Below are 56,433 nucleotides of genomic sequence, written 5' to 3'. Positions count from 1 at the left end.
GACGTGGTACTACGGCGGGACGCGAGAGGTGTTCGCGGCCGGCAAGGCGCTCCTGGACGTGGTGTTCGAACCCGATCCGCACTTCCTGGGACCGCGGGAGCCCGGGGTCGCGGAGGCGCTCGCGGACGACCTCACGGCGGCGGGCGGGGCGGGCTGAGGTGCGCGTACCGGGAGCGTAACCGGACGCACCGGTACCCGTAATACCGGCCTCGCACGCTGGGCGTATGGCCCGCACCGAGACGTCCACCCACTGCCCGTACTGCGCGCTCCAGTGCGGGATGAAGCTGCGACCGGTCACCGACGGCGGGGTGGTCGAGGTCGTGGAGCGTACCGAGTTCCCCGTCAACCGGGGCGCCCTGTGCGGCAAGGGCCGCACCGCGCCCGCCGTGCTGGCCGCCGGTGTCCGGCTGACGGGGCCCCTCGTGCGGGACGCGGGCGGTGAGCTGGCCCCGGCGAGCTGGGACGAGGCGCTGGGCCGGATCGCGGACGGGCTGCGCGGCACACGGGCGGAGCACGGAGCGGACGCCGTGGGCGTGTTCGGCGGGGGCGGGCTCACCAACGAGAAGGCCTACGCCCTCGGGAAGTTCGCCCGGGTGGTGCTCGGCACCTCGCAGATCGACTACAACGGACGCTTCTGCATGTCGTCGGCGGCCGCCGCCCACCAGCGTGCGTTCGGCCTCGACCGGGGGCTGCCGTTCCCGCTGGAGGACGTCCCCCGGACCGGGTGCGTGATCCTGGTCGGTTCGAACCTCGCGGAGACGATGCCTCCCGCGCTGCGCTATCTGACCGAGCTGCGGGAGAACGGCGGCCGGCTGATCGTCATCGATCCGCGCCGGACCAGGACCGCCGAGCAGGCGGATCTGCATCTGGCACCGCGGCCCGGCACCGATCTGGCGCTCGCGCTCGGGATGCTGCACCTGGTCGTGGCGGACGGGCGGGTGGACGACGAGTTCGTGCGCACCCGGACGAGCGGCTGGGACGAGGCCCGGGCGGGCGCGATGGCGCACTGGCCCGAGCTGGTGGAGCGCCTCACCGGGGTGTCCGTGCCGCAGCTGCGCGAGGCCGTGGAGATGTTCTGCGGGGCGGAGAACGGGATGGTGCTCACCGCGCGGGGCCCCGAGCAGCAGGCCAAGGGCACGGACACGGTCGGGGCGTGGATCAACTTCTGTCTGGCCACCGGCCGGGCCGGCCGGCCGCTGTCGGGCTACGGCTGCCTGACCGGTCAGGGCAACGGCCAGGGCGGGCGGGAGCACGGCCAGAAGGCCGACCAGCTGCCCGGTTACCGCAAGCTCACGGACCCTGCGGCGCGCCGCCACGTGGCCGGGGTGTGGGGCGTCGACCCCGACTCACTGCCGGGGCCGGGGCGCAGCGCGTACGAACTGCTGGACGCGCTGGGGCGGGATGTGCGGTCGCTTCTGGTCATGGGCTCCAATCCGGTCGTGTCGGCGCCCCACGCGGGGCACGTCGAGGAGCGGCTGAAGTCGCTGGACTTCCTGGCGGTCGCGGACGTGGTGCTGTCGGAGACGGCGGCGCTGGCCGATGTGGTGCTGCCGGTGACGCAGTGGGCGGAGGAGAGCGGGACGACGACCAGTCTGGAGGGCCGGGTGCTGCTGCGGCAGCGGGCGGTCACGCCTCCGGACGGAGTACGCAGTGACCTGGAGGTTCTGCACGCGCTGGCCGGTCTGCTGGGGCACGGGAAGGGCTTCCCCGCCGAGCCGGAGGAGGTCTTCGACGAGCTGCGCCGGGCGTCGGCCGGCGGCCCCGCCGACTACGCGGGCATCACCTACGCCCGCATCGCGGCGGAGGACGGGGTGTTCTGGCCGTGTCCGGACGAGGGGCACGCCGGGACGCCGCGGCTGTTCCTGGAGCGGTTCGCGACGGACGACGGGCGGGCGAGGTTCGTCCCGGTCACGCACCGGGCCGCAGCGGAGGAGACGGATGCGGAGTACCCGGTGGTGCTGACGACCGGCCGGGTCGTGTCCCAGTACCAGTCGGGGGCGCAGACCCGACGGGTGGCCGAGCTGAACGCGGCGGCGCCGGGCCCGTTCGTGGAGCTGCATCCCCGGCTCGCGGAGCGGATCGGGGTGGCCGAGGGCGAGGGCGTCGCCGTCACGTCCCGGCGGGGGCGGGCGGTGGCTCCGGCGCGGATCACCGTGGGGATCCGTCAGGACACCGTGTTCATGCCGTTCCACTGGCCGGGCGAGGGCCGGGCCAACTCGCTGACGAACCCGGCCCTGGACCCGGTCTCCCGGATGCCGGAGTTCAAGGTGTGCGCCGTGCGTGTGGAGGCCGCCGGCTGAGCCAGTCGCCGCCCGGCACGGGTGTGCCGCCGGTGCGCAGGGACCGGGTGACGGCGGCCGCGGCGAGGTAGACCCAGGCGCGGACGGGCTCACCGGGCGCTTCCGGTGGTCCGGGGACGGCGCGGCGGGCCACCCGTTCGTACAGGTTGCGCGGGTGCTCCGGCCCCAGGTACTGCTCCAGGGCGTCCAGGAGCCCGAGCAGTTCCGCGTACGCCCCGGGCGCCGCGGTGACCAGCGCGCCGCGGACGGTGCCGTGGCCCTCGATCGCGTACGGGTAGCCGGGGCCCTCGTAGAGGAGGGCGCCCGGCAGGACCGCGGGGCCTTCCTCGCGGGTGCGGCCCCGGAGGAAGCGGTCGTGGTTGGGCTCGCCCGGGAGCAGCGTGCCGTATACGAAGAAGGGCAGCGGGGCGTCCGTCACCGGGCCGCCGTGCGTGCCGTCTCGGCGGACACCCAGGCGAGGTAGCGCTCGCTGCCGCGTACGACTGGCGTCGCGATGATCTCCGGCGTCGCGTAGTCGTGCGCCGCCAGGAGGTGGGCCTCCAGCTCGTCGTACCGCGCGGCCGTCGTCTTGAACAGCACCTGCCACTCCTCTGCCGTCTCGACGGCGCCCTGCCAGCGGTAGACGGAGGTGACGGGGGCCGGGATCTGGGCGCAGGCGGCGAGCCGTGCCTCCACCGCGTCCCGGGCCAGGGTGCGGGCCTTCTCCTCGCTGTCCGTGGTGGTCAGCACCGTCAGCCATGCGGGCTCGGTCATCCGGGCTCTCCTCGTTCTCGGCGTCCGTGGCCCTTCGATTGTGGGCCCACGACGCGTCAGGTGCCGTACGGGCGAAGGGCCCTGGCCTCCCGGAGGGCGCGGCCCCACCAGACCAGCTGGTCGAGCATCCTCTTGGCCGCCCCGTCCGCCTGGGCCGGGTCGGCGAGTGCGCCCCGGTCGTCGAAGAGGGCGCCCGCGTTGTGGAAGGAGACGGTGTCGCGCACGGACACGGCGTGCAGTTCGGCGAAGACCTGGCGCAGGTGCTCGACGGCCCGCAGGCCGCCGGAGACTCCGCCGTACGACACGAACGCGACGGGCCTGGCCTGCCATTCGGCGAAGTGCCGGTCGATGAGGTGCTTCAGCGGGGCCGGGTAGGAGTGGTTGTACTCGGGGGTCAGCACGACGAAGGCGTCGGCGTGTGCCAGCCGCTCGGTCGCCCGGGCGGCCCCGGCGGCGGGAGGCTCGGTGTCGGCGACGTCGATCAGTTCGGTCTCGATGTCCGGGTGGCCGGCCGCCCTCCCGAGGAACCACTCGGCGACGACGGGCCCGAAACGGCCCTCGCGGTTACTGCCGAGGATGACGGCCACCCTCAGCGGGGCGTCGGACGGGAGGGGAGCGGGTGCGTTGATGTCCATGCGCCGAAGGCTCACACCTCAACCTCGATTGAGGTCAAGCGCCGCCTACGCTTGAGGTCATGACGACTTCCGTGCCGGACCCCTACGTCGAGTTCGACGGGCGCCCCGCCACCGAGGAGACCCTGCGGATCCCGGCCTTCGCCGGATACGGCCACTTCACCGCCATGCAGGTCAGGGACCGCACGGTGCGCGGCCTCGCCCTCCATCTGGACCGCCTGGACTCCGCGAGCCGGGAACTGTTCGGAGCGCCCCTGCACGGCGAGCGCGTGCGGGGGCTGATCGGGCACGCGCTCGACAGCACGGGGGCCCGGGACGCGTCGGTGCGGGTGCACGGCTTCCTGCCACCGGGCAGCACGGCGACGGTGACGATGGTGACGGTGCGGGAGCCGGTCGGTGCGGGCGGTACGCCGCGGAGTCTGATGTCGGTGCCGTACGCGCGCTCCGTACCGCACATCAAGCGCCCCGGGGAGTTCGGCCAGACCTACTACGGGCAGCAGGCGGGGCGGGCCGGCTTCGACGAGGCGCTCCTGACCTCACCCGCTGGCATGGTGACCGAGGGATCGATCACGAACATCGGCTTCTGGGACGGGACTTCGGTGGTCTGGCCGGACGCCCCGGCACTGACCGGGATCACCATGGCACTGCTGGAGCACGGGCTCGCCCGGACGGGCCGCCCCTCCGTGCGACGCGGGGTGACGCTGGAGGGGGTGGGCGCCTACCGGGCGGCGTTCGTCACCAACTCGCAGGGGATCGCGCCGGTCCACCGGATCGACGACATCACCTTCGCCGTCGACGAGGACCTGATGGCACTGCTCGCCCGGGTGTACGACGACGCTCCCCGCGAGTCCGTCTGACCTCTCCGCCGTACGGGACGACGGGCGAGGGACGGCGTACGGGACGATGGGGTGCATGCAGATCCACATCGAGGCGTCGGACCTCCCGGGCCGCACCGGCGGCGCCGGGACGGACTTCGCCGGTTTCGACAACATCCACGTCGGCGTGCAGCGCAAGGACCGGCCCGACGAGCTGCTCGGCCTGCGTCCCGGTGACGCGCCGGGCGCCTCCTGGACCCTGGACTGCACCACCGTGTCCACCGCGGAGGGGATCGAGGTGTCGGGGCCGTACGTCCAGAACCGGCTCGGGGGACGCTTCGTCTACCTGTCCTGGGGCACGGTGGACGCGTCCGGCACCTTCACCATGTTCCGCCGGGCCAAGCTGATGATGGCCGACGTCGACCCGGAGGTCCTGGGGGCCGCCGCACGGACGGGACATCTCACCGCGCGTCTGCGCCTGAGCGTCGGCAGGGGGCGGCCGCGGTGTGCCCGGGTGCGCCCGCCGGACATCACCTGGTCCGCGACGACGGACGGAGGCGACACGCCCGGGACCTGATGAACGGGGCCGGGGGGCGGACCCGTCGTGCGAGGCCCTGCGGACGGTCGACATGACACCGCCCTCACCGGTCCCGGGGGGGGGTGGGCCGGTGAGGGCAGTTGCCGTGGGGGCGGCCGGGGGGGGCTGCCGTCCCGTGGGGGGTAGAGACCGTTTGCCCGACCGACCCGCCGCCATTCCTGTGAGCTGCGTCACACCAGTGGATCCGGGGGTCACCCGATCGGCACCGGCCGGACCCCGCGGCATCCCTCACCGCCGCGACCTGCGCGAGCCGGGCGGAAGGGCCCGCTCCCCCTGGTCCGTACGGGTGAGAACTGATGGCACGTCAGCGTGCGGACGGCGGGCCGGGCCCGTTACCTCGGAGGCAGGACACATCCGTCTGCCCGGAGGATTCCCATGCGCAGCCCCGCCCGCCTCGTGACCGGTACCGCCGCCGCGGCCCTCACCGCCGCAGCGCTCGGCCTCGCCATCCCGTCGGCCCACGCGGACGGCCTCGGCGGACCGGAGCGGACCGTGGCGACGGCCGCACCCGGCTCGTCGGACTGCGGCCCCGAGGACGTCGTGGCGACGGCCCCCTGCGACAGCGGCGGGACGGTGGACGACCCGGGAGGGGCCGAGGGCGGCCTGGATCCCCTGGCGGAACCGGGGTCCGGGGAACCGGAAGCGGCGGACGGTACGGACCTGGCGGGCGACCTGGGGGTCCCCGAGGATCCGCCGGCGGAGTCGGAGCCCTCCTGGCCACAGACCGAGGAGGGCGACACGGGGACCGGGGACGAGGCGGGAACGGTCCGGCAGCCCGGGGCCGGGACCGGAACACGCCCCACGCCCCCGCCGGAGACCGACCCCGGATCCGCGAAGCCGCCCGTGCCGCCGGGGCACAGGCCGACGGCCGCGCCCAGCCCCGGCCCCAGCCGGCCCTCCGGGCACGTGGGGACGGGTGTCGGCGGCAGCGCCGCCCCCGACACCGCGCAGCTGGCCACGGGCGCAGGCCTGGTCGGGGCGGCAGCCGTTGCCGGTGTCCTGCTGCTGCGCCGCAGCCGCCGCGCGTACGGCACGCGCCGCGCGTACGGCATGCGCCGCTGAGGGCGGCCGGAGGGAAGGGACGTGGACAGGACGGCGCTCAAGGCCAAGGCCTGGCTGGCGGGCATCGCCGCGCTGTGCGGGACATGGCTGGTCCACAACGGCGCGGCCGTCCGGACCGCCGCCCCCCAGCCGTCCACCGCCGAGGCCTTCACCGCGGGCGCCGCGCCACGTCCCGGCACCCGGGCCGCCCAACCGCTGCGTCCCTCCGCCCCGGTCAGGATCCGCATCGCGGGCATCGGTGTGGACGCGCCCATGACCGGCCTCGGGCTGGGCCCGGACGGCAGCCTCGACGCACCGCCCGCCGGGAACCGCAATCTCGCCGGCTGGTTCGAGGGCGGCACCCCGCCCGGCACCAAGGGCACCGCGGTGGTCGCCGGGCATGTCGACGACGCGGAGGGGCCGTCGGTGTTCTACTCCCTCGGGTCCCTGAAGAAGGGGGCCGAGGTCGAGATCGACCGCCGGGACGGCCGCACCGCCGTCTTCTCCGTCGACGCGGTCGAGGTGTACGAGAACGACGCCTTCCCGGACCAGCGGGTCTACGGCGCCACCCCGGACGCCTCACTGCGGCTGATCACCTGCGGCGGCGGCTTCTCGCGGGAGACCGGCTACCTGGGCAACGTGGTGGCGTACGCCCACCTCACCGGGGTTCGCTGACCGCCCGGAGCGGAGAGCGGGATGCGGCGGCCCGACCGCCCGGTTCCGAGCGGGGACGCGCCGGTCAGGCCGTCCACTGGTCGAAGCCGAGCTTGGCGACCAGCGAGAACACCACGACCAGCAGGACCCCGCGGACGAAGTCGCTGCCCTTCCTGAGGGCCATGCGCGCCCCGAGCATCGCGCCCGCCAGATTGAATACGGCCATCAGCGCGGCGAGCTGCCACAGGACGGTCCCCTGGTAGGCGAACATCGCCAGCGCGCCGGCGTTGGTGCAGACGTTCACGATCTTGGCGTTGGCGGACGCGGTGACCAGATCGAGGTGGAGCACGGCCGTCAGCGCCAGCACGAGGAAGGTACCCGTGCCGGGTCCGAACAGCCCGTCGTAGAAGCCGATACCGCCGCCGACCAGCACGATCGCGGTGACCGTACGGGCCCTGGTGACCTTCTCGCCCGCGCCGTCACCGGCGGCCGCCGTGCCGAAGGACGGCCGCAGCATCACGAAGGCGGCGACCGCGAGCAGCACCACCATGATCACCGGGCGCAGCACGTCGCTGCTGATGCCTGCCGCGAAGAACGCGCCGGTCATCGACCCCGCGAGCGCCATGAGCCCGATGCGTACGGCGGTCCCCACCTGCACCGGCGCCTTGCGCAGGTAGGTGACGGCCGCGCCCGACGTGCCGACGATGGCGACGGCCTTGTTGGTGCCGAGGACGTGCGCGGCCGGGACGTGCGGCAGCCCCAGCAGCAGGGCGGGCAGGAGGAGGAGGCCGCCACCGCCCACCACCGCGTCGATCCAGCCGGCCGCCGCGGCGGCCAGGCAGAGGACGAGCAGGGTGGTGAGGGTTATGTCAGGCATGCTCGCGACTTAAGCAGATGGTGCGTACACCGTCCAACCGGTGGTGTCCGCGCCCTCACAGAGGGCGTCGGGACGCGCTGAGCGCAAGGTTCCTCCAGGGAAACAGGAGGGATGCGGCCGGGTAACACCCGCCGCGCACTCTCGTCGGTATGAGGACACAGTCGGAGAACGCGGCGCGGGTGGTGGTGATCGGCGCCGGGATGGCGGGCGCTCGGCTCGCCGCCCGGGTGCCCGGTGTCACCGTCGTCGGCGAGGAGTCGCACGCACCGTACAACAGGGTGCTGCTCGCCGAGGTGCTCGCGGGCCGGTACGAGCCGGACGTCATCGCCCTGCCGCCCGCCGAGGTGCGGCGCGGGGTGCGTGTCGTGCGGATCGACCGGGCGGAGCGCCAGGTGCTCTGCGACGACGGCGGCGTCATCGGCTACGGGCGCCTGGTGCTGGCCACCGGCTCCAACCCGGTGCTGCCGCCGCTGCGGGGCCTCGGCCACACGCTGCCGGACGGTGTGCATCCGTTCCGCACCCTCGACGACTGCCTGGCCCTGCGCGCCGCGGTGCGCCCCGGTGTGCGCGCCGTCGTCATCGGCGGCGGGCTCCTCGGGGTGTCGGCGGCCCGAGCCCTGGCGGAGTGCGGCGCCCAGGTGGTGCTGGCCCAGCAGGGCGAGCACCTCATGGAACGCCAGCTGGACGCCGAGGCCGCCGGGATGCTGCGCGGTCATCTGGAGGCCCTCGGCGTCGAGGTGCACACCGAGTGCCGGGTCCGCGGACTGCGCTGCACCGACGGCGACACCCCGGCGGTGCGGGCCGTGGAACTCGCCGACGGCTACGAGCTGGAGGCCGAGATCACGGTGCTGGCGTGCGGTGTCCGCCCCAGGACGGGGCTGGCACAGGCCGCCGGGCTCGAGGTCCGCAAGGGAGTCGTCGTGGACGACGAGCTGCGCACCTCCGACCCGTACATCCACGCGGTCGGCGACTGCGCCGAGCACGACGGGACGGTCTACGGGCTGGCGGGCGCCGCGCTCGAACAGGCCGACGTACTGGCCGAGGTCCTGGCCGGACGCCCGGCCGGCTACGGGGGCACCAGGGCCCTGACACGGCTCACCCTGCGATCCCCCTCCGCCGGCGCCGCCGGAACCGGAGCCACCGTCGTCTCCGGAACGCCCGGGGGTCTCGACCTGGCCGCCTTCGGCGAGTCCCGTCCGCTGCCCGGCGACGACGTGATCCGGCTGGCCGACGCCACCCGGGGCGCGTACCGCACGGTCGTCGTCCGGGGCGACCGGCTGGCGGGCGGGGTGCTGTTCGGCGATCTCGCCGCGGTCGGCACCCTCGCACGGACCTGGCAGGACGACGACCCCCTCCCCGCCGACATGTCCCTGCTCCACCTGCTCACCAACGACGGAGGCTTCTGATGCCGGTGTCCACTCCCCCGACCGCCCCCACCGCAGGCGTGCCGACCATCGTGGTCGTCGGGCACGGCATGGTCGGACAGCGGTTCCTGGAGGCGCTCGCCGACCGCGGCCTGACCCCCGCGGCGGGTACCGCCAGGGTCGTCGTGCTCTGCGAGGAGCCCCGCCCCGCGTACGACCGGGTGCAGCTGACCTCGTACTTCTCCGGGAGGACCCCGGAGGACCTCTCGCTCGTCGAGGCCGGTTTCATGGAACGCCACGGCATCGAGCTGCGCGTCGGCGACCCGGCGGAGAGCGTCGACCGTGAGGCCCGCACCGTCACCGCGCGCTCCGGGGAGACGTTCTCCTACGACACGCTGGTGCTGGCCACCGGCTCGTACCCGTTCGTGCCGCCCGTCCCCGGCAAGGACGCCGAGGGGTGCTTCGTCTACCGCACCATCGAGGACCTCCTCGCGATCGAGGAGTACGCGAAGAACGCGAGGACCGGCGCGGTCGTCGGCGGCGGGCTGCTCGGCCTGGAGGCCGCGGGCGCGCTGAAGGGACTCGGACTCGACACGCACGTCGTGGAGTTCGCCCCCCGGCTGATGCCGGTGCAGGTGGACGAGGGCGGTGGCGCGGCACTGCTGCGCACCATCGAGAACATGGGTCTGACCGTCCACACGGGTGTCGGCACCCAGGAGGTCACCGCGGGTGAGGACGGCCGGGTCGACGGCATGTCCCTGTCGGACGGTTCTTCGCTGGAGACCGACCTCGTCGTCTTCTCCGCCGGTGTACGTCCCCGTGACCAGCTGGCCCGCGACTGCGGTCTGGCGGTCGGCCCGCGCGGCGGCATCGTCGTCGACGAGGAGTGCCGCACCTCCGACAGCGACGTCTTCGCGATCGGCGAGTGCGCGCTCGCGTCGGACGGCCGGGTCTACGGGCTGGTGGCGCCGGGCTACGAGATGGCGCTGGCGGTCGCCGACGTGATCGCGGGCGACGCGGCCTCCTTCACCGGCGCCGACCTCTCCACCAAGCTGAAGCTGCTGGGTGTGGACGTCGCCTCCTTCGGCGACGCCCACGGCGCCGCCGAGGGCTGCCTCGACGTCGTGTACGCGGACTCCCGCTCGGGTGTCTACAAGAAGCTGGTCATCGGCCAGGACGGCACACTGCTCGGCGGTGTCCTCATCGGTGACGCCGACCAGTACGGCACGCTGCGGCCGATGACCGGCACGGTGCTCCCCGTCGCCCCGGAGCAGCTGGTGCTGCCGGCCGGTGCGGGCGGCCCGGTCACCCTCGGCCCGTCCTCGCTGCCCGACGACGCCGTGATCTGCTCCTGCCACAACGTCACCAAGGGCGCGATCTGCGAGCACACCACGCTGCCCGAGGTGAAGAAGTGCACCAAGGCAGGCACCGGGTGCGGCAGTTGCGTCAAGGTCATCGGACAGCTGCTGCCGCAGCCCGAGGACCAGGGGCTGTGCGGCTGCTTCGAGTACACCCGCAGCGAGCTGTACGAGATCGTCCGCACCCTCGGTGTCACGACGTACGCCGGGCTCCTCGACTCGCACGGCCGCGAGTCGGCCCGGGGCGGCGACGGCTGCGAGGTCTGCAAGCCCACGGTCGGCTCGATCATCGCGTCGCTGGCCCCGACGGTCGGCGCGAGCGGCTACGTCCTGGACGGCGAGCAGGCCGCCCTGCAGGACACCAACGACCACTTCCTGGCCAACCTCCAGCGCAACGGCTCGTACTCCGTCGTACCGCGTATCCCCGGCGGTGAGATCACCCCGGAGAAGCTGATCGTGATCGGCGAGGTGGCCCGGGACTTCGGCCTCTACACGAAGATCACCGGAGGCCAGCGGATCGACCTGTTCGGCGCCCGCGTCGACCAGCTGCCGCTGATCTGGACGCGCCTGGTGGACGCGGGCTTCGAGTCCGGGCACGCCTACGGGAAGTCGCTGCGCACGGTCAAGTCCTGCGTGGGGCAGACCTGGTGCCGCTACGGGGTCCAGGACTCCGTGAAGATGGCCATCGATCTGGAGCTGCGCTACCGGGGCCTGCGTTCCCCGCACAAGCTGAAGTCGGCGGTGTCCGGCTGCGCCCGGGAGTGCGCGGAGGCCCGCGGCAAGGACTTCGGGATCATCGCCACGGCGCAGGGCTGGAACCTCTACGTGGGCGGCAACGGCGGCGCCACCCCGCGTCACGCGGACCTGCTCGCCCAGGACCTCTCCGACGCCGAACTGGTGCGTCTCATCGACCGGTTCCTCATGTTCTACATCCGCACGGCGGACCGTCTGGAGCGCACCTCGACCTGGCTGGACCGGATCGAGGGCGGCCTGGACCACGTCCGTGACGTCGTCGTCCACGACTCGCTGGGCCTCTGCGACGAGCTGGAGCGGCTGATGGCCGACCACGTCGGCGGCTACCGCGACGAGTGGGCCGCGACCATCGACGACCCGGAGCGCCTGCGGCGCTTCGTGACCTTCGTGAACGCCCCCGACGCACCGGACCCCTCGGTCAAGTTCGTCCCCGAGCGGGACCAGGTCAAGCCCGACCTGGACATCCTCGCGGGTCCCGTGCTCGCCATCCGTACTCTTGAAGGGACTTCCTCCTGATGACGACCCAGACACTGGAAACGGCGCAGGACACCGGGACGATCCGGCTCGCGGACGGGGACGCCTGGCTCACGGTCTGCGACCGTTCGCTGCTGACCCCGGGGCGCGGTGTCGCCGCGCTCCTCCCGGACGGCCGTCAGGTCGCCCTGTTCGTGGACCGGTCGGGACGCGTGTACGCGATCGACAACCGTGATCCCTTCACCGGTGCGTACGTCCTCTCCCGCGGTCTGGTCGGCTCCGCCGGGGGACGGCCGTTCGTCGCGTCGCCGCTGCTGAAGCAGCGCTTCGACCTGGAGACGGGCGCCTGCCTGGACGACGACGAGGTCACCGTGCCGGTCTTCGCGGTCCGCGCGGACTGATCCCGCCCTGTTCATGACACGTTGGAGCTGCGGCAACCGCGCGCCTCTACTGTCCTGACGTTCGACCCGCCGGGCCGACCGGGCCGGCGGGCCAGCACGTCACCCGTGGAGTGATCGTGGAACGTCGGACCTTCTTGCGCACAGCGGTGATCGGTTCATCGGCGGCGGCCTTCGGCGGCACCCTCTGGAGGGGTGCCGCCTCCGCCGCACCCGCCCAGCCGGCCACCGGGCCCTACGGCGCGCTGCAGGCCGCCGACAGCGACGGCATCCGGCTGCCGAGCGGCTTCACCAGCAGGATCATCGCCCGTTCGGGGCAGACCGTCCCCGGCACCTCGTACGCCTGGCACAGCGCACCGGACGGAGGGGCCACCTTCACCGACGGCGGCGGGTGGATCTACGTCTCCAACGCCGAGGTCTCCTCGGGCAGCGGCGGCGGGGCGAGCGCGGTTCGCTTCGACTCCTCGGGGACCGTCACCTCGGCGTACCGCATCCTGTCCGGCACGAACAACAACTGCGCCGGCGGCCGGACCCCGTGGAACACCTGGCTGTCCTGCGAGGAGGTCACCCGCGGATCCGTCTACGAGACGGACCCCTGGGGTGTGAACGCGGCCGTGCAGCGCCCGGCACTCGGACGCTTCAAGCACGAGGCGGCGGCGGCCGACCCCGACCACGGCTACGTCTACCTCACCGAGGACGAGACGGACGGGCGCTTCTACCGCTTCCGCCCCACCACCTGGGGCAACCTGTCGTCCGGCACGCTCCAGGTGCTGGTCGCGGGCACCGGTACCTCCGGCCCGGTGACCTGGGCGACGGTCCCCGACCCGGACGGTTCACCCACCCAGACCCGCTACCAGGTCTCCGGCGCGAAGGCGTTCAACGGCGGCGAGGGCTGCTTCTACGCGGCGGGCACCTGCTGGTTCACCACCAAGGGCGACAACCGGGTGTGGGCGTACGACGCGAACGCCTCGTCGCTGTCCCTGGCCTACGACGACTCGCTCGTCACCAGCGGCACCGCCCCGCTCACCGGGGTGGACAACGTCACCCGGTCCGCCTCGGGCGACCTGTACGTCGCCGAGGACGGCGGCAACATGGAGATCTGCTTGATCACCCCGGCCGACACGGTCGCCCCGTTCCTGCGGATCAGCGGCCAGTCCGGCTCGGAGATCACCGGCCCGGCCTTCTCCCCGGACGGCCGGCGGCTCTACTTCTCCTCGCAACGCGGGACCAGCGGCAGCTCGTCGGGGGGCATCACCTACGAGGTCACGGGGCCGTTCCGCTCCTGACACATCCGGTGACGGCGTTCGCGGACCCGGCTCCGCGGACGCCGCCCGGTGTGCGTCAGGACTGTCCCTCGACCGCGGCCGGGTCCATCCAGACGATCTCCCAGATGTGGCCGTCCGGGTCCTGGAAGGACCGGCCGTACATGAAGCCCTCGTCCATGGGGTCGTTGGCGGGCGACCCTCCGCCGGCCAGCGCGGCGTCCGCCAGCTCGTCAACCCTGGCGCGGCTGTCCGCGCTCAGCGCGACGAGGACCTCGGTCGTCCTGGAGGCGTCGGCGATCTCCTTCTTGGTGAAGTCCTTGAAGCGCGGCTCGCTGATGAGCATGGCGAAGATCGTGTCGCTGATGACGAGACAGGCCGTCGTCTCGTCGCTGAACCGCGGGTCGAAGCCGAACCCGAGCTTCGCGAAGAAGTCCTTCGTCGTGCCGAGGTCCTTGACCGGCAGGTTCACGAAGATCATCTGAGGCTGAGGCATGACGTCCCACTCTTCCGTCCGGCACCGTGCGGTGCTTTCGCGCGCTCCCTGCGAGCGCTCACGGTAGGTAGACGGCCGGGGGCGGCAGAACTCATCGCCGCCGGCCGGCCGCGTACGTCAGGGCACCGCTATCGGGGCGCCGCCCCGGATCAGGGCGGCGCCCAGCGGCGTGAGGGTGTGCAGGACCGAGCTGCCATGGCGCAGGGTGCGGACGAGGCCGGCCTCACGCAGCACACAGGCGTGCTGACTCGCCGAGGCCAGGGACACCCCGGTCCTGCGGGCCAGTTCGCTCGTCGTGCAGCCGTTGTCTATGGACCGCAGGACCGCCGAACGGGTGTGGCCGACGAGCCGGCCGAGCCAGGGGCCGGGTTCCGGGACCGCCGGGGCGCCGGGGTGGGTGACCGGGTAGACGAGGACGGGCGGGAGGACCGGGTCGCGGTAGACGACGGGGGTGCCCCGGCAGAAGAACGAGGGCTGCAGGAGCAGACCCCGCCCGTCGAGGCGCAGTTCCCGGTCGACGGGGTAGTCCGCCTCCAGCACGGGCGCACGCCAGCGGATCATCGGCGGCAGGGTGGCGAGGAGTCCGTCCGCGCCACCGTCCAGCAGGGCACGCCCCCGGACGGCCCGGTCGGCCTCGACGCTCGCCCGGATGTGCGGCCAGTACGGCTCGACCGCGGCACGGTGGTAGGCGCGCAGGGTGGAGATGAGACGCCCCAGCGGCTCCGTACGCCCCTCGGCGAGTGCCTCCGGCAGCGCGGGCGCGGACGAGGAGCCGGGGGGCGGTCTCCGGGCGAGGGGGGCGCTCCGCGTGAGCAGCCCGGTCTCCGCACGGATCCGGTCCACCGGGGTGTCGCGCAGCGCCTCCATTCCGGCGTCGAGTCCGAACGGCTCGGCACTCCCCTGAGAGGGCGTCAGGAAGTCGGGGAAATAGCCGCGGGGTGGAACGACGGTGGACAACAGGCGTGCTTCACCATTCAACCTGGTTCGGGATTCCTTCCGCCATTTCCCGAACACGGTGGAAGCCCTCCGGTCCCTCAACCGGTGGAAACTCAGAATGGTTTCCCACATCGCGTCCGGCCTCGTGGCCATCCGCACGCGCGAAAGGTCCACCCCGGACACATGGATACGCAGCACCGAACCCCCACCTGTTGCACCCGCAATTACCCCCGCCGAAGCGTATGCAAGGCGTCACAGCAGGTCACCACGGAGTTTCGGCCACAGTTGAAATGTCTCGCCCGCGTCCCCGCCAGCCGAAAGGCTGTACGACGTCGGGTACGTCACCGGATTCACCGAAGAGCGGGTGAGGGCCGTGGGGGCTTCGCCCGTTCGGCGGCGGTGAACGATGGTGCGGCTCCGTACCCGGCAAGGGTGCCCGGGTGCGGCCCGGGGGTGGGGATCCCCGGGCCGCACCCGGGCCCCGCGTCTCTGATTTGCGCACCGAACGGTGAAAAGCGAACCACATGGAATGGTTCGCCGTTCAATTGACGAAGCGGCGGCACCCCCGCACAGGGTGCCGCCGCTTCCGGGTAATCCGGCTCCGCCGGCGGACCCCGATGAGGGTCTCTGTGATCCGCCGGCGGAATCCGGAGTCGTGACGGTCGCTCGGAGCGTAAGTCAGCGGCTGTCGCTGCCCCGCGATTCGGCGGCGGCGCGGCCCGCTTCGAGCCGGGCGACCGGAATGCGGAACGGCGAGCAGGAGACGTAGTCCAGGCCCACCTCGTGGAAGAAGTGCACCGACTCGGGGTCACCGCCGTGCTCGCCGCAGATGCCGAGCTTGAGGTCCGGGCGGGTGGCCCGGCCCGCTTCCACCGCACTGCGTACGAGGGAGCCGACGCCGTCCTTGTCGATCGTCTCGAACGGCGACACCCCGAAGATGCCCTTCTCCAGGTACGCGGTGAAGAACGAGGCCTCCACGTCGTCGCGGGAGAAGCCCCACACCGTCTGGGTGAGGTCGTTCGTGCCGAAGGAGAAGAACTCGGCGGCCTCGGCGATCTGACCGGCGGTCAGCGCCGCCCTGGGCAGCTCGATCATCGTGCCGATGCTCAGCCGCAGTTCCGTGCCGGTGGCCGCCTCGACCTCGGCGATCACGTGGTCCGCCTCCTCACGGACGATCTCCAGCTCCTGGACCGTGCCGACGAGCGGGATCATGATCTCGGCGCGCGGGTCGCCCTTCGCGTTCTTGCGGTGGGCCGCCGCTTCCGCGATCGCGCGGACCTGCATCGCGAACAGTCCTGGGATGACCAGGCCGAGACGCACACCGCGGAGCCCCAGCATCGGGTTCTGCTCGTGGAGCTTGTGCACGGCCTGCAGCAGACGCAGGTCGTTCTCGTTGGCGTCCTTGCGGGACTCGGCGAGCGCGACCCGCACGGAGAGCTCGGTGATGTCGGGCAGGAACTCGTGCAGCGGCGGGTCGAGCAGCCGGACGGTGACGGGCAGCCCGTCCATCGACTCGAACAGCTCGATGAAGTCGGCCCTCTGGAGCGGCAGCAGCGCCTCGAGCGCGGCCTCACGCTCGTCGTCGGTGTCCGCGAGGATCAGCTTCTCGACCATCTCGCGGCGTTCACCGAGGAACATGTGCTCGGTGCGGCACAGGCCGATGCCCTGGGCGCCGAAGCGACGGGCCCGCGAGGCGTCCTCGGCGTTGTCCGCGTTCGCCCGTACCCGCAGACGGCGTACCCGGTCGGCGTACGCCATGATCCGGTGCACGGCGGAGACGAGCTCGTCGGCCTCGTCGGCGCCCGCGTGCACGCGGCCCTCGAAGTACTCGACGACCGGGGACGGCACGACCGGGACCTCGCCGAGGTACACCTTGCCGCTGGACCCGTCGACGGAGACGAGGTCACCCTCCTCCACGACGGTGTCCCCGACCGTGAGCCGGCGGCGCTTGGTGTCGACCTCGATCTCCTCGGCGCCGCAGACACAGGTCTTGCCCATGCCGCGGGCGACGACGGCGGCGTGCGAGGTCTTGCCGCCGCGCGAGGTCAGGATGCCCTCGGCCGCGATCATGCCGTCGAGGTCGTCGGGGTTGGTCTCCCGGCGGATGAGGATGACCTTCTCGCCCGACCGCGACCACTTGACGGCGGTGTACGAGTCGAAGACGGCCTTGCCCACGGCCGCACCCGGCGACGCGGCGATGCCGCGGCCCAGCAGCACGCTGGCGGCGCCGTGGTCGAAGCGCGGGAACATCAGCTGCGCGAGCTGGGCCCCGTTGACCCGCTGGAGCGCCTCGGCCTCGTCGATGAGGCCCTGGTCGACGAGCTGGGTGGCGATGCGGAAGGCGGCGCCGGCGGTGCGCTTGCCGACCCGGGTCTGGAGCATCCAGAGCTGGCCGCGCTCGATCGTGAACTCGATGTCGCAGAGATCCTTGTAGTGGGTCTCCAGGGTCTCCATGATCTTCATCAACTGGTCGTACGACGCCTTGTCGATCGACTCCAGCTCGGCGAGCGGCACCGTGTTGCGGATGCCCGCGACGACGTCCTCGCCCTGCGCGTTCTGGAGGTAGTCGCCGTAGACGCCCTGGTGGCCACTGGCCGGGTCGCGGGTGAAGGCGACGCCCGTGCCGGAGTCGGGGCCGAGGTTGCCGAAGACCATCGAGCAGACGTTGACAGCCGTGCCGAGGTCGCCGGGGATGCGCTCCTGGCGGCGGTAGAGCTTGGCCCGGTCGGTGTTCCACGAGTCGAAGACCGCGTTTATGGCCAGGTCCATCTGCTCGCGCGGGTCCTGCGGGAAGTCCCGCCCGGCGTCCCGGACGACGATCTTCTTGAAGTGCTCGACCAGCTTCTTCAGGTCGGCCGCGTCCAGATCCACGTCGACCGTGACGCCCTTGGCCTCCTTCGCCGCCTCCAGCGCCCCCTCGAAGAGGTCGCCGTCGACACCGAGCACGGTCTTCCCGAACATCTGGATGAGGCGACGGTAGGAGTCCCAGGCGAAGCGCTCGCCGCCGGCCTGGGCGGCGAGGCCCACGACCGAGGCGTCGGAGAGGCCGATGTTGAGGACCGTGTCCATCATGCCGGGCATCGAGAACTTCGCGCCGGAGCGGACGGATACCAGCAACGGGTCGTCGGCCTGGCCGAGGTTCTTGCCCATCCGCTTCTCGAGCGCCCGGAGGTGCGAGCTGACCTCGTCGCGCAGCTCCGCCGGCTCGTCACCGCTGTCGAGGTAGACCTTGCAGGCCTCGGTGGTGATCGTGAAACCCGGAGGGACGGGCAGCCCGAGGTTGGTCATCTCGGCGAGGTTGGCACCCTTGCCACCCAGAAGATCCTTCAGATCCTTGTTGCCCTCGGTGAAGTCGTAGACGAACTTCTGGGGATCTTTGTTTTCCGACACGGGTCTCGACTCCTCGAGGACGCGGTGGCTGCCCTGACGGCGAGGAACATACCCAGATCGAAGGTGTCCCGGTACGGCCACTTGCGCGTCGCGAGGTCTCAACCACCCGTCCGCCAGCAGATCGAAAGTAACGAGCCGACCGCTCCCGCCGAGGCGGTGCGTTCACTCCTTGAAGCAATCATTGCCGAGAGTCGACCGATCGACCCGATCCGGCGACTCAACGTAACGGATGGCTTGATCGATCAAAGTAAACCCGCCTGGCACCCAGTGCCGTCATTTGAGAAGTACAGCAACCCCGTGAGCGCTCATCTGAGCCAAACCCTCCTCAGAGGTGGCGAGAATCACGCTCCCCCGCGCGCTCAGATGTCACCATCCGGACGACCGCATGACAGCGGCTGGTCACCAGGGAGCCATCGGATACTGACGGAAAGTGACCAAGTGTCCCCGACGAGGGAGTGGCCCCCTGCACGCACCGATGGATCGCCCCCGAACACGTCCGATCCGACGGGAAAAGCCCGCTCATGTGAGCGGGCTTTTCCCGTCGGCACTCGGTGCCCCGCACAATGAGGCGCGTCAGCCGCCCGAGGTGTCCAGCTCCGCGTCGGCGCTCACACCCGCGCAGTCGTACGGGTCCTTGAGCCAGCCGTCCGGCAGCGCCACCCGGTTGTTGCCTGAGGTGCGCCCCCGGGGGCCGTCCGCGCCGACCGGCCAGGGCTGGTCCAGGTCGAGTTCCTGGAGCTGACCGCCCAGTTCCTCCAGCGAGGAGGTGACCGCGAGTTTCCGGCGCATGTCCGAGCCGACCGCGAAGCCCTTCAGGTACCAGGCGACGTGCTTGCGGAAGTCGATGACGCCCCGGCTCTCGTCGCCGATCCACTCCCCCAGCAGCGTCGCGTGGCGCAGCATGACGTCCGCGACCTGGCGCAGGACGGGCTCCTGCCTCGTCCCCGTGCCCTCGAACGCGCTGACCAGATCACCGAAGAGCCAGGGGCGCCCCAGGCACCCGCGGCCCACCACGACGCCGTCGCAGCCGGTCTCACGCATCATCCGCAGGGCGTCGTCGGCGCTCCAGATGTCGCCGTTGCCGAGGACGGGGATCTCGGGGACGTGCTCCTTGAGGCGCGCGATGGCGTCCCAGTCGGCCGTTCCGCCGTAGTGCTGGGCGGTGGTCCTGCCGTGCAGGGCGACGGCCGTGATCCCCTCCTCGACGGCGATGCGGCCCGCGTCGAGGTACGTGGTGTGGTCGTCGTCGATGCCCTTGCGCATCTTGATGGTCACCGGGAGGTCGCCCGCCTGTGCGACGGCCTCACGGAGGATCGCGCGGAGCAGGGGCCGCTTGTACGGGAGCGCGGAGCCGCCCCCCTTGCGGGTGACCTTGGGGACCGGGCAGCCGAAGTTCAGGTCGATGTGGTCGGCGAGGTCCTCGTCGACGATCATGCGGACCGCCTTGCCGACGGTCACGGGGTCCACCCCGTACAGCTGGATGGAACGCGGGGTCTCACTCGCGTCGAAGTGAATGAGCTGCATGGTCTTCTCGTTGCGCTCGACCAGCGCCCGTGTGGTGATCATCTCGCTGACGAACAGCCCCTTGCCGCCCGAGAACTCGCGGCACAGGGTGCGGAAGGGCGCGTTGGTGATGCCGGCCATGGGGGCGAGCACGACCGGCGGCTGGACGGTGTGCGGGCCGATCCGGAGCAGCGGGAGGGCGGGGGCGAGCGTGGTCATGGCCCCATTGTCCCGTACCCGCACGGTGGCACGGAGACCCGCCCGCCCAGGCCGCCCTGAGGTACTTGCCGGACCCGCCCGCCCAGGCCGCCCTGAGGTACCCGCCATGCCGCCGCTCAGGCGTCCGCGGTCCGGCGCTTCGGCAGCCGGGTGGTGACGGCCGGCGGGATGATCCAGGGCGTGGGCGTCACGGTGCTGGCGCTGACCGTGTGGCAGGGCTGGCCGGACCTCGGACTGCTGGGACTGCTGCCGGGCGTCGCGATCGCGGGGCTGGGGCAGGGCCTGCAGCTGCCGGTCCTGATCCGGATCGTGCTGTCCGACGTGCCGGCCGAGCGGGCCGGGGTGGGTGGCGGCGTGATGACGACGACCCAGCAGGCGGCCCTGGCCCTCGGGGTCGCCACGCTCGGGACGCTGTTCCTGTCGCTGGCGTCCGGGGCCGGGATGCGGGACGCGCTGATCGTGACGCTGCTGGTGCAGCTGGCGGCCGTCGTCCTGACGACTCTGCTGAGCCTGCGGCTCCCCCGTGCGGTGAGGTGAGCGGGAAGGGACGGGCTCGGGCCCGGATCACGAGGTGATCCGGGCCCGTCCGTGCGGGTCGTGCGAGGAGGTCAGCTCCCGGCCGGTGCGTCCTGCGCCGGAGCGGTCTCCGCGGCGGCGCGCTCACGCATCTTGCGCACCAGCTCCTGCTTCCTGTCCTCGGCGACCTTGCGGTCCTTGTCGCGCGCGGGGCCCGCGCCCTGTCGTTCCGCGGCGGACAGCTTCTTGCGCTGCCCGCCCACGCCGAGAAGGTTGTTGCGGCTCTTCGCCACGGCGTTCTCCCGTTCATGGTGAGGAAGTGAGGATGACGTGTCGTGTATCGATGCGACGGGCGGTCGGGCCCGTCGCGCGCTCACTCGTAGATCTGGAAGAACGAAGACATGACGGAAAGGTACCCCGGCCGCAGGGGCACCTCATCCGGTTTTTCTCGGCCACGCCCGCGGCAACGCCCCGAGCGCTCCCCGGCGCGGGCTCAGGCGGTCGGGTCGACCGTGGCCTGATGGGCCTCGGTCAGGTGCTCCTCGGCCTTCAGCCAGGGCAGGAACTGAGCGGCCTTGCGCCACCCGCAGGTGTCGCAGCTCAGCTGCCGCCGCGTCCCCGACTTCCTTACGTGGACGACGTGTTCACGGCCGTGCCGGTCCCATCTGCTGACCTTGCTCGTGGTCATGGACGGCATCCTGGGCCTCCCTGTGGACGGGTGCGCCCAGTGTGCACGAGGCCCCCGGTTCCGTGGGGCGGAACCGGGGGCCTGGTACGGACGGAGGGTGCGGTCAGCAGCCCAGCAGACGGGAGCCGAGGTAGCTCTGGATCTGGTCCAGGGAGACGCGCTCCTGCTTCATGGTGTCGCGCTCGCGCACGGTCACCGCGTTGTCGTCGAGGGTGTCGAAGTCGACGGTGACGCAGAACGGCGTACCGATCTCGTCCTGACGGCGGTAGCGGCGGCCGATGGCGCCCGCGTCGTCGAACTCGATGTTCCAGTTCTGCCGCAGGTCGGCGGCGAGGCCCTTGGCCTTCGGCGAGAGCTGCGGGTTGCGGGACAGCGGGAGGACGGCGACCTTGACCGGCGCGAGGCGCGGGTCGAGGCGCATGACGGCGCGCTTCTCCATGACGCCCTTGGCGTTGGGGGCCTCGTCCTCGCTGTAGGCGTCGAGGAGGAAGGCCAGCATCGAGCGGCCGACGCCGGCCGCGGGCTCGATGACGTACGGCGTGTAGCGCTCGCCCTTCTCCTGGTCGTAGTAGAAGAGGTCCGTGCCGGAGGCCTCGGAGTGCGCCTTGAGGTCGTAGTCGGTACGGTTCGCCACGCCCTCGAGCTCGCCCCACTCGCTGCCGCCGAAGCGGAAGCGGTACTCGATGTCAGCGGTGCGCTTGGAGTAGTGGGAGAGCTTCTCCTTCGGGTGCTCGAACCACCGCATGTTCTCCTCGCGCATGCCGAGACCGGTGTACCAGTTCCAGCGCTGCTCCATCCAGTACTCCTGCCACTGCTCGTCCTCGCCCGGCTTGACGAAGAACTCCATCTCCATCTGCTCGAACTCGCGCGTGCGGAAGATGAAGTTGCCCGGAGTGATCTCGTTCCGGAAGGACTTGCCCATCTGCGCGATGCCGAACGGCGGCTTCTTGCGCGAGGTCTGCTGCACCTGGCCGAAGTTGGTGAAGATGCCCTGGGCGGTCTCGGGGCGCAGGTAGGCGACCGAGCCGGTGTCCTGGGTCGGGCCGAGGTGGGTGGAGAGCAGACCCGAGAACGCCTTGGGCTCGGTGAAGGTGCCCTTGTTACCGCAGTTGGGGCAGTTGAGGTCGGCCAGGCCGTTGACGGGCGGCTTGCCGTGCTTCTCCTCGTACGCCTCCTCCAGGTGGTCCGCGCGGTAGCGCTTGTGGCAGGAGGTGCACTCGGTGAGGGGGTCCGAGAACGTGGCGACGTGACCGGAGGCGACCCAGACCTCGGGGGCGAGGATGACCGACGAGTCGATGCCGACCACGTCCTCGCGCGCGGTCACCATGTAGCGCCACCACTGGCGCTTGAGGTTCTCCTTCAGCTCGACGCCCAGCGGCCCGTAGTCCCACGCGGCCCGCTGGCCGCCGTAGATCTCGCTGCAGGGGTAGACGAAGCCACGGCGCTTGCTCAGGCTGACGATGGTGTCGATCTTGTCGGCGGCCACGGTGCTCTCTTCATTACGACGGCGGAACTGGACAGGGGCGGCGCGAAGCGCCTCGCTGGGGGCTGTACGCGAGACGGGCGGGCGAATGCACCAGATTACCGGCGGGCGCACCCCTTGGATCAAATCGGTGGGGCGCATCGCGGTCACCGGGTCCCGATCCGGGCATCTCATCAGCCTTGTTGACAATCGTTTCCAGTTTTGTTGAAAATGACTGTCATGAACGTACGCCGCCTCATACCCACAGCCGCCGTCGCCGGAGCAGTCGCGCTCGGCCTCACCGCGCTCTCCGCCTGCTCCTCCTCCGACGCGGCCGAGGGCGGGAGCGACGGCAAGCTGGACGTGGTGGCGTCCTTCTACCCGATGCAGTTCCTGGCCGAGGAGATAGGCGGTTCGCACGTCTCCGTCACGACCCTGACCAAGCCGGGCACCGAGCCGCACGATCTGGAGCTCTCCCCCCGGCAGATCGGCGGTCTGGGCGACGCCGACTACATCCTGTTCCTCAAGGGCGTCCAGCCCGCCGTCGACGACGCCGTCGAGCAGGCCGGCGTGAAGAACACCGTGGACGCGGCGAAGCTCACCACGCTCGAGAACCACGGCTCCGAGGTCGGCCACGACCACGGACACGAGGAGGAGGAGGGCGAGGAGCACGGGCACGAGGGCGAGGAGGAGGCCGGACTCGACCCGCACATCTGGCTGGACCCCGTGAAGTACGCCGAGGTCGCCGAGGGTGTGGGCAAGTCCCTGGAGAAGGCCGACCCGGACCACGCCGCGGACTACCGCAAGAACACCGACGCCCTGGTCACCGAGCTGAACGCCCTCAACACGGCGTACGAGACCGGGCTGAAGAACACCGCCACCAAGACGTTCATCACCACGCACTCCGCCTTCGGGTACCTCGCCGAGCGCTACGGCCTCACCCAGGAGGGCATCGCCGGCATCGACCCCGAGGCCGAGCCCAGCCCGGCCCGGATCGACGAGATCCACTCCGTCGCCGAGAAGAGCAAGGCGACCACCGTGTTCTTCGAGACGCTCGCCAGCGACAAGACCGCCAAGACCCTCGCGAAGGACCTCGGACTGAAGACCGGCGTCCTGGACCCGCTGGAGGGAATCACCGACAAGTCCGCCGGCGCTGACTACACCGAGGTCATGGAGTCCAACCTCGCCGCGCTGCAGAAGGCACTCGGCGCGAAGTGACCCAGGAAGCACCCCGACCCGCACCGGAGGCGATCGTGCCAGAGCCCAGTACGCCAGAACCCGTGATCAGCATGCGCGGAGCCACGGCGACGCTCGGCGCACGCGCCGTGCTGCGCGGAGTCGACCTCACCGTCCACCGCGGTGAGGTCGTGGCGCTGCTCGGCGCCAACGGATCCGGCAAGTCCACCGCCGTGCGCTCCGTCATCGGCCAGGTGCCGCTCACCGGCGGGACCGTCGAGCTGTTCGGCACACCGCTGCGCCGCTTCCGCGGGTGGTCCCGCGTCGGATACGTGCCGCAGCGCACCACGGCGGCGGGCGGCGTCCCAGCGACGATCCGCGAGGTCGTCTCCTCGGGGCGCCTGTCCCGCACGAAGCTCGGGCTGCCGGGCCGGACGGACCGGGCGGCCGTGGACCGGGCCATCGAACTCGTCGGCCTCTCCGACCGTGCGAAGGACTCCGTGAACGCCCTGTCCGGCGGCCAGCACCAGCGGGTCCTGATCGCCCGCGCGCTCGCCTCCGAGCCCGAGGTGCTGATCATGGACGAGCCGATGGCGGGCGTGGACCTGGCCAGCCAGGAGATCCTCGCCACCACGCTGCGCGAGCAGGTCGCCGGCGGGGCGACGGTGCTGCTCGTCCTGCACGAGCTGGGCGCCCTGGAGCCGCTGATCGACCGGGCGATCGTCCTGCGGGACGGCTGCGTCATGCACGACGGACCACCCCCCGAGGCAGTGGGCCAGCACGCCCTGCCCGGTCACGACCACGTACACCCCCACGCGGCCTCCGAGCCCGTCCGGACGGGACTGCTGACCTGATCATGCTGGAATTCCTGAATCCCCCCTTCATGCAGCGGGCCCTGATCGCGGCGGTCCTGGTCGGGATCACCGCGCCCGCCATCGGCATCTACCTGGTACAGCGCCGTCAGGCCCTGATGGGCGACGGCATCGGGCACGTCGCGATGACCGGTGTCGGCCTCGGCTTCCTGCTCTCCACCAACCCGGTGTGGATGGCGACGCTGGTCGCCGTGGCGGGCTCGGTCGTGATGGAGCTGATCCGCTGGTACGGCCGCACCCGCGGCGACATCGCCCTGGCCATGCTGTTCTACGGCGGCATGGCGGGCGGGGTGATGCTGATCAACCTCTCGGACACCGGCTCCAACGCCAACCTGACGTCGTTCCTCTTCGGCTCCCTCTCGACGGTCTCCGAGGAGGACGTCATCGCGATCGTCGCGCTGGCCGCCTTCGTGGTGCTGGTCACCGTGGGGCTGCGGAGGCAGCTGTTCGCCGTCAGCCAGGACGAGGAGTTCGCCCGGGTCACCGGACTGCCGGTGCGGGCGCTCAACCTGCTCGTCGCCGTGACCGCGGCGATCACCGTCACCGTCGCGATGCGGGTCGTCGGCCTGCTGCTGGTCAGCGCGCTGATGGTCGTGCCGGTCGCCGCCGCGCAGCAGATCGCGAAGTCCTTCAAGGTGACGTTCGTCCTGGCCGTCGTCATCGGCACGGCAGTCACCCTGGCCGGCACCGTGACGTCGTACTACCAGGACGTGCCGCCGGGCGCGACGATCGTGCTGCTGGCCATCGCCGCGTTCGTCATGCTCACGGCGCTCGCCACGCCGCTGGCCCGCAGGCGCGCCCGGGGCGGCGCGAGCGACGCCGACCGGTGCACCCTTGAGGTACCGGCCGCCCGCCCGGCGAAGGACGACGTGCGGGTGTGACCGGGACGCCGGGGCGGGCTGGCACAATGGCCCGACGTACGTACGGGCGACACGAGGAGGCAGCTGTGGCGACGGCGCCGATCAGTGGCACGAACGCGGCTCCGGTACGCGGCCGGTCCACCCGGCAGCGGGCGGCGGTCGCGGCGGCGCTCGACGAGGTCGACGAGTTCCGCAGCGCCCAGGACCTGCACGACGTGCTCAAGCACCGGGGCGACTCGGTCGGGCTGACCACGGTCTACCGCACGCTCCAGTCCCTCGCCGACGCCGGCGAGGTCGACGTCCTGCGCACCACGGACGGCGAGGCCGTCTACCGGCGCTGCTCGACGGGTGATCACCACCACCACCTGGTCTGCCGCGTCTGCGGGAAGGCCGTCGAGGTCGAGGGCCCCGCGGTGGAGCAGTGGGCCGAGACCATCGCCTCGCAGCACGGCTACGTCAACGTGGCCCACACGGTGGAGATCTTCGGGACCTGCGCGGACTGCGCGAACTCCGGGGACTGACCCCCGGGGGCTTCCCACGAACGGCGCGGAGGGGCCCCGCGACGGGGCCCCTCCGCGCGGTCTCAGCCCTCCGCGGGCTTCTCGTCCTTGGTGATCTCCTGCGCGCCGCCGAACCGCCGGTCGCGCCGGGCGAACTCCAGGCAGGCGTTCCACAGGTCACGGCGGTCGAAGTCCGGCCACAGGACGTCCTGGAAGACCATCTCGGCGTAGGCACTCTGCCAGATCAGGTAGTTGGACGTGCGCTGCTCCCCGCTGGGGCGCACGAAGAGGTCCACGTCCGGCATGTCCGGGTAGTAGATGTACTTCGCGAACGTCTTCTCGTTCACCTTCGACGGGTCGAGCCTCCCCGCGGCGACGTCCTCGGCGATGCGCTGCGCGGCGTCGGCGATCTCGGCGCGGCCGCCGTAGTTGACGCAGAAGTACAGCGTCATCTTGTCGTTGTCCTTGGTCTGCTCCTGGGCGACCTGGAGCTCCTGGACGACGGACTTCCACAGCTTCGGCATGCGGCCGACCCAGCGGATGCGGATGCCGAGCGCGTCCATCTCGTCCCGGCGGCGGCGGATGACGTCCCGGTTGAAGTTCATGAGGAACTTCACCTCGTCCGGCGAGCGCTTCCAGTTCTCCGTGGAGAACGCGTACAGCGAGAGGTTCTTGACGCCCATCTCGATGCAGCCCTTGAGGACGTCCATGACGACGCCCTCACCGACCTTGTGGCCCTCGGTGCGCGGGAGACCCCGCTCCTTGGCCCAGCGGCCGTTCCCGTCCATCACGACGGCCACGTGCTTGGGCACGAGCTCGCCGGGGATCTTCGGCGGGGTGGCGCCGGAGGGGTGCGGCTCGGGGGTCTTGTACTCACGCCGGTTACGGCCGCCGAGCATCCCGCGTACTGCCATGGGCTTCTCTCGTCTCCCTGTGTCACTTTTCCACGTACCGCAGCGAGCGCAGGCCGCGCTCCAGATGCCAGTGCAGATAGGCGGACACGAGTCCGCTCCCCTCCCTGACATGACGCGCCTCGGACGCGTCCGCCGTCTCCCAGTCACCGGTGAGCAACGCGCTCAGCAGTTCGACGGCCTCCGCCGAGGGTACGACGCTCCCGGGTACCCGGCAGTCGCCGCATATGACACCGCCCGCCGCCACGGAGAAGAACCGGTTCGGTCCGGGCATACCGCACTTGGCGCAGTCGACGAAGCTGGGGGCGTAGCCGTTGACCGCCAGGGAGCGCAGCAGGAACGCGTCCAGGATCAGGTTCGGCGCGTGTTCGGCGCGCGCGAGGGTGCGCAGCCCGCCGACGAGCAGCAGGTACTGCTGGACCGCGGGCTCGCCCTCGTGGTCGGTGAACCGCTCGGCGGTCTCCAGCATCGCGGTGCCCGCCGTGTAGCGGGCGTAGTCGGAGACGATGCCACCGCCGTAGGGCGCGATCGTCTCGCTCTGGGTGCACAGGGGGAGGCCCCGGCCGATCAGCTCGCTGCCGCGCGCGAAGAACTGCACGTCCACGTGGGAGAAGGGTTCGAGGCGCGCCCCGAACTTCGACTTGGTGCGGCGCACCCCGCGCGCCACGGCGCGCACCCGCCCGTGGCCGCGGGTCAGGATCGTGATGATCCGGTCGGCCTCGCCCAGCTTCTGCGTGCGCAGCACGACGCCGTCGTCCCGGAACAAGCTCATGCGTCCATTGTCGCCCACCGGCCGGGCGTCTGTCGGCGGTCCTCGGTGCCGGTGTCACCGTCAGGGCCCCGGGAGGCACCGGCGGGCCCCAGGGAGCCTCAGGAGGGCGTACGCGCCGCTTCCAGCAGCTTGGCCGTGTCGGCGGGGCAGAGCTGCAGCGCGCCGCCCACCGTGGTCAGCACCTCGCGCTCCGCCTGGCTGTACGGGCCGTCGGCGAGCGCGATCCGGGCGCCCCGCAGGAGGAGCGCCTCGCGGCCGGGCACGGCCAGGTGCGGTGCGAGCGGCTTCAGGACCTCGTGCAGTTCGATGGCGAGGGCGGCGCCGCAGGCCTCGGCCGCGGGGTCGGTCCCGTCGCCGTGGCCGGCGTCGGCGGCGAGCACCTCGACGATGGTGAAGAGCTGTTCCTGGGAGCAGTCGTCGAGTCCCGCGTCACGGACGACGGTGGCAGCCGTCTCCAGGACGGTGCGGGAGGTGGTTCCGCCGGCGGCGAGCACGGCGAGCGTGACCGTGTGGACGGCCTCCCGCAGCATGGCGGAGAAGCGGGTGGTGGTGGGGTGGTCGAGGGTGTCCGGCTCGAAGTGCGTCCCGCAGGCGGCGCATTCGACGACGGGTCCGGCGGTGCCCCGCGCCAGCAGCGGCAGCCCGAGGACGGTGAGGCGGTGGCGGCCCGTGAGGCGCCGGTAGTTGCGGTCGCCTCCGCAGGACGGGCAGAAGAACTCTCCGTCGCCGACCGTGTCCCAGACGGTGCGGATGCCGTAGATGCGCAGTCCTGGGGCGCGTTGTCCTTTGGCTGTCCGCACGTCGCACACCTCCGTGACTCCCCCGTACGCCTTCCGGGCACGGGAGGTGACCCCGCGGCAACATTGCCGCGTTGGACGTGATGTTAGCCACATGCGTGATGTGGCGTCAGCATCCAGGACGTCACAACAGCCGGATATGGCCGAACCCCGCCCACCCTCGAGGGGTGAACGGGGATCCGGGGCCGCGTGGTTCAGTGGTGTATCAGGTTTTTGTCCGGAATGACGCCTGGCCGGTGTCAGCGGGCCGCGCGATTGACCGCGGAGACGACCGCCTTCAGCGAGGCACGCGTGGTGTTGGCGTCGATACCGATGCCCCACAGCACCTTGCCGTCGATCGCGCACTCGATGTAGGAGGCGGCCTGGGCGCTCGCACCCTCGCTCATCGTGTGCTCGGTGTAGTCCAGCAGGCGGGCGTCGATGCCGATGGCCTGCAGCGCCTCGAAGAACGCCGAGATCGGTCCGTTGCCCGTGCCGGTCAGCACCGTGTCCGCGCCGTCGACGGTGGCCTCGACCGTGATGGTGTCCTGGCCGTCGCTGCCGGTGGTCGTCTGACCGGAACGGATCTGGACGCGTCCCCAGGCGTTCTCGGGGCTCGGCAGGTACTCGTCGCGGAAGGTCGACCAGATCTGGGTCGGCGTGACCTCGCCGCCCTCGGCGTCGGTCTTGGCCTGAATGATCCGGGAGAATTCGATCTGCATCCGGCGCGGCAGGTCCAGCTTGTGGTCGTTCTTCAGGACGTAGGCGATACCGCCCTTGCCGGACTGCGAGTTGACCCGGATGACGGCCTCGTAGGAGCGGCCGACGTCCTTCGGGTCGATCGGCAGGTACGGAACCGCCCACTCGATGTCGTCGACGGTCACGCCCCGGGCGGCCGCGTCGGCCTCCATGGCGTCGAAGCCCTTCTTGATGGCGTCCTGGTGGGAGCCGGAGAAGGCGGTGTAGACCAGGTCGCCCGCGTAGGGGTGGCGCGGGTGGACCTCCATCTGGTTGCAGTACTCGCTGGTGCGGCGGATCTCGTCGATCTGCGAGAAGTCGATCTGCGGGTCGACGCCCTGGGAGAACAGGTTCATGCCCAGGGTGACCAGGTCGACGTTGCCGGTGCGCTCACCCTGGCCGAACAGGCAGCCCTCGATGCGGTCGGCGCCCGCCATGATCGCCAGTTCGGCGGCGGCGACGGCGGTGCCGCGGTCGTTGTGGGGGTGGACCGACAGGCAGACGTACGGGCGGCGGGTCAGGTTGCGGGACATCCACTCGAACCGGTCCGCGTGGGTGGAGGGCGTCGAACGCTCCACCGTGGCGGGCAGGTTGAGGATGATCTCCCGGCCCTCCTCGGGCTGCCAGACGTCACAGACGGCCTCGCAGACCTCCAGGGCGAAGTCCAGCTCGGTGTCGGTGAAGATCTCCGGGCTGTACTGGTAGCCGAAGACCGTCTCGTCGCCCAGGATCTTGTCGGCGTACTCCATGACCAGCCGGGTGCCGTCCACGGCGATCTGCTTGACCTCCTCCTTCGAGCCGCGGAAGACCACGCGGCGGAAGGTGGGGGCGGTGGCGTTGTACAGGTGGACGGTGGCCCGGTGTGCCCCGCGCAGGGATTCGACGGTGCGCTCGATCAGTTCCTCACGGGCCTGCGTCAGGACGGAGATCGTCACGTCCTCGGGGATCGCGCCCTCTTCGATGATCGAGCGCACGAACGCGAAGTCGGTCTCGCCGGAGGACGGGAAGCCGACCTCGATCTCCTTGTAGCCCATGCGCACGAGCAGGTCGAACATCTCGCGCTTACGCGCCGGCGACATCGGGTCGATCAGGGCCTGGTTTCCGTCACGCAGGTCCGTGGACAGCCAGCGGGGCGCCACGGTGATGCGGTTGTCCGGCCACGTACGGTCCGCGATGTCCACGGCCTCGTAGCCGCGGTACTTGTGGACCGGCATCCCGGAGGGCTTCTGCAGCTGCTTCGCGTTGGTCACCGGGGTGGGGCCACCGACGGGGGTGGGGACGGCGTCGGTGTGCGCGGGGGGATTCACTGCGGTCATGGCGTACGGCTCCTCTGAGGTCCAGCAGGGGCGGCCGACTGTGTCGCTGCAACAGCGAACTCCGCGGGGAGGGAGCCAGCCTACGACTACAGGCCCTCGCCGCGGCAGCTAAGAAGGAGCAGCCCGAAACGCATGATGCGGCAACACTAACCGAGGGGCGCCTGATACGTCGGTCCGTATCAGTATGCGGGATCAGGCCCGCGTGAAGGCAGAACGGTGATACATCACTCCATTTCGTCAATCGCGATCGCAACCAGTGACAGAGTGATGGCTGAGTGTCACAGTCATTTGCATGCAGCCTCGACCGAACAACGGGCTCCAGCCCGTCTTCTGCACCATCGTGCCGCCCCACGTCCTCGACAAGCTGTCCCAGGCCGACGACCCGCTCCTGGCCGATCCCGCACGGCGCACCCTGGAGGCCGACGGGGCCCGCCGCCACCACCGGCGGGTGACCGCGCTCGCCTGGACACCCCAGGCCGCCCGCACCTCGGCCGCGGTCCCCAGCAAGCCCCACCGCACCCTGTACGACTGCCGGCACGGCACGGACCTGCCGGGCGTCAAGGTCCGTGACGAGGGCGACGAACCCACCCAGGACGCCAGCGTCAACCGCGCGTACGCGGGGCTCGGCGCCACCTTCGACCTGCTGCTCACGGAGTACGGCCGCAGCTCGATCGACGGCAAGGGCCTCCCGCTCATCGGCTCCGTGCACTACGACGAGAAGTACAACAACGCGTTCTTCGACGGCGAGCAGATGGTCTTCGGGGACGGCGACGGCGAGATCTTCCTCGACTTCACCGTCGCGATCGACGTCATCGCCCACGAGCTGGCGCACGGACTCACCCAGTACACGGCCAACCTGGCGTACGAGGGCCAGTCGGGCGCGCTCAACGAGTCGGTGTCGGACGTATTCGGCTCCCTGGTCAAGCAGTACTCGCTGGGCCAGAGCGCGGACCAGGGCGACTGGCTGATCGGCGCGGGGCTGCTCGCCCCCCGGGTGAGCGGCGTCGCGCTGCGCTCGATGAAGGCCCCGGGCACGGCGTACGACGACGACGTGCTCGGCAAGGACCCGCAGCCGGCCTCGATGGACGACTACGTCGAGACGGACGAGGACAACGGCGGGGTCCACATCAACTCCGGCATCCCCAACCGCGCCTTCTACCTGCTGGCCACCGCGCTCGGCGGCAACGCCTGGGAGCGGGCCGGCCGGATCTGGTTCGACGTGCTGACCGGCGGCGAACTGGCCCAGGACGCGTCCTTCACGGACTTCGCCAAGCTCACCGTCAAGGCGGCGCAGCAGAGGTTCGGGGAGGGCGACGAGGCCGAAGCCGTACTGAAGGCGTGGTCGGAGGTGGGCGTGCCCACCCGGTGACCGGGTGGATACGGACCCGGCGACCGGGTGGATACGGACCCGGCGACCGGGTAGATACGGGCAGGGCCGTCCGAACGGGTCAGGCAGGAGCCAGACGCATGCGCATTCAGGTGAGCCGGACCGGCGGGTTCGCCGGCATCGCACGCCAGGGCGAGATCGACACCTCGGGACGGCCCGACGCCTCGGAATGGGAGGCTCTGGCCGAGGCGGTGCTCGCCGCCGGGCGGGGCGGCCCGCCCGCGGGAGTGCCGGACGGATTCCGCTACCGGATCACGGTGGGCGACCGCACGGTCGACTGCGCGGACCCGCGGCTCACCCAGGAGCAGCGGACGCTGATCTCCCGGGTGCTGAAGGAGGGCGCGTAGCCCCCGGTCCTGAGGAAGCACGCCCTCGGGCCGTGCCCCCGCACGTGATGCGGAGGCACGGCCCGAGGGGGTTCGCCTCAGAATCCGAGCTTGCGCAGCTGCTTGGGGTCGCGCTGCCAGTCCTTGGCGACCTTCACGTGCAGGTCGAGGAAGACCGGGGTGCCGAGCAGTGCCTCGATGTGCTTGCGCGACTTCGTGCCGACGTCCTTGAGCCGCTTCCCCTTCGGGCCGATGATGATGCCCTTCTGGCTGGGCCGTTCGATGTAGACGTTCGCGTGGATGTCCAGCAGCGGCTTGTCCGCCGGACGGTCCTCGCGGGGCAGCATCTCCTCGACGACGACCGCGATGGAGTGGGGCAGTTCGTCCCGTACCCCTTCGAGCGCGGCCTCGCGGATGAGCTCCGCGACCATGACCATCTCGGGCTCGTCGGTGAGGTCTCCCTCCGGGTACAGCGGCGGACTCTCGGGCAGCAGGGGGGCGATCAGGTCGGCGAGGAGGTCGACCTGGCCTGCCCCTCGCCCGCCACCACTCCTGTCCGAGGGACCGCGTCCCGCCTCCTGCTCCGCCTTGACCGCGGAGACCGGGATGATCTCGGCCCACTCGAATCCGAGCTCGTCGGCCAGCGCGGAGACGGCGAGCAGTTGCTCGGCGAGCGCCTTGGACTCGACCAGGTCGGTCTTGGTGATGATCGCGATCTTCGGGGTCTTCTTGATCCCGGCGAGTTCCTTGACGATGAACTTGTCGCCGGGGCCGAGCTTCTGGTCGGCGGGCAGGCAGAAACCGATGACGTCGACCTCGGCCCAGGTGGTCCGGACGACGTCGTTCAGCCGCTCCCCGAGCAGGGTGCGCGGCTTGTGGAGGCCGGGCGTGTCCACCAGGATCAGCTGGGCGTCGTCGCGGTGCACGATGCCCCGCACCGTGTGCCGGGTGGTCTGGGGGCGGTTGGAGGTGATCGCCACCTTCTGACCGACCAGAGCGTTCGTGAGGGTGGACTTGCCCGCGTTGGGGCGGCCCACGAAGCAGGCGAAGCCGGCCCTGTGGGGGGCGGTGTTCTCAGCCTGCTGCGCAGCAGCTTCTGTGTTCGGTCGAGCGCTCATGGCGCCCATTCTCCCCGATCCGCGCGGCGGCGGTGCACAGCAGGGCGTCACCGCCCCGGATCAGCCCGCGGCCACCGTGGAGCGGAGCGTCCCGTCGGGCCCCGCGAGCAGCACGGGAGTGTCCGGACCGCCCAGGTCACGGACGGCGGCACGGTCGGCGTCGGAGGCGGCCGCGGCCTCGGAGACGACGGCCGCCGCCTCCAGGGACGTGGCGCCGCCCGCCACCGCCATAGCGACGGCGGTCTGCAGTGCGCTGAGCTTCAGCGACTCCAGGGCCACGGTGCCGGCGGCGTACGTGCGTCCGGTCTCGTCCCGTACCGCCGCGCCCTCCGGCACGGCGTTGCGGGCGCGGACGCTGCGGGCCAGCGTGACGATCTTGCGGTCCTCGGGGCCGAGGTCGGTGCTGTCTGTCATGGGCTGAGCATACGAAGTGGGAGGGCACCCGCCTCGCGACGGGGTCCGTTCACCCCGGCGCCGGGTACTCGAGCCGCGTCGGCCTTCCGGAGGGGCCGGCCACCGGAGTCCGGGAGCCGTGTGTGCGGCGCGATCACCAGGTCGGGGCGGGCGGGCACGCGCAGCGGGGTGCCCGCCCGCCTGCGCCGCGCCGCCTGACCGCCCGGCCCTGGCCTACGACCGGTCCAGGCGCAGACGTTCCGCCTTGGGGAGCCCGGCCACCACCAGGTCGTAGCTGTCCTCCACGAGCTCCCGGACCATCCGGTCCGGGAGCTCGGAGACCGTCACGGTGTTCCAGTGCCTCTTGTTGAGGTGCCAGCCGGGGACGATCGCGGGGTGCTCCTTGCGGAGCCGCAGCGCCTCGTCCGGATCGCACTTGAGGCTGACCGTCAGGGGCCGCCCGTCGAGCGCGCTGAGGGCGAACATCTTTCCCACGACCTTGAAGACGGAGGCCTCGGGTCCGAAGGGGAACTCCTCGGCGCTCGCGTTGAACTCCAGGCAGAACGAGCGCAGCTCCTGGGGCGTCATACCGATTCCGTCCCCTCCGGTTCCACCAGCACCGTGACGATCTTGTTCCTGCGGCCCGCGGGGGATTCCGCGGTGAGGCGGAGCTTGCGCCCGTCGGGGAGGTCGACGATCGAGGAGGCTCCGGAGATCGGGACCCGCCCGAGCGCCTTCGCCAGCAGGCCGCCGACCGTCTCCACGTCCTCGTCGTCGTACGCGTCGAGGCCGAAGAGCTCTCCGAGGTCGCCGATGTCGAGCCGGGCGGTCACCCGGAAGCAGCCGTTCTCCAGCTCCTGGACCGGCGGGAGTTCGCGGTCGTACTCGTCGGTGATCTCGCCGACGATCTCCTCGAGGATGTCCTCGATGGTGACGATGCCGGCCGTGCCGCCGTACTCGTCGATGACGACGGCGACGTGGCTGCGCTCCTGCTGCATCTCGCGCAGCAGGTCGCCGGCGTTCTTCGTGTCGGGGACGAACGCGGCGGGGCGCATCGCCGTGGAGACCAGGTCCGCCTCGGCCTCCCTGTTGATGTGCGTCTTGCGGACCAGGTCCTTGAGGTAGACGATCCCGACGATGTCGTCCTCGTTCTCCCCTGTGACCGGGATCCGGGAGAAGCCGGAGCGGAGGGCGAGGGTCAGCGCCTGACGGACCGTCTTGTACCGCTCGATGCAGACCAGGTCGGTGCGGGGCACCATGACCTCGCGCACGAGGGTGTCGCCGAGCTCGAAGACGGAGTGCACCATGCGGCGTTCGTCGTCCTCGATGAGCGACTCCTGCTCTGCGAGGTCGACCATCGCGCGCAGTTCCGCCTCACTGGCGAAGGGCCCCTTGCGGAAGCCCTTGCCGGGGGTCAGCGCGTTGCCCAGGAGGATCAGCAGCTGCGGGATCGGTCCCATGATCCTGGCCACCGGCAACAGGACGTACGCCGCGGCCGTGGCGGTGTTCAGCGGGTGCTGGCGGCCGATGGTGCGGGGCGAGACCCCGATGGCGACGTAGCTGACGAGGACCATGACGCCCATGGCGAGGGCCAGCGCCTGCCAGGTCTCGGTGAACTCCTGGAGGCAGGCGTAGGTCACCAGCACACCGGCCGACATCTCGCAGGCGACCCGCACGAGGAGCGCGACGTTGAGATAGCGGGTGGGGTCGGCGGCGACCTGCTCCAGCTTGGCGCTGCCCCGGCGTCCCGCCCGCACGGCCTCGGCCGCGCGGAAGCTGGACGTACGCGCGATGCCCGCCTCGGCACAGGCCGCGAGCCAGCCGACGACGATCAGCAGGACCGCGCCGGAGATGAGGGGAACGCTCACGAGACGGTGGGGGCGGGGGACGGACCGGTCAGCCCGCGCTCGCCGCGCCAGCCGTCGACGATCGCCGCCTGGAGACCGAACATCTCGGCCTTCTCGTCCGGCTCCTCGTGGTCGTACCCGAGGAGGTGCAGCACCCCGTGGACGGTGAGGAGCTGGAGCTCCTCGTCCATCGAGTGCTGCGTCTCGGCGTCCTCGCCCTGCTTCTTGGCGACCTCCGGGCAGAGCACGATGTCACCGAGGAGCCCCTGCGGGGGCTCCTCGTCGTCCTTGGCCGGGGGACGGAGCTCGTCCATCGGGAAGGACATGACATCCGTCGGGCCCGGGAGGTCCATCCACTGGATGTGGAGCTGCTCCATGGCGGCGGTGTCCACCACGATCACCGAGAGTTCGGACAGCGGGTGGATCCGCATCCGGGCGAGCGCGTAGCGGGCGATGTCGAGGATCGCCTGCTCGTCGACCTCGGTTCCGGACTCGTTGTTGACGTCGATCGACATGGTGCGCTGCGACTACTTCCCGTTGCGGCCGGTGCGGCCCTCTGCGTTGTCGTACTTCTCGTACGCGTCGACGATACGGCCGACGAGCTTGTGCCGGACGACATCCTGGGAGGTGAGCCGGGAGAAGTGCACGTCCTCGACGCCGTCCAGGATCTCCTGGACCTGCCGCAGACCGCTCTTGGTGCCGGTCGGCAGGTCGACCTGGGTGACGTCACCGGTGATGACGATCTTCGAGTCGAAGCCGAGACGGGTGAGGAACATCTTCATCTGCTCGGCGCTGGTGTTCTGCGCCTCGTCCAGGATGATGAAGGCGTCATTCAGGGTGCGGCCACGCATGTATGCCAGCGGCGCGACCTCGATCGTGCCCGCGGCCATGAGCCGGGGGATGGAGTCGGGGTCGAGCATGTCGTGCAGGGCGTCGTAGAGCGGGCGCAGATACGGGTCGATCTTGTCGAAGAGCGTGCCGGGCAGGAAGCCGAGCCGCTCCCCCGCCTCGACGGCGGGCCTGGTCAGGATGATCCGGCTGACCTGCTTGGACTGCAGGGCCTGGACCGCCTTGGCCATGGCGAGGTAGGTCTTTCCGGTGCCGGCGGGGCCGATGCCGAAGACGATGGTGTGCTTGTCGATCGCGTCGACGTACCGCTTCTGGTTGAGCGTCTTGGGGCGGATCGTGCGGCCACGGCTGGAGAGGATGTTCTGGGTGAGCACCTCGGCGGGGGTCTCCGCGCCCTCCCCGTTGCCGTTCCCGCTCGCCCTGAGCATGGCGATCGAGCGTTCCACAGCGTCCTCCGTCATCGGCAGCCCGGTGCGCAGCACCAGCACCATCTCGTCGAACAGGCGCTGGATCAGCGCGACGTCCGTCGCACTTCCAGTCGCGCTGATCTCGTTGCCCCGGACATGGATGTCGACGGCCGGGAACGCCGTTTCGATCACGCGCAGCAGCGAATCGCCCGACCCCAGGAGCATCACCATGGGGTGCGCGGCCGGAATGCTGATCCGGGCCGTCGCCTGCGGCTGTGTGGGTGACTGAGTCATGGGCCGGCCCTCGGGCCTGCGCATACCTCCCGTTGCAGGGCTGTCGCGGCTCGACCGCCTCTGGAGTACCAGCGTACGACTCCCCGCCGACATCGCCGAGAGGTTTTACCCGGTGATCATCAGCCCTTCACTGACGGAAGCCGATGGTCGGGACGGCGCGGCGCAGGGGCCAGGCCCTGCTGCCGGCGGGCAGCAGCTCCTCCAGGAAGGCGTAGCGCTCCAGTGCCGCGGGATCCTGGTCCGCGCAGGTGCGCACCTGCTGCCACCACGCGGCCACCTCCGCCCATCCGGGGGCGGACAGGGATCCGCCGAACTCCTGCACCGACAGGGCCGCGGTGAGGCCGGCGAAGGCGAGGCGGTCGGCGAGCGTCCAGCCGGCCAGCGTTCCGGTCACGAACCCGGCGACGAAGACGTCGCCCGCCCCGGTGGGGTCCAGCGCCGCGACCTCGATGGCGGGCACCTCGGCCGCCGTCCCGGTCCGCCCGTCCACGGCGTAGGCGCCCTCCGCCCCGAGGGTGACCACGGCGAGGGGAACCCGCTCGGCCAGGGCGTGGGCGGCGGCGCGCGGGCAGTCGGTGCGGGTGTAGCGCATGGCCTCCTCGGCGTTGGGCAGGAAGGCCAGGCAGTGTCCGAGGTCGGGCAGGGCGTCCAGGTCCCAGCGGCCGGTCTCGTCCCAGCCGACGTCGGCGAAGACCAGTGCGCCGTTCCGGGCGGCCGCGGCGACCCAGGGCTCGCTCCGGCCGGGGGTCAGCGAGGCGATCGCGGCCCGGGCCCGGGGCGGGCAGTGCGGAAACGTGCCGCCGGGCACCTCGGAGGCGGCCGGGGCGGGCGCCTCGTGCCCGTGCGAGACCATCGTGCGCTCGCCCTCGTACGCCATCGACACGGTGACGGGTGAGTGCCAGCCGGGCACCGTGCGCGACATGGACAGGTCGATGCCCTCCCCCTGTTCGAGGGCGTCCCAGCAGTACTCGCCGTAGTGGTCGTCACCGAACGCGGCGGCCAGCGAGGTGCGCAGGCCGAGCCGGGCGAGTGCGGTGGCCATGTTGGCGACGCCTCCGGGGCTGGATCCCATCCCCCGGGCCCAGGACTCCGTCCCGCGCACCGGCGCGCTGTCCAGGCCGGTGAAGATGATGTCCAGGAAGACCGTGCCGGTCAGATAGACGTCGCAGGCCGGGTCCTGCGGGGCGCGCAGCCCGAGCAGCGGGTCGATGCCTGGATTCGTTGTGCTCACCGTGCGCTCCCCGGCCGTGGCAGATCTGAACAGTGCTGTTCCGGCCAGTCTGCCGGATGCGCCTCCGCATCCGGAGGGCCCGCGCCGGGCCGCGCACACTCACTCCCACCTGCATAAACATGCGCGGATACCCGGCTTGATGCTGCATAAACATGTATGTGACCCAGATCACATCGAGCCGACTTTCCGTCGCCAGGGCGTGCTTGATACAAATTGCCCCGCGAGCACCGTTCGGGACGGTCTACGACGAGTGCCGCTTCTCCCGCTTTTCCCGCTCCGCCCTCCCCTGCCACACCCCTGCCTTGCCCTCCCCCGCCCCACCCCGCCTCACCCTCCCCTGCCTTCTTCCGCCTCCCCAGGCATGTCTTCAGGAACGCCCATGTCCTCGCGCCCTCGCGCCGCGTGGCCCCTGGTCGCCGTGTTCACCGCCGGTTACCTCGCCGCCTATCTGCTCCCCACCATCGTCGGCCGCCTCAGCACCTATCTGGGGCTGAGCTCCGCCCAGGCCGGTCTGGTCGGCAGCGCCCTCCTGCTCAGCTCGGCCTCGGCCGGCTTCGCGCTGGCGGGGCGCGTCGACAGATTCGGCTCGCGGAGGCCGGCGCGCGCGGGGCTGCTGCTGGCCGCGCTCGGGTACGGCTGCGCGGCACTGACGACCTCGATGCCGCTGGTGATCGTGGGCGTCGTCGTCGGCGGCTTCGGCTCGGGTACGGCGACCGCCGTCGCCGCGTCCGGCATCGCCGCGCAGAGCGATCCGCACCGGACCTCGTCACTCGGGCTGCTCAGCGTCTCGGCGACGGCGGGAGCCCTCTACCTGACGATCCCCCACCTGGGCGGCGGCCATCGGCTGCCGTTCGCGTCCATCGCGCTGGTGGCCCTGCTCGTCTGGCCCGCCACCTCCAGGCTGGGCGGCTCCGCCCCGGTCGGCGGGACGTCCCCGGTACAGGGGCGGCTGCCGCACCGGCGGTCCGGGCTGGTGCTGGCGGGCGGGATGCTCGTCTGGTCCATGGCGCAGAACGCCCTGTGGGGCGTGAGCAGCCGCATCGGTGCCGTCCAGGTCGGACTCTCCGAGGTGACCATCGGCGCCGTGTTCGCCGCCGCGCTGGGCGCGGGGCTGCTCGGTGTGATGGGTGCGGGCGTGCTGGGAGCCCGGCTCGGGCGGGCCGTTCCGATCGGCCTCGGGACGATGATCATCGCCGGGAGCATCGTGCTGAGCTCGTCGGCCGAGGACCTGAGGTCGTTCGCCACCGGTGAGATCGCGTGGAACACCTTCTACCCGGTGGTCCTGTCGTACCTGATCGGACTGGCGGCCTCGCTGGACGTGCGCGGCCGCTGGGCCGTCCTCGCGGGCTCGGCCGCCTCCGTCGGCACGGCGTGCGGCCCCCTGCTCGGCAGCGTGCTCTCCGAACAGGCGGGCTATGCGGTGATGGGGCTGATCCTGGGGGCCGCCACGCTCCTGGTCGCGGCCCCCGTCACCGCGGTGGCCCTGCACACCGGTGGCCGGCCGCTGGTGCCCGGTTCCGTCCGGCGCAGGGGCGGTGCCCCCGCGGCGCTGCTCGCCGCCACGACCAACAGCCTGTCCGGCGCGGTGCCCAAGCTGGGCGCGCCGGAACAGGCGGTCACGGAGATCAGCGTGCCGGCGCTGCGGCGCAGGCGGCTGGTGCGGAGCGCGTTCCGCACGGCCGGACCGGCCGGCGGTGCCGGTCAGTCGAACGCGTACGCCTCGACCTCGGAGAGGTAGCGCGCCCTGCGCTCCTCGTCGTGGTCGAGGAAGGCCGCCTCGAAGGAGTTGCGGGCGAGGGTGCGCAGCTGCTCGCGGTCCAGGCCGAGTGCCTCGTGCACGGCGTGGAAGGTGTCTCCGACGTATCCGCCGAAGTAGGCGGGGTCGTCCGAGTTCACCGTGCAGAGGAGTCCCGCGTCCATCATCGACCGCAGCGGGTGCTGCTCCAGGACGTCGACGGCGCGCAGCCGTACGTTGGACAGCGGGCAGAGCGTCAGCGGGATCCGTTCGGAGACCAGCCGGTCCACCAGGTCCGGGTCCTCCATGCAGCGCAGACCGTGGTCGATCCGCTCGACGCCGAGGACGTCGAGGGCCTCCCGGATGTACTCCGGCGGGCCCTCCTCGCCCGCGTGGGCGACCTTGCGCAGACCGAGGGCCGTGGCCGCGGCGTACACCTCGCGGAACTTCGCGGGCGGGTGGCCGACCTCCGCCGAGTCGAGGCCGACGGCGCTGATGCGGTGGAGGTACGGCTTCGCGGCCTCGAGGGTCTCCAGCGCCGACTCCGCGGACTTGTCGCGCAGGAAGCACATGATCAGCTGGGTGGAGATGCCGTGCGTCTCCTCGCTGCGGTCCAGCGCCCTGCCGAGCCCCTCGATGACGGTGCCGATCGGGACGCCCCGGTCGGTGTGGGCCTGCGGGTCGAAGAAGATCTCCGCGTGCCGGACGCCCTGGGCGGCGGCGCGGGCGAGGTAGGCGTCCGCCAGCTCGGCGAAGTCCTCCTCGGTGCGCAGCACAGCCATCAGCGCGTAGTACAGGTCGAGGAAGGTCTGCAGGTCCTCGAAGAGGTAGGCCTCGCGGAGCTCCTCGGTGTCCGCGTAGGGCAGGTCCACGCCGTTGCGCGCGGCGAGTGCGAAGGCCAGCTCGGGCTCGAGGGTTCCTTCGATGTGGAGGTGGAGTTCGGCTTTGGGGAGGTGCACGGGGTTCTCGTTACGTGTGGCGGGTGGGTACCGGGACCCTGATCAGGTCCTGGGCGATGGTCAGTTCGCCGTCGAAGCCGGCTGCCCTGGCCTGGCGCTCGAAGGCGTCGGGGTCGGAGTAGCGCTGGGAGAAGTGCGTCAGCACGAGGTGCCGTACACCGGACTCCTTCGCCACCCGGGCCGCCTGGCCGGCGGTGAGGTGACCGTGGTCGGCGGCGAGCCGGCCGTCCTCGTCGAGGAAGGTCGACTCGATGACCAGCATGTCGCATTTCTCCGCGAGTGCGAACGCGCCGTCGCAGAGCCGGGTGTCCATGACGAACGCGAAGCGCTGTCCGCGGCGCGTCTCGGACACCTCGTCCAGGGGGATGCCGCGCAGGACGCCGTCCCGCTGGATCCGTCCGACGTCGGGCCCCGCGATGCCGTGCTCGGCCAGTTTCGCCGGCAGCATGCGCAGCCGGTCCGGCTCGGTGAGGCGGTAGCCGTAGGACTCGACGGGGTGCGAGAGCCGGTGGCCGTCGAGGGTGTAGGCGTCGGTGGTGGCGAGGACGCCGTCGGCGGCGACGGGGGCCTCGGTCAGCTCGACCGACTCGCGGTAGGCGGTGGCGTACCGCAGCCGGTCGAAGAAGCGCTGCCCGCTCGCCGGGAAGTGGGCGGTGACGGGGTGCGGGACCTGATCGAGATTGATCCGCTGGATCACGCCCGCCAGGCCCAGCGCGTGGTCGCCGTGGAAGTGCGTGACGCAGATCCGGTTGATGTCGTGCGCGGCGACGCCCGCCCGCAGCATCTGTCGCTGGGTGCCCTCACCCGGGTCGAAGAGGATGCCCTCCCCGTCCCAGCGCAGCAGGTAGCCGTTGTGGTTGCGGTGGCGGGTCGGCACCTGGCTGGCGGTGCCGAGGACGACGAGCTCTCGTACGGACACGTTCTACCCGGGGGGCCACTGCATCCCGCGCCCGCCCAGGACGTGGGCGTGCGCGTGGAAGACGGTCTGCCCGGCGCCGGCTCCGGTGTTGAGCACGATGCGGTAGCCGGTCTCGGTGATCTTCTCGTCGGCGGCGACCAGACCCGCTTCACGCAGCACGTCGGCCGCGGCCTGCGGGTCGCCGGCGGCGAGTGCCGCGGCGTCCGGGTAGTGCGCCTTGGGGATGACCAGGACGTGGGTCGGGGCCTGGGGGTTTATGTCGCGGAAGGCGACCGTCGTCGCGCTCTCCCGGATGATGGTCGCCGGGATGTCCCCTGTGACGATCTTGCAGAACAGGCAGTCGGTCTGCGGCTCTCCCGCCATGGCCCGGCTCCTCGGTCGTGGGGTCCTCGTGATCAGTACACCGGCATGCTATCGGGCCGGGCGGGGCGGGCGGCTCTCAACTCCAGCGCCCGGTGCGTCCCATCAGCAGGGCCGCAGCCGCGGTCCCGGCCGTCGAGGTGCGCAGCACGCTGGGGCCGAGCCGGTACGCGGGCGCGCCCGCCTCGGCGAAGGCGGCCAGCTCCTGCGGCGACACCCCGCCCTCCGGGCCGACGACCAGCACGATCGTGCCCCCGGCGGGGAGTTCGGCGGTGGCGAGCGGTTCGCTGCCGCTGTCCCGGTCCTCGTGCAGGACGCCCGCGAAGTCCGCCCCGGCCAGCAGCGCCGCGACCTGCTTGGTCGTCATGGCGTCCGCCACCTCGGGGAAGCGCACCCGCCGGGACTGCTTCCCCGCCTCACGCGCGGTGCTGCGCCACTTGGCGAGGGACTTGAGACCGCGGTCGCCCTTCCACTGCGTGATGCAGCGCGCGGCCTGCCAGGGCACGATCACGTCGACGCCCGTCTCGGTCATGGTCTCCACGGCGAGCTCACCGCGGTCCCCCTTGGGCAGTGCCTGCACGACGGTGATGCGGGGTGCCGGTGCCGGCTCCTCGTGGACGGTCTCCAGACCGGTGACCAGCAGCCGGTCCTTGCCCTCGGCCGCCCGGACGACGCCTTCCGCCCAGCGGCCCCGGCCGTCGGTCAGGACGAGGTCCTCCCCCGGGTTCAGCCGTCTCACCGACACGGCGTGCCGCCCCTCAGGTCCGTCCAGGACGAACTCCGGCCCACCGGGGAGCTGTTCGACGACGAAGACAGGTGCCGTCACCGGGCACTCCTCACACTCACTGCCGCACGCGCGGCTTCCGTTTCCGCGACGAGCAGGTTCACGAGTTCCCCGGCGGGCAGCTCGCGTGCCAGCCGGTGTCCCTGGCCCGCCCAGAGGGCCATGCCCTGGGCGTCCCCGGCCTCCGCCGCCGCCCTGCGCAGTCCGCCGGTCAGCTGGTGCACCTGCGGGTAGGCGGCGGGTGCGTACGGGCCGTGCTCCCGCACGAACCGGTTGACCAGTCCGCGTGCGGGGCGGCCGGAGAACGCCCGGGTCAGGGTCGTCGTCACGAACAGCGGGTTGGTCAGGGCCTCTTTGTGCAGCGGGTGCGCCCCCGACTCCGGGCAGGGCAGGAACGCCGTGCCGAGCTGCGCGGCGTCGGCCCCGGCCGCCAGGACGGCGGTGATCTGGGAGCCGCGCATCAGCCCTCCGGCCGCGACGAGCGGCAGTTCGACGGACTCGCGGATCTCCGCGAGCAGGGCGAGCAGTCCGGTGCCGCTGAGGCCGCCCTGGGGGTCGTCACGGTGCGTGGACTGGTGGCCGCCGGCCTCGGTGCCCTGGACGCAGAGCGCGCCGGCACCCGACCATCGGGCGTTCCGCGCCTCCTGGGGCGAGGTGACCGTGACGACGGTGAGCGTGCCGGCGGCGGCGAACGCGTCGAGTACCTCGCGGGTGGGGCAGCCGAAGGTGAAGGAGACCACGGGCACGGGGTCGTGCAGCAGGATCGCGACCTTGGCGTCGTAGCCGTCGTCCCCGCCCGCGTCCGGGTCGCCGAGGGGGGTCTCGTACCAGGCCGCCTCGCCGGCGAGCTGGTGGCGGTAGACCTCGACGGCGCCGGGGTCGGCGACGAGGGGCTGCGGCATGAAGAGGTTGACGCCGAAGGGCCGGCCGGTCATCCTCCGGAGCTGTTTGATCTCGTTGTACATCCCGTCCGCCGTCTTGTAGCCGGCGGCGAGGAACCCCAGCCCTCCGGCCTCTGAGACCGCCGCGGCCAGCTCCGGCCGGGAGGCTCCCCCCGCCATCGGGGCCTGCACGATCGGGTACCGGCAGAGATCGGTGAGCGGCGAGGACATGACCGCATCGTGCCACGTCCGGCGGATCGTGCCGAATCAGCCCTTTCACTCGGACGGAAGCGCGGCCGCGGACACGGCGACGCCCGCCGGTACAGGACCGGCGGGCGTCGCGGTGAAGGGGTTCAGCGGCCGTTGAAGGCGTCCTTCAGGCGGGAGAACAGCCCCTGCTGTCCCGGCTGGAACTGGCCCGTGGGCCGCTCCTCGCCGCGCAGCTTGGCCAGCTCCCGCAGGAGGCGCTCCTGCTCGGGGTCCATCTTCGTCGGGGTCATGACCTCGACGTGCACGATCAGGTCGCCGCGTCCCCCACCGCGCAGGTGGGTGATGCCGCGCCCGTGCAGCGGGACCGACTGGCCGGACTGGGTGCCCGGCCGGATGTCGATCTCCTCCAGGCCGTCGAGCGTCTCCAGCGGCACCTGGGTGCCCAGCGCCGCGGCGGTCATCGGGATGGTGACCGTGCAGTGGAGGTCGTCGCCGCGGCGTTGGAACACGGCGTGCGAGACCTCGTGGATCTCGACGTACAGGTCGCCGGCGGGGCCGCCGCCGGGGCCGACCTCGCCCTCTCCCGCGAGCTGGATCCGGGTGCCGTTGTCGACACCTGCGGGGATCTTCACGGTGAGGGTGCGCCGCGAGCGGATGCGGCCGTCACCGGCGCACTCCGGGCACGGGGTCGGCACGACCGTGCCGAAGCCCTGGCACTGCGGGCAGGGGCGCGAGGTCATGACCTGGCCGAGGAAGGACCGGGTGACCTGGGAGACCTCACCGCGGCCGCGGCACATGTCACAGGTCTGCGCGGAGGTGCCGGGTGCGGCGCCCTCGCCACTGCAGGTGGTGCAGACGACGGCCGTGTCGACCTGGATGTCCTTGGTCGTGCCGAAGGCCGCCTCGTTGAGGTCGATCTCCAGCCTGATCATGGCGTCCTGGCCGCGCCGGGTCCGCGAACGGGGCCCGCGCTGGGTCGCGTTGCCGAAGAACGCGTCCATGATGTCGCTGAAGTTGCCGAAGCCGCCGGCGCCGAAGCCACCGGCCCCACCGCCGCCGCCCGACTGGGAGAGCGGGTCGCCGCCGAGGTCGTAGACCTGCTTCTTCTGCGGGTCCGACAACACCTCGTAGGCGGCGTTGATCTCCTTGAACCGCTCCTGGGTCTTCGGATCGGGGTTGACATCCGGGTGCAGCTCGCGCGCGAGCCTGCGGAATGCCTTCTTGATCTCGTCCTGGGAAGCGTCGCGGCGCACGCCGAGTACGGCGTAGTAGTCCGTGGCCACCTACGACTCCGCCAGGATCTGTCCGACGTAACGTGCCACTGCGCGTACCGCTCCCATCGTTCCGGGGTAGTCCATGCGGGTCGGTCCGACCACGCCGAGTTTGGCGACTGCCTCGTCGCCCGAACCGTAGCCGACCGCGACGACGGACGTGGCGTTGAGGCCCTCGTGGGCGTTCTCGTGCCCGATCCGTACGGTCATGCCCGAATCCGTAGCCTCACCCAGCAGCTTCAGCAGCACGACCTGCTCCTCCAGTGCCTCCAGCACCGGCCGGATCATCACAGGGAAGTCGTGCCCGAAGCGGGTGAGGTTGGAGGTGCCGCCGATGATCAGCCGCTCCTCCGTTTCCTCGACCAGAGTCTCCAGGAGAACGGAGAGCACCGTCGAAACGGTTCCCCGGTCCTCGGTCTCGAAGGACTCCGGCAGGTCCTGCACCAGCCGCGGGACGTCCGCGAAGCGTCGTCCGACGACCCGACTGTTGAGCCGGGCCCGCAGATCGGCCAGGGACGTGTCACCGAACGGTGCAGGGCAGTCGATCATACGCTGCTCGACCCTGCCCGTGTCCGTGATCAGGACGAGCATCAGCCGCGCGGGGGCCAGCGACAGCAGCTCCACGTGCCGGACCGTCGACCGGGTCAGCGAGGGGTACTGCACGACGGCGACCTGTCTGGTCAACTGCGCGAGCAGCCGGACCGTGCGGCCCACGACGTCGTCGAGGTCGACCGCGCCGTCGAGGAAATTCTGGATGGCCCGGCGCTCCGGCGACGACAGGGGCTTGACGCCCGCGAGCTTGTCGACGAAGAGACGGTAGCCCTTGTCCGTCGGAATACGCCCCGCACTCGTGTGCGGCTGGGCGATGAAGCCCTCGTCCTCCAGCACCGCCATGTCGTTGCGGACGGTCGCCGGGGAGACCCCGAGGCGGTGCCGCTCCGTGAGCGCCTTGGAGCCGACGGGCTCCTCGGTGCCGACATAGTCCTGGACGATGGCGCGCAGCACTTCGAGTCTGCGTTCGCTGAGCACCGCGCACACCTCCAGCTGTGGTTCTTCCTGGCGTCTGCCTGGCACTCTGTGCGTTCGAGTGCCAGCAATCCCCCCGGTCAGTGTACGGGGGCGGGGTGGGGCCGGGGCAAGGGCGACCGGTCACGCCGTCGTGGGACTGTGCAGGTCGTTGCCGATAGCGTCGCGGTATGGACGTCTCTTGGGAAGAGTTCGGCTGGGAGCGGTTGGGCGACGGCACGGGGCGACGGCGCCTGCCCGTCTGGGACGCGACCGCGGCACTGGTGGCCGGAGCGGACGGCGTGCTGCTCTACGACACGGGTTCGACACTCCGGGAAGGTGTGGAGCTGCGGACGCAGGCGGAGGCCCTGCTGGGCCGGAGAGTGACGCATATCGCACTGAGCCATCCGCACTTCGACCATGTGCTGGGCACCGCCGCCTTCTCCGGGGCGGAGGTCTACGGTGCGGTCGGGACGGCGGATCTCCTGGCGCGAGGGGCCGCGGAGCTGCGCGCGGACGCGCTGCGGCACGGGATGAGCGAGGCGGACGCCACGGCGGCCACGGACGCCCTGGTGGCCCCCCGTCATCAGGTGAGCGGCGAGTGGACGCTCGACCTCGGTGACGGGTTCCAGGTGCTGCTGGCCAATGTGGGCCCCGGGCACAGCGGTCACGACCTGGCGGTGCTGGTGCCGGGCTCCCCCGTCGTGGTGCTCTGCGGCGACCTGGTCGAGGAGTCGGGCGAACCTCAGGCGGGCCGGGACGCGGTCCCCACGCACTGGCCTGCCGCTCTGGACCGGCTGCTCGAGCTGGGCGGCGAGGACGCGCTGTACGTGCCGGGACACGGGGCGGTCGTGGACGCGGCGTTCGTACGGGCGCAGCGTGATCGACTGGCCGCGCGCTTCGGCGTGTCGTGAACGGGCGTCCGCTTATCGTCGTGCCATGCGCAGCTACCAGCCGGACCTGACTCCGCCGTGGAAGAAGTCCGCCCCCGCCCCCGAGGTGCCCGCCGAGCCCGACCTGGTCGTCGAGGAGGCCGTCAGCGGCTTCTGCGGCGCGGTGATCCGGTGCGAGAAGACGGCGCAGGGGCCGACGGTCACGCTGGAGGACCGCTTCGGCAAGCACCGGGCCTTCCCCATGGAGCCGCGCGGCTTCCTGCTGGAGGGGAAGGTGGTCACGCTCGTACGTCCGTCGGCCGGCGGCCCGGTCCGCCCGGCGCGGACCGCCTCCGGTTCGGTGGCGGTCCCCGGGGCGCGGGCACGGGTGGCGCGCGCGGGCCGGATCTACGTGGAGGGGCGGCACGACGCCGAGCTCGTGGAGCGGGTCTGGGGCGACGACCTGCGCATCGAGGGCGTGGTCGTGGAGTACCTGGAGGGCGTCGACGACCTCCCGGCGATCGTGCGGGAGTTCTCGCCCGGCCCGGACGCCCGGCTCGGCGTGCTGGTCGACCACCTGGTCCCCGGATCGAAGGAGTCCCGGATCGCCGCCCAGGTCACCGGCGCGGACGTGCTCGTGGTGGGGCATCCCTACATCGACGTGTGGGAGGCCGTGAAGCCGTCGTCCGTGGGCATCCCCGCGTGGCCCGTCGTACCGCGCGGCCAGGACTGGAAGACGGGCGTGTGCCGGGCCCTGGGCTGGCCGGAGAACACGGGGGCCGCGTGGCAGCACATCCTCTCCAGGGTCAGCTCCTACAAGGACCTGGAGCCTCAACTGCTCGGCCGCGTGGAGGAATTGATCGACTTCGTCACTCTTCCTGCCTGATGTCCCCGGGAGCATCGAGGAGGAATCGGTACCGATCCCCGTGAACACCTGCGCCACACATGGACCATCCGTTATTGAGTGATGACGGCAGGGCCGGGCTCAGGGGAAGGCACGGGGGCTGATGACGCGCGAAGTGTGGCGGGACAGTGCGGAGAACGAGGCGGCCTCCGCCGTCTTCCACCTCATGCAGCAGCTGATCGACCAGTACCGGGTCAACCGGCCGGTGATGCCGCTGGTCGTCGCACAGGCCGAGGACGCCTCCGCCGGCCCGGAGACCGACGCCAGGGTCGAGCAGATCGTCCGCCAGGTCCACCGGGCGAACCAGCTGCGCAGGGTCCCGGTGAAGCTCCTCGACGGCGGCGGCGACACCCCGTACGAGGCGGCGCTCGCCATGGTCCGCACCCTCACGGAGCGGCCCTGGGAGACCCGGGGCACCTCGCAGTACAAGCCGTTCGTCTTTCCCCGATCACGGCTGCTCGCCGCCATCGAGCAGGCCACCGCGGCGGTCGTCGCGGTGCCGGGCCGGGGCCACGCCCGTGAGCGTGACGAACGGATCCTGGAGCAGTTGGGCAGCCTGCGCTGGCGGCCGAGCAGGTCTGGGCGCAACACCTGGTGGGACTCGCTGCGCGCCTCGGTCCGTCCGGAGACCTTCCTGGGGGCCGTCTTCATCGCCGTGCTCAGCGTGCTGCTCGGCGAGATCGGCTGGGTGCTGACCGCCCTGGTCGCCGCCGCGGCCCTGGGCGGCCTGGCCGTCGTACGGCTGATGACGAGGGCGGCGCCGCCGCTGCTGTGGCTGCGCCGGGCCAGCAGGTGGCTCGCGACCACGTCGTCCCTCGCAGCCTCGAGCACCGCGTATCCGTCCGACGGCTGGTCGCGCTTCTCCCCCAGCGGATCGTGGCGGGTGATCCGGGCGCGGGCCGCCGCCGTCGCGGAGCGGGTGGCCGACGCGGGGGCGGGTGACGAACACGCGCGCCAGTTCCACCTGGAGCTGCGGGTCCAGGCGCTCCTGGAGGACCTGCTGGACAGCTACCGGGCACACGCCCCGGACTGGCGGCGTGGCAAGCGCACCGTCCCGCCGGTGGTCTTCCTGCCCACGGCCACCCAGGACAACGGCGGCGTCCTCCTGATCAACGCCATCAACAACGTGCGTTCACGGCGCAGCGAGGTGGACCCGCTGCTGCTCCTGGCCTCCCTGCCCGCCGACCGGATCATGCGGCACACCCCGCCGCTGCCGCCGGAGCCGCCCGCGAACGCCGGAGCCGGCACAGGGGCCCGCGCGCGGTACGAGACCTGGGTCGAGGACCTGAGCGTCGGCCAGGCACCGGCGGCGGCGGTGACGCCGGCTTGGGTGCTGCGGCTGCCCCTGCCCACCGAACAGCTGACCCATGAGCACGCCCACGTCCAGCTGGTCACCCACCGCGTCCGCCGGACCTGGGCGTGGTGGGTGATGTCGGGGAGGACCGTCACCCTCGTGCTGGTCTGCGCGCTGCTGGGGACCTTCCTGTGGAGCGCGCACTGGAAGGAGACGTACTGCTACGGCCCGCTCGTCGGCCGGAGCACGGACGCGGTCAGGCTGGCCGGCCCCGGGGGCGCCGAGGAGTGCGTCGGGGTGGCGACGGTCCCCGAGGTGCGCTTCGCCGAGGGCAACACGCTCCAGCTGAACGGGGTGGGCAGGGGCATCACCTTCGAGCGGATCGAGCAGGCGATACGCGACCAGAACGCCGGTATCCCGCCCGGCGCGCCGCACGTCACCGTCGTCTACGCGGGCCCGCTGACGGGGACCGACGCGAACAGGGAGGACACCCGCAAGGGCCTGGAGGAGCTGACCGGCGTCTATCTGCACCAGCGGTTCGTCAACGACACGGCGAATCGTTCCGTCAAGCTCCGGGTCCTGACGGCCAACGGCGGCCGGGACATGCTGCGGCAGACGACGGCGGTCCGGAAGATCATCGAGGTGGCCCGGCGGGACACCTCCGTCGTCGGCGTGGTGGGGCTCGGCCGCAACACCACGGAGAGCGCGGCGGTCACCGGGCTCCTCCAGCGCGCCGGGCTGCCCGTGGTGGACACCACGAACTCGGGCAGCGACCTGGCCCGTGAGTACCCGAACTACTTCGGTCTCGCCGCGACCGACGAGGAGCAGGCGGACGCCGTCGGGCTGATCGCCGGCCAGCTGGCGGACCGCCTCGACGACCCGCAGGCCGTCGTGCTGTCCAGGAAGGTGGGTAACGAGGACAAGGACCGGTACACGACCGAGCAGCGCCGGGTCGGTCTGGAGATGCTGGAGGAATCCGGCTTCGCCCTGGTCTCCGACACCCGGTACTCCCTGTCCGAGGACGGCGACTCCGCCAATCTCGACGCGCCCCTGCACGCGATCTGCGGTGCGGAACGCGTGCCCGACGCCCTGTACTTCGCCGGCCGGGTCGAGGACGTCAACACCCTGATGTCCGGTCTCGGACAGACGGCGGGCTGTTCGGACAAGGCCATCACGGTCTTCACGGGGGACGACCTGGCCAAGGCGCGCTTCGACGACGCGACGAAGCTCGCGGACAAGGTCACGCTCTACTACGGCGCCCTCGCGCCGACGAGCCAGGGCGGGGGCAGGGCGTTCTACGAGGACTCCCGCAAGACGCTGCAGGCGCTGCTCACCGAGGGGCGGCAACTGCCCGCCCTGCCGAAGGAGCGCCCGTACGAGGACCAGCTGTTCACCAGCGGGCAGACCGTCATCTCCTACCAGGCGACGGCGGCCCTGTACGCGGCGGCGACCCGCAGCGACAACCCGCAGAGCGCGGCGGAGACCTGGGCGACGCTGTACTCGGTGGCCCTGCACGACATGCCGACCGGGACGATCACCTTCCGGGGGACGATTCCCTACACCGACCAGAGGGTGCACGGCCTGAACGTCGTCGAGGTCACACGCCCCGGCCCGGACGCGCGGAGCCGCACCGTGTGCGGCCGGGCGGCGGGTGATCCGGCGCCACTCACCCGCGCGGACTGCCGGGTGCCGTAGAGGCCGCTCCAGGGGGCGGCAGCGCTGCTCCCGCGGAGGGCCTCAGTCGACCAGGTCCCGCACCACGGCGTCGGCCAGCAGCCGGCCGCGGAGGGTGAGGACCGCGCGTCCCTCGGCGTACGGTCCGGGCTCCAGCAGCCCGTCGGTCACGGCGCGGCCGGCCGCCGCGAGCCCGGCGGGCGCGAGCAGGGACAGCGGGCAGCCCTCGACGAGCCGCAGTTCCAGCAGGATCCGCTCGACCCGCCGGTCCTCGTCGCCGAGCACCTCACGGCCGGCACCCGGCGAACGGCCCTCGGCGAGCGCCTGCGCGTAGGCCCCGGGGTGTTTGACGTTCCACCAGCGCACCCCGCCGACGTGGCTGTGCGCGCCCGGTCCGGCGCCCCACCAGTCGGCCCCGCGCCAGTACAGCTCGTTGTGCAGGCAGCGGCCTTCGGGCGTGCGGGACCAGTTCGACACCTCGTACCAGGAGAACCCCGCCGCCGCCATCGCCTCGTCGGCGATCAGATAGCGGTCCGCGTGGACGTCGTCGTCCGTCATCGGGACCTCGCCCCGGCGGATGCGGCGGGCGAGCTGGGTCCCCTCCTCGACGATCAGCGCGTACGCCGACACGTGGTCGGGTCCGGCGCCGATCGCCGCGTCCAGGGAGGCCCGCCAGTCGTCGTCGGACTCACCGGGGGTGCCGTAGATCAGGTCGAGGTTGACGTGGTCGAAGCCGGCCGCGCGGGCCTCGGCGACACAGGCCTCGGGCCTGCCGGGCGTGTGGGTGCGGTCCAGGACCTTCAGGACGTGCTGCCGGGCGCTCTGCATGCCGAAGGAGACACGGTTGAAGCCGCCCTCCCGGAGTGCCGCGAGATAGGCCGGGTCGACGGACTCCGGGTTGGCCTCCGTGGTGATCTCCGCGTCCTCGGCCAGCCCGAACTCCTCACGGATCGCCGCGAGCATCCGGACGAGGTCGGCGGCGGGCAGCAGCGTCGGCGTACCGCCGCCGACGAAGACCGTGCGGACGGGGCGGGGGTCGTCGCCGAGCACCTTGCGGGCCTGGCGGACCTCCTCGACGAGATGGGCGGCGTAGTTGTCCCTGGACGCCAGGGCACCGCCGGAACCACGCAGCTCGGTCGCGGTGTAGGTGTTGAAGTCGCAGTAGCCGCAGCGGGTGGCGCAGTAGGGCACGTGCAGGTAGAAACCGAGCGGACGGCCGGCGGCGCCTTCCAGGGCATGTCGGGGCAGCGCCCCGTCGTCGGGCACGGGCTCACCATCGGGCAGTACGGAAGGCATACCGTCCATTGTCACTCGCCCGCGGAGCTGCCCCGCACAGCCGAGTGCCGGTCCTCGTCGACCTGGATCACGAGCAGGGCCAGGTCGTCGTCGGGCGGGCGCTCGGCGAAGGCGTGGACCGCCCTCCTGATCCGGTCGGCCATCCCGGCGGCGGGAAGACCCGCGCAGCCCGCCAGAACCCGCGCGAGGCCGTCACCGTCGTCGAACATCAGCCGCCCCGAGCGCCTCTCCGTCACCCCGTCGGTGACACAGAGGAGGCTGTCGCCGGGTGCCAGGTCGAAGCTCTGGCTGTCGTACGCCACGTCCTCGACGACTCCGAGCAGCACCTGCGGTTCGGCGGCTGGGCGTACGGAGCCGTCGGGGCGCAGCAGCAGCGGGAGGGGATGGCCGGCGCTCGCCACGGTGCAGCGCACACCTCCGTCCGGGAGGGGCACGAGGGAGCCGTAGAGCAGGGAGAGGAAGCGGGACTGGGTGCCGTCCTGGATCTGCTCGCCGCCCTGGAGCTGCTGGCCGCCGGCCGCCGCGACCATGAGGGCGGCGGCCTCGGCGGCCTCCATGGCGTCGTCCAGGAGGAGCCGGTTGAGCCGGTCGAGGACCTCTCCGACGCGGAAGCCCTCCCGGGAGAGCAGGCGCAGCCAGGGCCGGGCGAGGCCGGTGACGACGGCGGCCTCCGGACCGCTGCCCTGGACGTCCCCGAGCACGAAGCACCAGCGGCCGCCGGGGCAGGGGAAGAGGTCGTAGAAGTCGCCGCCCACCACGCCGTCGTCACCGGGCTCGTACACCAGTGCGCTGGTGACGCCGGGTATCTCGGCGACCTTGCTGGGCAGCAGACCGCGCTGCAGGATGCGGCTGATGGTGGCCTGACGGGTGTAGGCGCGGGCGGCCCCCACGGCGAGGCCCACCCGGCGTACGAAGTCCGCGAGGAGGGCGGCCACCTCGTCGGGGATGTGGTCGTCGCCCTCACGCCCCACGAGGAGGGCGCCGAGCGTGCGCCCGCCCGAGACGATGCGGTGGGCGAGCGCGGCGCCGGTCCCGTCCCCGCGCTCCGTCGCGTCCCCGCCGGGCCAGGGGATGGGGACGGGTCCGGTGCCGACGCTGCCGGGTAAGCGGAGCGGTTCCTTCTCCAGCGCGGGGCGCAGCAGCGCGGTCCGCGCCTCGTCGCTGTGCCAGACACCCGCGAGCCTGGGGGCGGCGGCCGGGCCGCCGCCCTCGCTCTCCAGCCATATGGCGCACCAGTCGGCGAGCCGTGGCACCAGGAGCCGGCCGGCGGTCGAGGCCACCAGGTCCTCGTCGAGCTGGCCCGCGAGGAGGCCGGAGGCCTCGGCGAGGAAGGAGAGCCCTCCGCGCCCTGCCCAGCCCGCGTCGTCGCGCGGCGTGTGCCCGGCGGCGGGGGCGAGGATCCCGTCGCGCGGCCCGCGCCGGCGCGTGGCGTCGTCGGCGGCCGGGGTGTCCGGCAGCCCGAAGCGGTCGTCACCGAGGAGACGTGCCCAGACCGTCTTGAGTCCGGTGCGGTAGGTGATCCCCCAGGATTCGGCGAGGGTCGCGACGAGCTGGAGCCCCCGGCCGTACTCGGCGGGGTCGGGCCGGTCGGCCCGCTCGTCGCGCACCGACCGGGCGGGATGGTGGTCGGTGATCTCCAGCACCAGCGCGGCCGGCTCGGGGCCGGCCGAGTCCTCCAGCCTGAGGAGCAGCTCGACGGTCGTACCGGCGTGCACGACCGCGTTGGTGACCAGTTCGCTGGCCACGGTCAGCGCGTCGTCGGTCAGGCGTTCACCGAACTCACCGGTGGAGGGCAGCCCCAGAGCCGTCCATTCGGTGAGCGCGGCCCGGACGAATCTGCGGGCCGCCGCCGAGGCCTGCGGGATTCCGGGCAGGCTCGTGCGGGCGGCCGGACGCGGATCGCCGCCCTGGCCTGCGACGACGATGCCGGGACGCTGAACGATGTCCCGCTGCAAGGGAATGGACCCCACGGTGCGGCTCCTGACGGTCTCGCGAAACGCCGCTGACGTATCCCGACAGGGTGACAGACCGGGCGCGCCCATAAGCGCCGAGTGACGGAAGTCGCCCCGGGCCGGACGGAAACGAGCCGGGGCGGGTGGGCGTTCCCTCACCCACCGGCCCCGGCCCCGACGTGCCCTTCGGCCGTCCCGCTCGCCGGGAGCCCGCCTCCGTCTCGTCTACGCCTCGCGGGAGCCCGCGTACATGTCGTCGATGAGGTCCTTGTACTCACGCTCGACGACCGGCCGCTTCAGCTTGAGGCTGGGGGTCAGCTCGCCGTGCTCGATGTCGAGGTCGCGCGGCAGGAGCCGGAACTTCTTGATGGTCTGCCAGCGCTGCAGGCCCTCGTTGAGCCGCTTCACGTAACCCTCGATCAGCTCGACGGCCTGAGGAGAGGCCACCACGTCGGCGTACGGCTTGCCGCCCAGTCCGTTCTCCTCCGCCCAGCTGAGGATGGTCGGCTCGTCGAGCGCGATGAGGGCGGTGCAGAAGTTACGGTCCGCGCCGTGCACCAGGATGTTGGAGACGAACGGGCACACCGCCTTGAACTGTCCCTCGACCTCCGCCGGGGCGATGTACTTGCCGCCGGACGTCTTGATCAGGTCCTTCTTGCGGTCGGTGATCCGCAGGTAGCCGTCCTGGGAGAGCTCGCCGATGTCGCCGGTGTGGAACCAGCCGTCGGACTCCAGCACCTCGGCGGTCTTCTCGGGCAGCCGGTGGTAGCCCTCCATCAGCCCGGGGCCGCGCAGCAGGATCTCGCCGTCGTCCGCGATCCGGACCTCGGTACCGGGGAGCGGCTTGCCGACGGTCCCGGTGCGGTAGGCCTCGCCAGGGTTGACGAAGGAGGCGGCGCTGGACTCCGTCAGGCCGTAGCCCTCCAGGATGTGGATGCCCGCTCCGGAGAAGAAGAGACCGATGTCGGGGGCGAGTGCGGCCGAACCGGAGACGCAGGCGCGGAGCCGTCCGCCGAAGGCCTCACGGATCTTCGCGAAGACGAGCGTGTCGGCGACCTTGTGCTTGGCACCGAGGGCGAACGGCACCGAGGCCCTGCCCGTGCGCCGGAAGTTGTCCTGGGAGACCGTGGCGTACTCGCGGGCGACGCCTGCCGCCCACTGGAAGATCTTGTACTTGGCGCCGCCACCGGCCCGCGCCTTGGCCGCGACCCCGTTGTAGACCTTCTCGAAGATGCGGGGGACGGCCGCCATGTAGGTCGGCTGGACCACCGGCAGGTTCTCGATGATCTTGTCCACGCGGCCGTCGACGGCCGTGACGTGCCCGACCTCGATCTGGCCGGAGGTGAGCACCTTGCCGAAGACGTGTGCGAGCGGAAGCCAGAGGTACTGGACGTCGCCCTCGGTGATCAGACCGGTCGCCACGGTCGCCTTGGCCATGTACGACCAGTTGTCGTGCGGCAGCCGCACGCCCTTGGGCCGGCCCGTGGTGCCCGAGGTGTAGATCAGGGTCGCCAGCTGGTCCGGGGTGATCGCGGCGACCCGGTCGGTGACCGCGTCGGGGTTCTTCGCGAGGTGTTCGGCGCCCCGGGCCTCGAGCTCGGCGAGGGTCAGGACCCAGCCCTCGGGGTCGCCCTCCGCCGGCTCGGCACCGGCCGGATCGATGACGACGACATGCGCCAGCTCGGGCAGCTCGGCCCTGTTCTCCCGGGCCTTCGCCAGCTGGGCGGCGTCCTCGGCGATCAGTACCCGGCTGTCTGAGTCGGCCAGGATGAAGGCGGACTCCTCGGTGTTCGTGGAGGGGTAGATCGTCGTCGTCGCCGCGCCCGCGCACATCACACCGAGGTCGGCGAGGATCCACTCGACACGGGTGGAGGAGGCGAGCGCGACGCGCTCCTCCGGCCGGACACCCAGGGAGATCAGACCGGCGGCGATGGCGTGGACCCGCTCGGCGGCCTGCGCCCAGGTGAGTGACTTCCAGTCGTCCGGGCCCTGCCCCGACGCGGCAGGCACCGGATAGCGGTACGCCTCCCCGTCCGGAGTGGCCGCCACGCGGTC

Annotated in this window: 52 protein-coding genes and 1 pseudogene (2 of these 53 running past the window's edge); 21 read left to right on the top strand and 32 right to left on the bottom strand. The window is 71.7% G+C overall.

From position 1 onward, the window contains the following. On the top strand, nt 1-157 hold the 3' end of the coding sequence (locus LWJ43_RS22875) for a SanA/YdcF family protein (protein ID WP_277334085.1). It extends 599 nt beyond the left edge of the window; 157 of the gene's 756 nt are visible here — the last part of the coding sequence; its start codon lies beyond the left edge, outside the window; it ends in the stop codon at nt 155-157. A 67-nt stretch (nt 158-224) separates the two neighbouring features. Beyond that, entirely contained in the window at nt 225-2,300 is a 2,076-nt protein-coding gene (locus tag LWJ43_RS22870; RefSeq protein WP_277334084.1) for a molybdopterin oxidoreductase family protein, read from the top strand. Here LWJ43_RS22870 and LWJ43_RS22865 read toward each other — a convergent pair. The 3 genes from LWJ43_RS22865 to LWJ43_RS22855 are packed head-to-tail and all read right to left on the bottom strand — an operon-like array spanning nt 2,263 to nt 3,688. Continuing rightward, nucleotides 2,263-2,718: a gamma-glutamylcyclotransferase family protein gene (locus tag LWJ43_RS22865; protein ID WP_277334083.1), complete on the bottom strand. Its 456-nt coding sequence runs from the start codon at nt 2,716-2,718 to the stop codon at nt 2,263-2,265. The two genes, LWJ43_RS22870 and LWJ43_RS22865, sit on opposite strands and share 38 nt — an antisense overlap. After that, complete coding sequence (gene cutA / locus LWJ43_RS22860) at nt 2,715-3,053, bottom strand: divalent-cation tolerance protein CutA (protein ID WP_277334082.1); 339 nt, start codon at nt 3,051-3,053, stop codon at nt 2,715-2,717. Before cutA ends, LWJ43_RS22865 begins: the two co-directional genes overlap by 4 nt. 56 nt (nt 3,054-3,109) lie before the next feature. Further along, nucleotides 3,110-3,688: an NADPH-dependent FMN reductase gene (locus LWJ43_RS22855; protein WP_277334081.1), complete on the bottom strand. Its 579-nt coding sequence runs from the start codon at nt 3,686-3,688 to the stop codon at nt 3,110-3,112. Nucleotides 3,689-3,747: 59 nt separating this feature from the next. Here LWJ43_RS22855 and LWJ43_RS22850 point away from each other — a divergent pair, with 59 nt between their 5' ends. From LWJ43_RS22850 to LWJ43_RS22835, 4 genes are all read left to right on the top strand, one after another. Beyond that, nucleotides 3,748-4,542, top strand: a complete 795-nt coding sequence (locus LWJ43_RS22850; protein WP_277334080.1) for an aminotransferase class IV — start codon at nt 3,748-3,750, stop codon at nt 4,540-4,542. 55 nt (nt 4,543-4,597) lie between these two features. Beyond that, nucleotides 4,598-5,077, top strand: a complete 480-nt coding sequence (locus tag LWJ43_RS22845) for a DUF5990 family protein (protein WP_277334079.1) — start codon at nt 4,598-4,600, stop codon at nt 5,075-5,077. A 396-nt stretch (nt 5,078-5,473) separates the two neighbouring features. Then, on the top strand, nt 5,474-6,160 hold the full coding sequence (locus LWJ43_RS22840) for a hypothetical protein (RefSeq protein WP_277334078.1): 687 nt from the start codon (nt 5,474-5,476) through the stop codon (nt 6,158-6,160). A 21-nt stretch (nt 6,161-6,181) separates the two neighbouring features. After that, nucleotides 6,182-6,814, top strand: coding sequence for a class F sortase (locus tag LWJ43_RS22835; protein ID WP_277334077.1), 633 nt, complete (start codon nt 6,182-6,184; stop codon nt 6,812-6,814). 64 nt (nt 6,815-6,878) lie between these two features. On the opposite strand, the gene LWJ43_RS22830 is transcribed toward LWJ43_RS22835, so the two are convergent. Next, nucleotides 6,879-7,670, bottom strand: a complete 792-nt coding sequence (locus LWJ43_RS22830) for a sulfite exporter TauE/SafE family protein (protein WP_277334076.1) — start codon at nt 7,668-7,670, stop codon at nt 6,879-6,881. A 149-nt stretch (nt 7,671-7,819) separates the two neighbouring features. Between LWJ43_RS22830 and LWJ43_RS22825 the strand changes: the two genes are divergently transcribed. The 4 genes from LWJ43_RS22825 (at nt 7,820) to LWJ43_RS22810 (ending at nt 13,303) form a co-directional block, all read left to right on the top strand. Continuing rightward, nucleotides 7,820-9,076, top strand: a complete 1,257-nt coding sequence (locus tag LWJ43_RS22825) for an NAD(P)/FAD-dependent oxidoreductase (RefSeq protein ID WP_277334075.1) — start codon at nt 7,820-7,822, stop codon at nt 9,074-9,076. Then, nucleotides 9,076-11,661, top strand: coding sequence for a nitrite reductase large subunit NirB (gene nirB, locus LWJ43_RS22820; RefSeq protein WP_277334074.1), 2,586 nt, complete (start codon nt 9,076-9,078; stop codon nt 11,659-11,661). Before LWJ43_RS22825 ends, nirB begins: the two co-directional genes overlap by 1 nt. After that, nucleotides 11,661-12,020, top strand: a complete 360-nt coding sequence (nirD, locus tag LWJ43_RS22815) for a nitrite reductase small subunit NirD (RefSeq protein WP_277334073.1) — start codon at nt 11,661-11,663, stop codon at nt 12,018-12,020. The genes nirB and nirD overlap by 1 nt, the downstream gene beginning before the upstream one ends. A gap of 116 nt (nt 12,021-12,136) precedes the next feature. Beyond that, entirely contained in the window at nt 12,137-13,303 is a 1,167-nt protein-coding gene (locus LWJ43_RS22810; protein ID WP_277334072.1) for an alkaline phosphatase PhoX, read from the top strand. 55 nt (nt 13,304-13,358) lie between these two features. On the opposite strand, the gene LWJ43_RS22805 is transcribed toward LWJ43_RS22810, so the two are convergent. The 4 genes from LWJ43_RS22805 to dusB all read right to left on the bottom strand — a co-directional run bounded on the left by LWJ43_RS22805 (nt 13,359) and on the right by dusB (nt 19,823). Then, entirely contained in the window at nt 13,359-13,775 is a 417-nt protein-coding gene (locus tag LWJ43_RS22805; RefSeq protein WP_277334071.1) for a VOC family protein, read from the bottom strand. Nucleotides 13,776-13,892: 117 nt separating this feature from the next. Further along, nucleotides 13,893-14,909 (bottom strand): ArsR/SmtB family transcription factor, encoded by a 1,017-nt coding sequence (locus LWJ43_RS22800; protein ID WP_277334070.1) that lies wholly within the window; start codon nt 14,907-14,909, stop codon nt 13,893-13,895. Nucleotides 14,910-15,389: 480 nt separating this feature from the next. Continuing rightward, a complete protein-coding gene (ppdK, locus tag LWJ43_RS22795; protein WP_277334069.1) occupies nt 15,390-18,101 on the bottom strand; it encodes a pyruvate, phosphate dikinase in 2,712 nt (903 codons plus the stop codon). A gap of 573 nt (nt 18,102-18,674) precedes the next feature. Continuing rightward, nucleotides 18,675-19,823, bottom strand: coding sequence for a tRNA dihydrouridine synthase DusB (gene dusB / locus LWJ43_RS22790; RefSeq protein ID WP_277334068.1), 1,149 nt, complete (start codon nt 19,821-19,823; stop codon nt 18,675-18,677). 129 nt (nt 19,824-19,952) lie between these two features. Here dusB and LWJ43_RS22785 point away from each other — a divergent pair. After that, a pseudogene (locus tag LWJ43_RS22785) lies at nt 19,953-20,360 on the top strand (MFS transporter); the annotation flags it as partial. 71 nt (nt 20,361-20,431) lie between these two features. On the opposite strand, the gene LWJ43_RS22780 reads toward LWJ43_RS22785, so the two are convergent. From LWJ43_RS22780 to LWJ43_RS22770, 3 genes are all read right to left on the bottom strand, one after another. Further along, on the bottom strand, nt 20,432-20,632 hold the full coding sequence (locus LWJ43_RS22780) for a DUF6243 family protein (protein WP_277334067.1): 201 nt from the start codon (nt 20,630-20,632) through the stop codon (nt 20,432-20,434). Between the two features lie 200 nt (nt 20,633-20,832). Next, the gene (locus LWJ43_RS22775; protein ID WP_277334066.1) at nt 20,833-21,036 is read right to left on the bottom strand and encodes a hypothetical protein; all 204 of its coding nucleotides are present in this window, start codon (nt 21,034-21,036) and stop codon (nt 20,833-20,835) included. Nucleotides 21,037-21,130: 94 nt separating this feature from the next. Beyond that, a complete protein-coding gene (locus LWJ43_RS22770) occupies nt 21,131-22,513 on the bottom strand; it encodes a glycine--tRNA ligase (RefSeq protein ID WP_277334065.1) in 1,383 nt (460 codons plus the stop codon). A 216-nt stretch (nt 22,514-22,729) separates the two neighbouring features. On the opposite strand from LWJ43_RS22770, the gene LWJ43_RS22765 reads away from it, so the two are divergent. The 4 genes from LWJ43_RS22765 (at nt 22,730) to LWJ43_RS22750 (ending at nt 25,918) form a co-directional block, all read left to right on the top strand. Further along, nucleotides 22,730-23,707, top strand: coding sequence for a metal ABC transporter substrate-binding protein (locus tag LWJ43_RS22765; protein WP_277334064.1), 978 nt, complete (start codon nt 22,730-22,732; stop codon nt 23,705-23,707). Nucleotides 23,708-23,742: 35 nt separating this feature from the next. After that, the gene (locus LWJ43_RS22760; RefSeq protein ID WP_385448940.1) at nt 23,743-24,519 is read left to right on the top strand and encodes a metal ABC transporter ATP-binding protein; all 777 of its coding nucleotides are present in this window, start codon (nt 23,743-23,745) and stop codon (nt 24,517-24,519) included. Further along, nucleotides 24,519-25,418 (top strand): metal ABC transporter permease, encoded by a 900-nt coding sequence (locus tag LWJ43_RS22755; RefSeq protein ID WP_277335966.1) that lies wholly within the window; start codon nt 24,519-24,521, stop codon nt 25,416-25,418. Before LWJ43_RS22760 ends, LWJ43_RS22755 begins: the two co-directional genes overlap by 1 nt. A gap of 65 nt (nt 25,419-25,483) precedes the next feature. After that, a complete protein-coding gene (locus LWJ43_RS22750; protein WP_277334063.1) occupies nt 25,484-25,918 on the top strand; it encodes a Fur family transcriptional regulator in 435 nt (144 codons plus the stop codon). 62 nt (nt 25,919-25,980) lie between these two features. On the opposite strand, the gene LWJ43_RS22745 is transcribed toward LWJ43_RS22750, so the two are convergent. The 4 genes from LWJ43_RS22745 to leuA all read right to left on the bottom strand — a co-directional run bounded on the left by LWJ43_RS22745 (nt 25,981) and on the right by leuA (nt 30,410). Continuing rightward, the gene (locus LWJ43_RS22745) at nt 25,981-26,811 is read right to left on the bottom strand and encodes an isoprenyl transferase (protein WP_277334062.1); all 831 of its coding nucleotides are present in this window, start codon (nt 26,809-26,811) and stop codon (nt 25,981-25,983) included. 22 nt (nt 26,812-26,833) lie between these two features. Beyond that, on the bottom strand, nt 26,834-27,580 hold the full coding sequence (gene recO, locus LWJ43_RS22740; protein WP_014156371.1) for a DNA repair protein RecO: 747 nt from the start codon (nt 27,578-27,580) through the stop codon (nt 26,834-26,836). Nucleotides 27,581-27,678: 98 nt separating this feature from the next. After that, on the bottom strand, nt 27,679-28,380 hold the full coding sequence (locus LWJ43_RS22735; protein ID WP_277334061.1) for a TerB family tellurite resistance protein: 702 nt from the start codon (nt 28,378-28,380) through the stop codon (nt 27,679-27,681). 236 nt (nt 28,381-28,616) lie between these two features. Further along, a complete protein-coding gene (leuA, locus tag LWJ43_RS22730) occupies nt 28,617-30,410 on the bottom strand; it encodes a 2-isopropylmalate synthase (RefSeq protein ID WP_277334060.1) in 1,794 nt (597 codons plus the stop codon). Between the two features lie 292 nt (nt 30,411-30,702). Between leuA and LWJ43_RS22725 the strand changes: the two genes are divergently transcribed. Both LWJ43_RS22725 and LWJ43_RS22720 read left to right on the top strand, forming a co-directional pair. After that, on the top strand, nt 30,703-31,779 hold the full coding sequence (locus LWJ43_RS22725; RefSeq protein ID WP_277334059.1) for a M4 family metallopeptidase: 1,077 nt from the start codon (nt 30,703-30,705) through the stop codon (nt 31,777-31,779). A gap of 98 nt (nt 31,780-31,877) precedes the next feature. Continuing rightward, nucleotides 31,878-32,144: a protealysin inhibitor emfourin gene (locus tag LWJ43_RS22720; protein ID WP_277334058.1), complete on the top strand. Its 267-nt coding sequence runs from the start codon at nt 31,878-31,880 to the stop codon at nt 32,142-32,144. Between the two features lie 77 nt (nt 32,145-32,221). Here LWJ43_RS22720 and LWJ43_RS22715 read toward each other — a convergent pair whose 3' ends face one another. The 7 genes from LWJ43_RS22715 to LWJ43_RS22685 form a co-directional block, all read right to left on the bottom strand. Next, the gene (locus LWJ43_RS22715; RefSeq protein WP_277334057.1) at nt 32,222-33,250 is read right to left on the bottom strand and encodes a GTPase Era; all 1,029 of its coding nucleotides are present in this window, start codon (nt 33,248-33,250) and stop codon (nt 32,222-32,224) included. A gap of 51 nt (nt 33,251-33,301) precedes the next feature. Next, nucleotides 33,302-33,655 (bottom strand): cytidine deaminase, encoded by a 354-nt coding sequence (locus LWJ43_RS22710; protein WP_277334056.1) that lies wholly within the window; start codon nt 33,653-33,655, stop codon nt 33,302-33,304. Nucleotides 33,656-33,868: 213 nt separating this feature from the next. Beyond that, nucleotides 33,869-34,222, bottom strand: coding sequence for an MmcQ/YjbR family DNA-binding protein (locus tag LWJ43_RS22705; RefSeq protein WP_277334055.1), 354 nt, complete (start codon nt 34,220-34,222; stop codon nt 33,869-33,871). Then, nucleotides 34,219-35,502: a hemolysin family protein gene (locus LWJ43_RS22700; RefSeq protein WP_277334054.1), complete on the bottom strand. Its 1,284-nt coding sequence runs from the start codon at nt 35,500-35,502 to the stop codon at nt 34,219-34,221. Before LWJ43_RS22700 ends, LWJ43_RS22705 begins: the two co-directional genes overlap by 4 nt. Continuing rightward, nucleotides 35,499-35,996, bottom strand: a complete 498-nt coding sequence (ybeY, locus tag LWJ43_RS22695; protein ID WP_277334053.1) for an rRNA maturation RNase YbeY — start codon at nt 35,994-35,996, stop codon at nt 35,499-35,501. The genes LWJ43_RS22700 and ybeY overlap by 4 nt, the downstream gene beginning before the upstream one ends. Before the next feature lie 12 nt (nt 35,997-36,008). Continuing rightward, entirely contained in the window at nt 36,009-37,031 is a 1,023-nt protein-coding gene (locus LWJ43_RS22690) for a PhoH family protein (RefSeq protein WP_277334052.1), read from the bottom strand. Nucleotides 37,032-37,158: 127 nt separating this feature from the next. After that, the gene (locus tag LWJ43_RS22685; RefSeq protein ID WP_277334051.1) at nt 37,159-38,262 is read right to left on the bottom strand and encodes a carbohydrate kinase family protein; all 1,104 of its coding nucleotides are present in this window, start codon (nt 38,260-38,262) and stop codon (nt 37,159-37,161) included. A 379-nt stretch (nt 38,263-38,641) separates the two neighbouring features. On the opposite strand from LWJ43_RS22685, the gene LWJ43_RS22680 reads away from it, so the two are divergent. Then, complete coding sequence (locus LWJ43_RS22680) at nt 38,642-40,000, top strand: MFS transporter (RefSeq protein WP_277334050.1); 1,359 nt, start codon at nt 38,642-38,644, stop codon at nt 39,998-40,000. On the opposite strand, the gene LWJ43_RS22675 is transcribed toward LWJ43_RS22680, so the two are convergent. From LWJ43_RS22675 to hrcA, 7 genes are all read right to left on the bottom strand, one after another. Then, nucleotides 39,964-40,956: an adenosine deaminase gene (locus LWJ43_RS22675; RefSeq protein ID WP_277334049.1), complete on the bottom strand. Its 993-nt coding sequence runs from the start codon at nt 40,954-40,956 to the stop codon at nt 39,964-39,966. The genes LWJ43_RS22680 and LWJ43_RS22675 overlap by 37 nt on opposite strands. A 10-nt stretch (nt 40,957-40,966) precedes the next feature. Then, nucleotides 40,967-41,875: a ribonuclease Z gene (locus LWJ43_RS22670; RefSeq protein WP_277334048.1), complete on the bottom strand. Its 909-nt coding sequence runs from the start codon at nt 41,873-41,875 to the stop codon at nt 40,967-40,969. A 3-nt stretch (nt 41,876-41,878) separates the two neighbouring features. Next, the gene (locus LWJ43_RS22665) at nt 41,879-42,238 is read right to left on the bottom strand and encodes a histidine triad nucleotide-binding protein (RefSeq protein WP_277334047.1); all 360 of its coding nucleotides are present in this window, start codon (nt 42,236-42,238) and stop codon (nt 41,879-41,881) included. Between the two features lie 76 nt (nt 42,239-42,314). After that, a complete protein-coding gene (locus tag LWJ43_RS22660; RefSeq protein ID WP_277334046.1) occupies nt 42,315-43,061 on the bottom strand; it encodes a 16S rRNA (uracil(1498)-N(3))-methyltransferase in 747 nt (248 codons plus the stop codon). Then, the gene (locus tag LWJ43_RS22655; RefSeq protein WP_277334045.1) at nt 43,058-44,131 is read right to left on the bottom strand and encodes a nitronate monooxygenase; all 1,074 of its coding nucleotides are present in this window, start codon (nt 44,129-44,131) and stop codon (nt 43,058-43,060) included. Before LWJ43_RS22655 ends, LWJ43_RS22660 begins: the two co-directional genes overlap by 4 nt. A 122-nt stretch (nt 44,132-44,253) precedes the next feature. Beyond that, a complete protein-coding gene (dnaJ, locus tag LWJ43_RS22650; RefSeq protein WP_069172742.1) occupies nt 44,254-45,393 on the bottom strand; it encodes a molecular chaperone DnaJ in 1,140 nt (379 codons plus the stop codon). Beyond that, entirely contained in the window at nt 45,394-46,410 is a 1,017-nt protein-coding gene (gene hrcA, locus LWJ43_RS22645) for a heat-inducible transcriptional repressor HrcA (protein ID WP_277334044.1), read from the bottom strand. Nucleotides 46,411-46,577: 167 nt separating this feature from the next. Here hrcA and LWJ43_RS22640 point away from each other — a divergent pair, with 167 nt between their 5' ends. The 3 genes from LWJ43_RS22640 to LWJ43_RS22630 all read left to right on the top strand — a co-directional run bounded on the left by LWJ43_RS22640 (nt 46,578) and on the right by LWJ43_RS22630 (nt 51,151). Then, a complete protein-coding gene (locus LWJ43_RS22640; protein ID WP_277334043.1) occupies nt 46,578-47,300 on the top strand; it encodes an MBL fold metallo-hydrolase in 723 nt (240 codons plus the stop codon). 25 nt (nt 47,301-47,325) lie between these two features. Further along, the gene (locus LWJ43_RS22635; RefSeq protein WP_277334042.1) at nt 47,326-48,144 is read left to right on the top strand and encodes a DUF3097 domain-containing protein; all 819 of its coding nucleotides are present in this window, start codon (nt 47,326-47,328) and stop codon (nt 48,142-48,144) included. A 121-nt stretch (nt 48,145-48,265) separates the two neighbouring features. Further along, complete coding sequence (locus LWJ43_RS22630; protein ID WP_277334041.1) at nt 48,266-51,151, top strand: ABC transporter substrate-binding protein; 2,886 nt, start codon at nt 48,266-48,268, stop codon at nt 51,149-51,151. Between the two features lie 42 nt (nt 51,152-51,193). Here the strand turns inward: LWJ43_RS22630 and hemW are convergent, their stop codons facing one another. The 3 genes from hemW to LWJ43_RS22615 form a co-directional block, all read right to left on the bottom strand. Then, a complete protein-coding gene (gene hemW, locus LWJ43_RS22625) occupies nt 51,194-52,426 on the bottom strand; it encodes a radical SAM family heme chaperone HemW (RefSeq protein ID WP_277334040.1) in 1,233 nt (410 codons plus the stop codon). Between the two features lie 11 nt (nt 52,427-52,437). Further along, entirely contained in the window at nt 52,438-54,396 is a 1,959-nt protein-coding gene (locus tag LWJ43_RS22620; protein ID WP_277334039.1) for a SpoIIE family protein phosphatase, read from the bottom strand. Between the two features lie 207 nt (nt 54,397-54,603). Next, on the bottom strand, nt 54,604-56,433 hold the 3' portion of the coding sequence (locus LWJ43_RS22615) for an AMP-dependent synthetase/ligase (RefSeq protein ID WP_277334038.1). Its footprint extends 60 nt past the window's final position; 1,830 of the gene's 1,890 nt are visible here — the last part of the coding sequence; the start codon falls outside the window, past its right edge — the gene reads right to left on this strand; it ends in the stop codon at nt 54,604-54,606.

It is taken from the genome of Streptomyces sp. JH34 (assembly GCF_029428875.1).
Taxonomy (GTDB): Bacteria; Actinomycetota; Actinomycetes; order Streptomycetales; family Streptomycetaceae; genus Streptomyces.
The sequence above is the reverse complement of the archived record's forward strand: the minus strand, read 5'-3'. Positions and strand labels throughout refer to the sequence as shown.

What these genes read in the sequence shown, in the direction of transcription:
- LWJ43_RS22870 (WP_277334084.1), top strand. Translation starts at nt 225, where the DNA reads ATGGCCCGCACCGAGACGTCCACCCACTGCCCGTACTGCGCGCTCCAG.
- cutA (WP_277334082.1), bottom strand. Translation starts at nt 3,053, where the DNA reads ATGACCGAGCCCGCATGGCTGACGGTGCTGACCACCACGGACAGCGAG.
- LWJ43_RS22855 (WP_277334081.1), bottom strand. Translation starts at nt 3,688, where the DNA reads ATGGACATCAACGCACCCGCTCCCCTCCCGTCCGACGCCCCGCTGAGG.
- LWJ43_RS22850 (WP_277334080.1), top strand. Translation starts at nt 3,748, where the DNA reads ATGACGACTTCCGTGCCGGACCCCTACGTCGAGTTCGACGGGCGCCCC.
- LWJ43_RS22845 (WP_277334079.1), top strand. Translation starts at nt 4,598, where the DNA reads ATGCAGATCCACATCGAGGCGTCGGACCTCCCGGGCCGCACCGGCGGC.
- LWJ43_RS22840 (WP_277334078.1), top strand. Translation starts at nt 5,474, where the DNA reads ATGCGCAGCCCCGCCCGCCTCGTGACCGGTACCGCCGCCGCGGCCCTC.
- LWJ43_RS22830 (WP_277334076.1), bottom strand. Translation starts at nt 7,670, where the DNA reads ATGCCTGACATAACCCTCACCACCCTGCTCGTCCTCTGCCTGGCCGCC.
- LWJ43_RS22825 (WP_277334075.1), top strand. Translation starts at nt 7,820, where the DNA reads ATGAGGACACAGTCGGAGAACGCGGCGCGGGTGGTGGTGATCGGCGCC.
- nirB (WP_277334074.1), top strand. Translation starts at nt 9,076, where the DNA reads ATGCCGGTGTCCACTCCCCCGACCGCCCCCACCGCAGGCGTGCCGACC.
- nirD (WP_277334073.1), top strand. Translation starts at nt 11,661, where the DNA reads ATGACGACCCAGACACTGGAAACGGCGCAGGACACCGGGACGATCCGG.
- LWJ43_RS22805 (WP_277334071.1), bottom strand. Translation starts at nt 13,775, where the DNA reads ATGCCTCAGCCTCAGATGATCTTCGTGAACCTGCCGGTCAAGGACCTC.
- dusB (WP_277334068.1), bottom strand. Translation starts at nt 19,823, where the DNA reads ATGACCACGCTCGCCCCCGCCCTCCCGCTGCTCCGGATCGGCCCGCAC.
- LWJ43_RS22775 (WP_277334066.1), bottom strand. Translation starts at nt 21,036, where the DNA reads ATGCCGTCCATGACCACGAGCAAGGTCAGCAGATGGGACCGGCACGGC.
- LWJ43_RS22765 (WP_277334064.1), top strand. Translation starts at nt 22,730, where the DNA reads ATGAACGTACGCCGCCTCATACCCACAGCCGCCGTCGCCGGAGCAGTC.
- LWJ43_RS22745 (WP_277334062.1), bottom strand. Translation starts at nt 26,811, where the DNA reads ATGGCAGTACGCGGGATGCTCGGCGGCCGTAACCGGCGTGAGTACAAG.
- recO (WP_014156371.1), bottom strand. Translation starts at nt 27,580, where the DNA reads ATGAGCTTGTTCCGGGACGACGGCGTCGTGCTGCGCACGCAGAAGCTG.
- leuA (WP_277334060.1), bottom strand. Translation starts at nt 30,410, where the DNA reads ATGACCGCAGTGAATCCCCCCGCGCACACCGACGCCGTCCCCACCCCC.
- LWJ43_RS22725 (WP_277334059.1), top strand. Translation starts at nt 30,703, where the DNA reads ATGCAGCCTCGACCGAACAACGGGCTCCAGCCCGTCTTCTGCACCATC.
- LWJ43_RS22720 (WP_277334058.1), top strand. Translation starts at nt 31,878, where the DNA reads ATGCGCATTCAGGTGAGCCGGACCGGCGGGTTCGCCGGCATCGCACGC.
- LWJ43_RS22715 (WP_277334057.1), bottom strand. Translation starts at nt 33,250, where the DNA reads ATGGGCGCCATGAGCGCTCGACCGAACACAGAAGCTGCTGCGCAGCAG.
- LWJ43_RS22710 (WP_277334056.1), bottom strand. Translation starts at nt 33,655, where the DNA reads ATGACAGACAGCACCGACCTCGGCCCCGAGGACCGCAAGATCGTCACG.
- LWJ43_RS22705 (WP_277334055.1), bottom strand. Translation starts at nt 34,222, where the DNA reads ATGACGCCCCAGGAGCTGCGCTCGTTCTGCCTGGAGTTCAACGCGAGC.
- ybeY (WP_277334053.1), bottom strand. Translation starts at nt 35,996, where the DNA reads ATGTCGATCGACGTCAACAACGAGTCCGGAACCGAGGTCGACGAGCAG.
- LWJ43_RS22690 (WP_277334052.1), bottom strand. Translation starts at nt 37,031, where the DNA reads ATGACTCAGTCACCCACACAGCCGCAGGCGACGGCCCGGATCAGCATT.
- LWJ43_RS22680 (WP_277334050.1), top strand. Translation starts at nt 38,642, where the DNA reads ATGTCCTCGCGCCCTCGCGCCGCGTGGCCCCTGGTCGCCGTGTTCACC.
- LWJ43_RS22665 (WP_277334047.1), bottom strand. Translation starts at nt 42,238, where the DNA reads ATGGCGGGAGAGCCGCAGACCGACTGCCTGTTCTGCAAGATCGTCACA.
- LWJ43_RS22655 (WP_277334045.1), bottom strand. Translation starts at nt 44,131, where the DNA reads ATGTCCTCGCCGCTCACCGATCTCTGCCGGTACCCGATCGTGCAGGCC.
- LWJ43_RS22640 (WP_277334043.1), top strand. Translation starts at nt 46,578, where the DNA reads ATGGACGTCTCTTGGGAAGAGTTCGGCTGGGAGCGGTTGGGCGACGGC.
- LWJ43_RS22635 (WP_277334042.1), top strand. Translation starts at nt 47,326, where the DNA reads ATGCGCAGCTACCAGCCGGACCTGACTCCGCCGTGGAAGAAGTCCGCC.
- LWJ43_RS22630 (WP_277334041.1), top strand. Translation starts at nt 48,266, where the DNA reads ATGACGCGCGAAGTGTGGCGGGACAGTGCGGAGAACGAGGCGGCCTCC.
- hemW (WP_277334040.1), bottom strand. Translation starts at nt 52,426, where the DNA reads ATGCCTTCCGTACTGCCCGATGGTGAGCCCGTGCCCGACGACGGGGCG.